The sequence below is a fragment of the Acidovorax sp. GW101-3H11 genome (genome assembly GCF_001633105.1).
In the GTDB taxonomy this organism is placed as follows: domain Bacteria; phylum Pseudomonadota; class Gammaproteobacteria; order Burkholderiales; family Burkholderiaceae_C; genus Acidovorax.
Window position 1 is genome coordinate 1 of record NZ_LUKZ01000017.1, and the last position, 55,339, is coordinate 55,339.

Annotated in this window: 53 protein-coding genes and 1 pseudogene (1 of these 54 cut by a window edge); 31 read left to right on the forward strand and 23 right to left on the reverse strand. The window is 67.3% G+C overall.

The annotated features are described in order from the left end of the window. On the forward strand, positions 1–119 hold a 119-nt coding region (locus A1D30_RS26060; RefSeq protein WP_199865999.1), incomplete at its 5' end, for a transposase. A 649-nt stretch (positions 120–768) separates the two neighbouring features. On the opposite strand, the pseudogene A1D30_RS26660 reads toward A1D30_RS26060, so the two are convergent. Further along, positions 769–1,167: pseudogene (locus tag A1D30_RS26660) on the reverse strand (ATP-binding protein); the annotation flags it as partial. Between the two features lie 184 nt (positions 1,168–1,351). On the opposite strand from A1D30_RS26660, the gene A1D30_RS15815 reads away from it, so the two are divergent. Then, positions 1,352–2,362, forward strand: coding sequence for an aldo/keto reductase (locus A1D30_RS15815; RefSeq protein WP_063461694.1), 1,011 nt, complete (start codon positions 1,352–1,354; stop codon positions 2,360–2,362). 167 nt (positions 2,363–2,529) lie between these two features. Here A1D30_RS15815 and gap read toward each other — a convergent pair whose 3' ends face one another. Both gap and tkt read right to left on the reverse strand, forming a co-directional pair. Continuing rightward, a complete protein-coding gene (gap, locus tag A1D30_RS15820) occupies positions 2,530–3,528 on the reverse strand; it encodes a type I glyceraldehyde-3-phosphate dehydrogenase (protein ID WP_063461695.1) in 999 nt (332 codons plus the stop codon). 88 nt (positions 3,529–3,616) lie between these two features. Continuing rightward, positions 3,617–5,710, reverse strand: a complete 2,094-nt coding sequence (gene tkt, locus A1D30_RS15825; protein WP_063461696.1) for a transketolase — start codon at positions 5,708–5,710, stop codon at positions 3,617–3,619. A gap of 124 nt (positions 5,711–5,834) precedes the next feature. On the opposite strand from tkt, the gene A1D30_RS15830 reads away from it, so the two are divergent. The 5 genes from A1D30_RS15830 to pyk all read left to right on the forward strand — a co-directional run bounded on the left by A1D30_RS15830 (position 5,835) and on the right by pyk (position 10,679). Further along, a complete protein-coding gene (locus A1D30_RS15830; protein ID WP_063461697.1) occupies positions 5,835–6,224 on the forward strand; it encodes an S-adenosylmethionine decarboxylase in 390 nt (129 codons plus the stop codon). After that, positions 6,221–7,000, forward strand: coding sequence for a nucleotidyltransferase family protein (locus A1D30_RS15835; protein ID WP_063461698.1), 780 nt, complete (start codon positions 6,221–6,223; stop codon positions 6,998–7,000). The genes A1D30_RS15830 and A1D30_RS15835 overlap by 4 nt, the downstream gene beginning before the upstream one ends. After that, entirely contained in the window at positions 6,997–8,391 is a 1,395-nt protein-coding gene (locus A1D30_RS15840) for an aminopeptidase P N-terminal domain-containing protein (RefSeq protein ID WP_063461699.1), read from the forward strand. The genes A1D30_RS15835 and A1D30_RS15840 overlap by 4 nt, the downstream gene beginning before the upstream one ends. Beyond that, positions 8,388–9,152 (forward strand): CPBP family intramembrane glutamic endopeptidase, encoded by a 765-nt coding sequence (locus tag A1D30_RS15845; RefSeq protein WP_063461700.1) that lies wholly within the window; start codon positions 8,388–8,390, stop codon positions 9,150–9,152. The genes A1D30_RS15840 and A1D30_RS15845 overlap by 4 nt, the downstream gene beginning before the upstream one ends. Before the next feature lie 90 nt (positions 9,153–9,242). Further along, complete coding sequence (pyk, locus tag A1D30_RS15850) at positions 9,243–10,679, forward strand: pyruvate kinase (protein ID WP_063461751.1); 1,437 nt, start codon at positions 9,243–9,245, stop codon at positions 10,677–10,679. Between the two features lie 19 nt (positions 10,680–10,698). Here pyk and A1D30_RS15855 read toward each other — a convergent pair whose 3' ends face one another. Next, positions 10,699–11,436 carry a phosphatase PAP2 family protein gene (locus tag A1D30_RS15855; RefSeq protein WP_242421919.1) on the reverse strand — a complete coding sequence of 246 codons (738 nt, stop codon included), beginning with the start codon at positions 11,434–11,436 and terminating at the stop codon, positions 10,699–10,701. A 79-nt stretch (positions 11,437–11,515) separates the two neighbouring features. Between A1D30_RS15855 and A1D30_RS15860 the strand changes: the two genes are divergently transcribed. The 9 genes from A1D30_RS15860 to A1D30_RS15900 all read left to right on the forward strand — a co-directional run bounded on the left by A1D30_RS15860 (position 11,516) and on the right by A1D30_RS15900 (position 22,134). Next, positions 11,516–12,220 (forward strand): response regulator transcription factor, encoded by a 705-nt coding sequence (locus A1D30_RS15860; RefSeq protein WP_063461702.1) that lies wholly within the window; start codon positions 11,516–11,518, stop codon positions 12,218–12,220. Continuing rightward, positions 12,217–13,605: a histidine kinase dimerization/phospho-acceptor domain-containing protein gene (locus A1D30_RS15865; protein WP_063461703.1), complete on the forward strand. Its 1,389-nt coding sequence runs from the start codon at positions 12,217–12,219 to the stop codon at positions 13,603–13,605. Before A1D30_RS15860 ends, A1D30_RS15865 begins: the two co-directional genes overlap by 4 nt. 79 nt (positions 13,606–13,684) lie before the next feature. After that, positions 13,685–14,749: a class II fructose-bisphosphate aldolase gene (fba, locus tag A1D30_RS15870; RefSeq protein ID WP_063461704.1), complete on the forward strand. Its 1,065-nt coding sequence runs from the start codon at positions 13,685–13,687 to the stop codon at positions 14,747–14,749. Between the two features lie 293 nt (positions 14,750–15,042). Next, a complete protein-coding gene (locus tag A1D30_RS15875) occupies positions 15,043–15,747 on the forward strand; it encodes a hypothetical protein (protein WP_063461705.1) in 705 nt (234 codons plus the stop codon). A gap of 62 nt (positions 15,748–15,809) precedes the next feature. Next, positions 15,810–16,349: a hypothetical protein gene (locus A1D30_RS15880; protein ID WP_063461706.1), complete on the forward strand. Its 540-nt coding sequence runs from the start codon at positions 15,810–15,812 to the stop codon at positions 16,347–16,349. A 62-nt stretch (positions 16,350–16,411) separates the two neighbouring features. Next, positions 16,412–18,019: a Re/Si-specific NAD(P)(+) transhydrogenase subunit alpha gene (locus tag A1D30_RS15885; RefSeq protein WP_063461707.1), complete on the forward strand. Its 1,608-nt coding sequence runs from the start codon at positions 16,412–16,414 to the stop codon at positions 18,017–18,019. Positions 18,020–18,053: 34 nt separating this feature from the next. Next, on the forward strand, positions 18,054–19,466 hold the full coding sequence (pntB, locus tag A1D30_RS15890; protein ID WP_063461708.1) for a Re/Si-specific NAD(P)(+) transhydrogenase subunit beta: 1,413 nt from the start codon (positions 18,054–18,056) through the stop codon (positions 19,464–19,466). A gap of 96 nt (positions 19,467–19,562) precedes the next feature. Next, positions 19,563–21,242, forward strand: a complete 1,680-nt coding sequence (locus tag A1D30_RS15895; protein WP_063461709.1) for a long-chain-fatty-acid--CoA ligase — start codon at positions 19,563–19,565, stop codon at positions 21,240–21,242. Between the two features lie 136 nt (positions 21,243–21,378). Continuing rightward, positions 21,379–22,134, forward strand: a complete 756-nt coding sequence (locus tag A1D30_RS15900) for a 5'-methylthioadenosine/adenosylhomocysteine nucleosidase (RefSeq protein ID WP_063461710.1) — start codon at positions 21,379–21,381, stop codon at positions 22,132–22,134. Positions 22,135–22,336: 202 nt separating this feature from the next. On the opposite strand, the gene corA is transcribed toward A1D30_RS15900, so the two are convergent. From corA to A1D30_RS15925, 5 genes are all read right to left on the reverse strand, one after another. Continuing rightward, positions 22,337–23,323, reverse strand: coding sequence for a magnesium/cobalt transporter CorA (corA, locus tag A1D30_RS15905; RefSeq protein ID WP_063461711.1), 987 nt, complete (start codon positions 23,321–23,323; stop codon positions 22,337–22,339). Positions 23,324–23,508: 185 nt separating this feature from the next. Then, entirely contained in the window at positions 23,509–24,279 is a 771-nt protein-coding gene (locus A1D30_RS15910) for a uracil-DNA glycosylase family protein (RefSeq protein ID WP_063461712.1), read from the reverse strand. A 59-nt stretch (positions 24,280–24,338) separates the two neighbouring features. Next, positions 24,339–24,842, reverse strand: coding sequence for a ribosomal protein S18-alanine N-acetyltransferase (gene rimI, locus A1D30_RS15915; protein WP_063461713.1), 504 nt, complete (start codon positions 24,840–24,842; stop codon positions 24,339–24,341). Beyond that, entirely contained in the window at positions 24,839–25,576 is a 738-nt protein-coding gene (gene tsaB, locus A1D30_RS15920; RefSeq protein ID WP_063461714.1) for a tRNA (adenosine(37)-N6)-threonylcarbamoyltransferase complex dimerization subunit type 1 TsaB, read from the reverse strand. Before tsaB ends, rimI begins: the two co-directional genes overlap by 4 nt. Before the next feature lie 40 nt (positions 25,577–25,616). Then, positions 25,617–26,612: a DMT family transporter gene (locus A1D30_RS15925; protein WP_063461715.1), complete on the reverse strand. Its 996-nt coding sequence runs from the start codon at positions 26,610–26,612 to the stop codon at positions 25,617–25,619. A gap of 143 nt (positions 26,613–26,755) precedes the next feature. On the opposite strand from A1D30_RS15925, the gene dacB reads away from it, so the two are divergent. From dacB to A1D30_RS15940, 3 genes are all read left to right on the forward strand, one after another. Next, a complete protein-coding gene (dacB, locus tag A1D30_RS15930; protein WP_242421921.1) occupies positions 26,756–28,162 on the forward strand; it encodes a D-alanyl-D-alanine carboxypeptidase/D-alanyl-D-alanine-endopeptidase in 1,407 nt (468 codons plus the stop codon). A gap of 46 nt (positions 28,163–28,208) precedes the next feature. Then, positions 28,209–28,478 (forward strand): SemiSWEET transporter, encoded by a 270-nt coding sequence (locus tag A1D30_RS15935; RefSeq protein WP_063461717.1) that lies wholly within the window; start codon positions 28,209–28,211, stop codon positions 28,476–28,478. Between the two features lie 132 nt (positions 28,479–28,610). Next, entirely contained in the window at positions 28,611–29,909 is a 1,299-nt protein-coding gene (locus A1D30_RS15940) for a lipase family protein (protein WP_063461718.1), read from the forward strand. A gap of 122 nt (positions 29,910–30,031) precedes the next feature. Here the strand turns inward: A1D30_RS15940 and A1D30_RS15945 are convergent, their stop codons facing one another. The 4 genes from A1D30_RS15945 to purE all read right to left on the reverse strand — a co-directional run bounded on the left by A1D30_RS15945 (position 30,032) and on the right by purE (position 33,824). Further along, positions 30,032–30,985, reverse strand: a complete 954-nt coding sequence (locus A1D30_RS15945; RefSeq protein WP_063461719.1) for an SGNH/GDSL hydrolase family protein — start codon at positions 30,983–30,985, stop codon at positions 30,032–30,034. 75 nt (positions 30,986–31,060) lie between these two features. After that, entirely contained in the window at positions 31,061–32,077 is a 1,017-nt protein-coding gene (locus A1D30_RS15950; protein ID WP_063461720.1) for an L-threonylcarbamoyladenylate synthase, read from the reverse strand. A 2-nt stretch (positions 32,078–32,079) separates the two neighbouring features. Beyond that, on the reverse strand, positions 32,080–33,333 hold the full coding sequence (locus tag A1D30_RS15955) for a 5-(carboxyamino)imidazole ribonucleotide synthase (protein ID WP_242421920.1): 1,254 nt from the start codon (positions 33,331–33,333) through the stop codon (positions 32,080–32,082). Further along, positions 33,330–33,824, reverse strand: coding sequence for a 5-(carboxyamino)imidazole ribonucleotide mutase (purE, locus tag A1D30_RS15960; RefSeq protein ID WP_063461753.1), 495 nt, complete (start codon positions 33,822–33,824; stop codon positions 33,330–33,332). Before purE ends, A1D30_RS15955 begins: the two co-directional genes overlap by 4 nt. A 163-nt stretch (positions 33,825–33,987) precedes the next feature. On the opposite strand from purE, the gene trxA reads away from it, so the two are divergent. Together trxA and A1D30_RS15970 are read left to right on the forward strand one after the other, a co-directional pair. Beyond that, positions 33,988–34,896, forward strand: a complete 909-nt coding sequence (gene trxA, locus A1D30_RS15965; protein ID WP_063461721.1) for a thioredoxin — start codon at positions 33,988–33,990, stop codon at positions 34,894–34,896. A 10-nt stretch (positions 34,897–34,906) separates the two neighbouring features. Beyond that, a complete protein-coding gene (locus A1D30_RS15970; RefSeq protein ID WP_082836484.1) occupies positions 34,907–35,782 on the forward strand; it encodes an META domain-containing protein in 876 nt (291 codons plus the stop codon). A 46-nt stretch (positions 35,783–35,828) separates the two neighbouring features. Here A1D30_RS15970 and A1D30_RS15975 read toward each other — a convergent pair whose 3' ends face one another. Then, positions 35,829–36,752, reverse strand: coding sequence for a phosphoribosylaminoimidazolesuccinocarboxamide synthase (locus A1D30_RS15975; protein ID WP_063461722.1), 924 nt, complete (start codon positions 36,750–36,752; stop codon positions 35,829–35,831). A gap of 268 nt (positions 36,753–37,020) precedes the next feature. On the opposite strand from A1D30_RS15975, the gene A1D30_RS15980 reads away from it, so the two are divergent. The 4 genes from A1D30_RS15980 to hprK all read left to right on the forward strand — a co-directional run bounded on the left by A1D30_RS15980 (position 37,021) and on the right by hprK (position 40,427). Next, entirely contained in the window at positions 37,021–38,253 is a 1,233-nt protein-coding gene (locus tag A1D30_RS15980) for an MFS transporter (protein ID WP_063461755.1), read from the forward strand. 239 nt (positions 38,254–38,492) lie between these two features. After that, positions 38,493–38,828 carry a ribosome-associated translation inhibitor RaiA gene (raiA, locus tag A1D30_RS15985; protein ID WP_063461723.1) on the forward strand — a complete coding sequence of 112 codons (336 nt, stop codon included), beginning with the start codon at positions 38,493–38,495 and terminating at the stop codon, positions 38,826–38,828. A 114-nt stretch (positions 38,829–38,942) separates the two neighbouring features. Further along, on the forward strand, positions 38,943–39,410 hold the full coding sequence (locus A1D30_RS15990; RefSeq protein ID WP_063461724.1) for a PTS sugar transporter subunit IIA: 468 nt from the start codon (positions 38,943–38,945) through the stop codon (positions 39,408–39,410). A gap of 60 nt (positions 39,411–39,470) precedes the next feature. Beyond that, positions 39,471–40,427 carry an HPr(Ser) kinase/phosphatase gene (hprK, locus tag A1D30_RS15995; RefSeq protein WP_063461725.1) on the forward strand — a complete coding sequence of 319 codons (957 nt, stop codon included), beginning with the start codon at positions 39,471–39,473 and terminating at the stop codon, positions 40,425–40,427. A gap of 179 nt (positions 40,428–40,606) precedes the next feature. Here hprK and fur read toward each other — a convergent pair whose 3' ends face one another. Then, positions 40,607–41,023 (reverse strand): ferric iron uptake transcriptional regulator, encoded by a 417-nt coding sequence (gene fur / locus A1D30_RS16000; RefSeq protein ID WP_063461726.1) that lies wholly within the window; start codon positions 41,021–41,023, stop codon positions 40,607–40,609. A gap of 88 nt (positions 41,024–41,111) precedes the next feature. Between fur and A1D30_RS16005 the strand changes: the two genes are divergently transcribed. From A1D30_RS16005 to lptE, 6 genes are all read left to right on the forward strand, one after another. Further along, positions 41,112–41,675: an outer membrane protein assembly factor BamE gene (locus A1D30_RS16005; protein WP_063461727.1), complete on the forward strand. Its 564-nt coding sequence runs from the start codon at positions 41,112–41,114 to the stop codon at positions 41,673–41,675. 64 nt (positions 41,676–41,739) lie between these two features. Next, on the forward strand, positions 41,740–42,579 hold the full coding sequence (gene dapB, locus A1D30_RS16010; protein WP_082836485.1) for a 4-hydroxy-tetrahydrodipicolinate reductase: 840 nt from the start codon (positions 41,740–41,742) through the stop codon (positions 42,577–42,579). Positions 42,580–42,592: 13 nt separating this feature from the next. Beyond that, positions 42,593–43,276 (forward strand): MotA/TolQ/ExbB proton channel family protein, encoded by a 684-nt coding sequence (locus A1D30_RS16015; RefSeq protein ID WP_063461728.1) that lies wholly within the window; start codon positions 42,593–42,595, stop codon positions 43,274–43,276. A gap of 22 nt (positions 43,277–43,298) precedes the next feature. Continuing rightward, positions 43,299–43,751, forward strand: coding sequence for a biopolymer transporter ExbD (locus A1D30_RS16020; protein ID WP_063461729.1), 453 nt, complete (start codon positions 43,299–43,301; stop codon positions 43,749–43,751). Positions 43,752–43,848: 97 nt separating this feature from the next. Then, entirely contained in the window at positions 43,849–46,572 is a 2,724-nt protein-coding gene (gene leuS, locus A1D30_RS16025; protein ID WP_063461730.1) for a leucine--tRNA ligase, read from the forward strand. A gap of 4 nt (positions 46,573–46,576) precedes the next feature. Then, entirely contained in the window at positions 46,577–47,080 is a 504-nt protein-coding gene (gene lptE, locus A1D30_RS16030; RefSeq protein WP_063461731.1) for an LPS assembly lipoprotein LptE, read from the forward strand. Positions 47,081–47,160: 80 nt separating this feature from the next. Here the strand turns inward: lptE and A1D30_RS16035 are convergent, their stop codons facing one another. The 8 genes from A1D30_RS16035 to A1D30_RS16070 all read right to left on the reverse strand — a co-directional run. Beyond that, positions 47,161–48,648, reverse strand: coding sequence for a D-aminoacylase (locus A1D30_RS16035; RefSeq protein ID WP_063461732.1), 1,488 nt, complete (start codon positions 48,646–48,648; stop codon positions 47,161–47,163). Position 48,649: 1 nt separating this feature from the next. Further along, a complete protein-coding gene (locus A1D30_RS16040; RefSeq protein ID WP_063461733.1) occupies positions 48,650–49,612 on the reverse strand; it encodes a MurR/RpiR family transcriptional regulator in 963 nt (320 codons plus the stop codon). 2 nt (positions 49,613–49,614) lie between these two features. Beyond that, entirely contained in the window at positions 49,615–50,901 is a 1,287-nt protein-coding gene (locus tag A1D30_RS16045) for an amino acid deaminase (protein WP_063461734.1), read from the reverse strand. Positions 50,902–51,074: 173 nt separating this feature from the next. Further along, on the reverse strand, positions 51,075–52,100 hold the full coding sequence (locus tag A1D30_RS16050; protein ID WP_082836487.1) for an oligopeptide/dipeptide ABC transporter ATP-binding protein: 1,026 nt from the start codon (positions 52,098–52,100) through the stop codon (positions 51,075–51,077). Beyond that, complete coding sequence (locus tag A1D30_RS16055; RefSeq protein WP_063461736.1) at positions 52,097–53,164, reverse strand: ABC transporter ATP-binding protein; 1,068 nt, start codon at positions 53,162–53,164, stop codon at positions 52,097–52,099. The genes A1D30_RS16050 and A1D30_RS16055 overlap by 4 nt, the downstream gene beginning before the upstream one ends. After that, the gene (locus A1D30_RS16060) at positions 53,161–54,024 is read right to left on the reverse strand and encodes an ABC transporter permease (RefSeq protein ID WP_063461737.1); all 864 of its coding nucleotides are present in this window, start codon (positions 54,022–54,024) and stop codon (positions 53,161–53,163) included. Before A1D30_RS16060 ends, A1D30_RS16055 begins: the two co-directional genes overlap by 4 nt. Next, on the reverse strand, positions 54,021–54,971 hold the full coding sequence (locus A1D30_RS16065; RefSeq protein ID WP_063461738.1) for an ABC transporter permease: 951 nt from the start codon (positions 54,969–54,971) through the stop codon (positions 54,021–54,023). Before A1D30_RS16065 ends, A1D30_RS16060 begins: the two co-directional genes overlap by 4 nt. An 18-nt stretch (positions 54,972–54,989) precedes the next feature. Next, a protein-coding gene (locus tag A1D30_RS16070; RefSeq protein ID WP_063461739.1) for an ABC transporter substrate-binding protein crosses the window boundary here: on the reverse strand, positions 54,990–55,339 show its final stretch. It continues 1,261 nt past the right edge of the window; 350 of the gene's 1,611 nt are visible here — the last part of the coding sequence; its start codon lies beyond the right edge, outside the window; the stop codon is at positions 54,990–54,992.

The following is a 55,339-nucleotide window of genomic DNA, read 5'->3' on the forward strand; positions in this document are numbered from 1 at the left end:
CTGAAGCAATACCGGGGCATCTGAAGCAATACCGGGGCATTGCCACGCGTTACGACAAGACCGCCTGCAACTTCCTGGGGGCGATTCACTTGGCTGCCTCCATGGTGTGGCTGGCGTGAGAGGCTGTAACCCCAGAGCTTTGTCTGGCTCCGAATGATGACACGCCCTAATTTCCAATCGATCTTCGAACAGCTCGATCTGCGGGCCAGCGCCGGTAATGGTCATGTCCTGATGGATCAGCGCGTTGGCCACCAATTCCCGTACCGCGATGCCGGGAAACAAGGGGCGGTCTTCCCGCAGGGCTGCACCAATGTGCTCGTTTTTGGGGAGCAGGTTGTTCACGTAGTCGATCAACCCCTCGAACCCCACTGCATAGCCCCGCTGCCCGTCAAGCCGGTGGGTCACGGGGCTCGCTCGATTCTTGCCGCTGTACGCCACAAAGCGCACAGCTTTGCGTGCCAAGCTGGCCTCGAAGTCGTTCAAACGCACTGCGAACAGGATGGCGCCAAGATGGGTAATGTTCCAGCGCTCGCCCACGTCGCGGACGATCAGGCGGTCTGCCTCCAACTTGTCGAAGATGCCTGCCCGGTTGTCAGGTAACGGCTGCCCCGTCAGGCGGAAATACTGGCTGTAGTCGAGCAGGCTCAGCACCTCGTCGCCGCTGGCGTACTGACGGGCAATGCCCTGCTCCCATCGATAGGGTCGCAGCCGCTCAATCAGTTGTTGGTAGCGTTCGGGGTAGTCTGTAAGCCGAGGCGTTGCACTGCTGATGCGAATGTAAGGCACGGCGTTGAATGCTACCGGTGCGCCTGTAGCTGCCGGAATTTCCAGTAGCACGACGCGGCCTTGCGGATGCGCGACAGTCCGAAAGTTGAAGGCAATGCTGGGTTGCAAACTGTTGGCTAGCCACAAAGATAGAGCTTGGTTGCCCACCTTCTTGGCGTCGGGGTTGAAGTCGGTGCCGATGATGGCGTGGCTCTCGTCATCCACACCCCACACCATGTAAGCCAAGTCTCGTCCTTCGATGCGCGCCGAATTGGCAAGGGCCGAGCAGCGTTTGCCGATCATCTCAGGGTCGGTGTTGTTGCTCTTGAACTCCAGCCATGGCGTCTCGGCCGATTCGGCACGTAATTGGTCGATGAGGGCGCTGTCGCGAGCAGAGTTCATGGTGAGGAGTCGAAGGCGGCTTCGTTGGTAAAACGACCTTCATTTTCACCGGATGCAAGCGGACGGAAATAGCTATGGTCTGCCGGGACTTTCTGCATTCCTGCCGCAGTCGTCGTCAAACCCGCCCCAAAAGCCCAAGCCCGAGCCACCCGGTGGGTTGCCGCGCTTGCCGTAAGCTCGCGGCATGCAACAAAGAACCCTTGGACCTTTCTCCGTCTCGGCCATCGGCCTGGGCTGCATGAATCTCTCGCATGCCTACGGCGCGCCGGTGTCTGCCGAGCAGGGCGAGCGTGTGCTGCTGGCCGCACTCGACGCGGGTGTGACGCTGTTCGACACCGCCACGCTGTACGGCTTTGGCGCCAACGAAACGCTGGTGGGGCGCGTGATGAAGCACCACCGCAGCCGCTTCACCCTGGCCAGCAAATGTGGCATGCAGGGGGTGGACGTGAACGGCGATGGCAAGCTGGTGCGCGTGATCGATGGCCGCCCCGCCACGCTGCGACAGACCTGCGAAGACAGCCTGCGCCGCCTGCAGACCGATGTGATCGACCTGTATTACCTGCACCGCTGGGACAAGAACGTGCCCATTGAAGACAGCGTGGGCGCGCTGGCCGACCTGGTGCGTGCGGGCAAGATCCGCAGCCTGGGCCTGTCGGAGGTGTCGGCCGCCACGCTGCGGCGCGCACACGCCGTGCACCCCATCGCGGCGGTGCAGACTGAGTATTCGCTGTGGACGCGCAACCCCGAGATTGCGGTGCTGGACGCCTGCCGCGCGCTGGGCGCGGCCTTTGTGGCCTTCAGCCCCGTGGCGCGCGGATTTTTGTGCGGGGACTTGCGCGATGTGAGCACCCTGGACGCCAAGGACATCCGCCGCGCCATGCCGCGTTTTGCACCCGAGGCCTATGCCGCCAACCTGCAGCTGCTGGACGGCTATTTGCAGGTAGCGCGCGATGTGGGCTGCACGCCTGCGCAGCTGGCGCTGGCCTGGCTGCTGCACCGGGGCGAACACATCATCCCCATCCCGGGCACGACGAGCGCGGATCACCTGCACGATGACCTGGGCGCTGTGGATGTGACGCTGGACGCCGCGACGATGCAGCGCCTGGACGGGCTCATCAACCAGCACACGGTGGTGGGCGCACGCTACAACGCACAGAGCGCGAGCGAGGTGGACACCGAGGCTTTTGCGGGCTGAGTGCCAACGTGCCCGAGGCTAGCTCAGAACGACACGCACAAAAAAAAGCCGGTGGCCTTTGCAGGCGACCGGCTTGAACAGGGTAGTTGCTTCTAGCGCTTCGTCATCATCATCTTGAGAGCTGTCCATTGCGCAGGGGCAGCCCCGCGCAGCGGTTCGTGGCGTGGTTACTTGGCAACCACGCGCACCATTTCCAGGCACTTGTTCGAGTAGCCCCATTCGTTGTCGTACCAGCTCACGATCTTGACGAAGGTGCCGTCCAGCGCGATGCCAGCGTCGGCGTCAAAGATCGAGGTGCGGGTGTCGCCACGGAAGTCGGTGGCCACCACCTTGTCCTCGGTGTAGCCCAGCACGCCCTTCAGGGCGCCTTCGGATTGGGCCTTCATTTCGGCCTTGATTTCATCGTACGTGGCGGCCTTGTCCAGCTCCACCGTCAGGTCCACCACCGACACGTCGGAGGTGGGCACGCGGAAGGACATGCCGGTCAGCTTCTTGTTCAGCGCAGGAATCACCACGCCCACGGCCTTGGCAGCGCCAGTGCTCGAAGGAATGATGTTTTCCAGAATGCCACGGCCGCCGCGCCAGTCCTTGTTGCTCGGGCCGTCCACGGTCTTCTGCGTGGCAGTCGCTGCGTGCACCGTGGTCATCAGGCCGCGCTTGATGCCCCACTTGTCGTTCAGCACCTTGGCCACGGGGGCCAGGCAGTTGGTGGTGCACGATGCGTTGGAGATGATGGCCTGGCCCGCGTAGGTGTCGTGGTTCACGCCGAACACGAACATGGGGGTGTCGTCCTTGGAGGGGGCCGACAGCACGACCTTCTTGGCGCCTGCGTCGATGTGCTTCTGTGCCGTGACCTTGTCCAGGAACAGGCCGGTGGATTCGATCACGATGTCGGCGCCGACTTCGTTCCACTTCAGGTTGGCAGGGTCGCGCTCTTGCGTCAGGCGGATCTTCTTGCCGTTGACGATCAAGGTGTTGCCTTCCACGGCCACGGTGCCGTCGAAGCGGCCATGCACCGAGTCGTACTGCAGCATGTAGGCCAGGTAGTCGGGCTCCAGCAGGTCGTTGATGCCCACGACTTCGATGTCGCTGAAGTTCTGGATGGCCGAGCGCAGCACGTTGCGGCCGATGCGGCCGAAGCCGTTGATACCAATCTTGATCGTCATAGGGAGCCTCTTCAAAGTTGCAAAGTCGAAATCGGGAATCTGCCGCTGCGCGCCCGCTGGCGGCGGGGCACAGCGGGCAGGAGAAGTTTTAGCGGGCCTTCTTGGCGGGCTTCAGGCGTGCAGCGCCGATGGTGACCAGCACTGCGTCTGCCACGTTCTCTTCGGTGAAGCCGAAGTGTTTGAACAGCACGGGCGCAGGGGCCGATTCACCGTAGGTGTCGATGCCCACCACGGCAGCGCAGCCGTACTTCCACCAGCCGTCGGTCACGCCCATTTCCACCGCCACGCGCGGCACGCCGGCGGGCAGCACGCTGCTCTTGTACTTGGCGTCTTCGCGGTCGAAGGTGGTGGTGCTGGGCATGGAAACCACACGCACGCCAATCTTCTTGTCGGCCAGCAGGCGCTGGGCCTTCAGGGCCAGCTGCACTTCAGAGCCGGTGGCGATGATCACGGCCACGGGCTTCTTCTTGATGCCCACGTCCGCAGGCTCGCTCAGCACATAGGCGCCGCGCGAGATCTCGCCCAGGTCGCGCTTGGGCGCGTAAGGGAGGTTCTGGCGCGACAGGGCCAGCACGGTGGGCTTGGTGCGGTTGCTCAGGGCCACGCTCCAGGCCACGGCGGTTTCGGCCGTGTCGGCGGGGCGCCAGACATCGAGGTTGGGGATCAGGCGCAGGCTGGCCACATGCTCGATGGACTGGTGCGTGGGGCCGTCTTCGCCCAGGCCGATGGAGTCGTGCGTGAACACGTGGATCACGCGCTGCTTCATCAGCGCGGCCATGCGGATGGCGTTGCGGCTGTAGTCGCTGAACGTGAGGAAGGTGCCGCCGTAGGGGATGAAGCCACCGTGCAACGCCACGCCGTTCATGATGGCGGCCATGCCGAATTCGCGCACACCGTAGTTGATGTGGCGGCCACCGACCTTGTCGCCATTCGCGGCTTCGGTCTTGACCACGTTGCCCTGCATGTCAAAGCGCAGGTTGGGCGTGCTCTTGGTGTTGGTGAGGTTGGAGCCGGTCAGGTCGGCGCTGCCGCCCAGCAGTTCGGGCAGCGCGGCGGTGAAGGCTTCCAGCGCCAGCTGGCTGGCCTTGCGGCTGGCCACGGTTTCGCCCTTGGTATGGGCGGCCACCACGGTGTCCACGGCCACCTGGGCAAAGTTGGCGGGCAGGTCGCCGTTCATGCGGCGGGTGAGTTCGGCGGCCAGCTCGGGGAATGCCTTGCTGTAGGCGGCAAAGCGGTCGTTCCAGGCGGCTTCGGCGCTTTGGCCGTTGGCCTTGCCGTCCCAGCTGGCGTACACGTCTTCGGGGATCACGAAGGGCTCGCTGGCCCAGCCCAGGGCTTCGCGGGTCAGCGCGATTTCTTCGGCGCCCAGGGGTTCGCCGTGGGCCTTGGCGGTGTTGGCGCGGTTGGGGCTGCCCTTGCCGATGTGCGTCTTGCACACGATGAGGGTGGGGCGCTCGGTCTGCTTCTTGGCTTCGGCGATGGCGGCGGCCACCTTGTCGGCGTCATGGCCGTCGATGGGGCCGATCACGTTCCAGCCGCTGGCGACAAAACGCAGGGGGGTGTTGTCGGCAAACCAGGGAGCGACCTGGCCGTCGATGCTGATGCCGTTGTCGTCGTACAGGGCGATCAGCTTGTTGAGCTTCCAGGCGCCGGCCAGGGACACGGCTTCGTGGCTGATGCCTTCCATCAGGCAGCCATCGCCCAGGAAGGCGTAGGTGTGGTGGTCCACCACGGCGTGGTCAACATCGCCAACCTTGCGGTTGAACTCGGCGGCCAGCAGCTTCTCGGCCAGCGCAAAGCCCACGGCGTTGGTGATGCCCTGGCCCAGCGGGCCGGTGGTCGTCTCGACGCCAGCGGTGTAGCCCACTTCGGGGTGGCCGGGCGTCTTGCTGTGCAGCTGGCGGAAGTTCTTCAGCTCGCCGATGGGCAGGTCGTAGCCCGTGAGGTGCAGCAGCGCGTACAGCAGCATGGAGCCGTGGCCGTTGGACAGCACGAAACGGTCGCGGTCAAACCACTGGGGGTTGGTGGGGTTGTGCTTGAGGTGGCGGCTCCACAGCGCCACGGCCATGTCGGCCATGCCCATGGGGGCGCCGGGGTGGCCCGAATTGGCTTGTTGAACGGCGTCCATGGCCAATGCGCGGATTGCATTTGCCATCTGTTGGGATTGCTGGGTGTTGGCCATGGGGGGGAGGGTTCAGGGTGGGTGAGTCGGGGGAAACCCGGCATTTTACCGGGGCCGCTTTCGCCCGCCTGAATTGGCATGGCAACGCCCCGGGGCACAGCGGCAATGCACTACAGTGCGGGCCATGCAAGGACTGCACCTCACCGCCGATCTCCAGGGCTGCCGCTGTGCCAGTGCCTGGCTGCTGGACGCCACCGCCCTGGGGGGCGCCTGCACAGACGCCGTGCGTGCCGCCGGGCTGCAGGCCGTGGGGCAGTTGTTTTATGAATTTCCGGCCACTGCGCGCGGCCCTGGCGGGGTGACAGCTACTGTTTTGCTAGCAGAGTCGCACCTGTGTGTGCACACCTGGCCCGAGCAGCGCGCCGTCACTCTGGATGTGTATGTGTGCAATTTTGGCGCCGACCATTCGGCCAAGGCGCATGCGCTGATGGACGCGCTGCTGGCCCTGTTCCAGCCCACCACCGCAGATCGCCACGCGCTGCAACGGGGCGTGGTGAGCGAGGTGGCCGCATGAGTGTCTCCCCCCACCAGGTTCCTGCCCTGCTGCTGGCCGCTGGCCGGGGCGAGCGCATGCGCCCCCTGACCGACACCACCCCCAAGCCCCTGCTGCAGGTGCAGGGCCAGCCGCTGCTGCAGTGGCACCTGCAGGCTTTGCTGGATGCGGGTGTCCGGCGCGCGGTGATCAACACCGCCTGGCTGGGCCACCAGATCAGCGAGTATTTTTCAGATGCTTTTGGCCGTTACCGCGCGACTGGTATGTCTGAGCAGCTATCAATTTCATACTCGCACGAAGGGGTGGACTTTGGTGGTGCGCTGGAAACCGCTGGCGGCATCGCACGTGCGCTGCCCCAACTGGGGGCCGTGTTCTGGCTGGCGGCAGGTGATGTGTTTGCCCCCGACTTCGTGTTCGACAGCGCCGCCGTGGCGGCCTTCGAGGCCAGCCCCCACCTGGCCCACCTGTGGCTGGTGCCCAATCCGGCGCACAACCCGCGTGGCGACTTTGGCTTGTCGGCAGACGGGCTGGCGCTGAACCTGCCCGTCGATGACCGCGCGCCACGCTACACCTACAGCACCATCGCCCTGTTGCGCGCCGAGCTGTTTGCGGCGCCCTGGTGCGACATTCCGCCGGGCAACCCCGGCGGCATCAAAGCCCCGCTCGCGCCGCTGCTGCGCCGTGCGATGGACAATGGCCGCGTCAGCGCGCAGCTCTACACCGGCCGCTGGACCGATGTGGGCACGCCCGAGCGGCTGGCCGAACTCAACTTCCTTGCTTGCGACCCCCTCCCATGACCACCACCGTGCCTGCTTCCGTCTACGCCCAGCGCCGCGCGCACCTGGCTGCCCAGCTGGGCCCAGGGGGCATCGCCATCATCCCCACAGCGCCCGAGCGCCCGCGCAACCGCGATACGGATTTTCTGTACCGCCACGACAGCTACTTCTATTACCTGACCGGATTCACTGAGCCCGGCGCCTGCCTGGTGCTGGCCGAAGGCGGCCGCAGCACGCTGTTCTGCCAGCCCAAGGACCTGGAACGCGAGATCTGGGATGGCTACCGCCTGGGCCCCGCCGCCGCGCCTGCCGCCCTGGGCGTGGACGCCGCACATTCGATGGCCGAGATGGACAGCAAGCTGCCGCGCCTGCTCGAAAACACGGCCTGCGTCTGGTACCCGTTTGCGACCCACAGCGGCCTGGCCGCACGCGTGGAGGGTTGGCTCAACGTGGTGCGCGGTCGTGTGCGCTACGGCGCCGTTTGCCCCGCCGAGCAGAACGACCTGTGCACGCTGCTCGACGAGATGCGCCTGTTCAAGGACGCGTACGAGCAGGACATCATGCGCCGCGCCAGCGCCATCAGCGCGCAGGCCCACATCCGCGCCATGCAGCGCGCCGCCCGCATGCTGCGCGCCGGAGAGGATGTGCGCGAGTACCACCTCGAAGCCGAACTGCTGCACGAGTTCCGCCAGCACGGATCGCAGTACCCCGCCTACAACTCCATCGTGGCCGCCGGGGCCAACGCCTGCGTGCTGCACTACCGCGCCGATGCCGCGCCGGTGCGCGACGGCGAGCTGGTGCTGATCGACGCAGGCTGCGAACTGCATGGCTACGCCAGCGACATCACGCGCACCTTCCCGGCCAATGGCAAGTTCACCGGCCCGCAGCGTGCGCTGTACGACCTGGTGCTGGCCAGCCAGGATGCGGCTGTGGCGGCCACCAAGGCCGGTGCCCGCTTCAACGACCCGCACGACGCCACCGTGGCCGTGCTGGCGCAGGGCATGCTGGACCTGGGCCTGCTCGACAAGAACAAGGTGGGCACCGCGCAGGACGTGATCGACCAGCGCGCCTACTTCCAGTTCTACATGCACCGCACCGGCCACTGGCTGGGCATGGATGTGCACGACTGCGGCAGCTACGTGGAGCCCGGCGAGGTGGGCCAGACCAGCGAACGCAAGGACCCACTTTCGGGCGAAACCATCACCAACCGGCCCAGCCGCATCCTGCGGCCCGGCATGGTGCTGACCATCGAGCCCGGCATCTACGTGCGCCCTGCCGAGGGTGTGCCCGAGCAGTTCCACCACATCGGCATCCGCATCGAGGACGATGCCATCGTGACCGACACCGGGTGCGAGCTGATCACGCGCGGCGTGCCAGTCAAGGCCGACGAGATCGAGGCCCTGATGCGATGAACGGGGCGCAAGGGGTGCTGGTCCGCTCGCCTGGGTGGCGCCTGGGCGTGCTGCTGTGGCTGCTGGGCCTGCCCGGTGTGGTGGCCGTGGTCTGGACGCTGCTGCCGCCCCTGCAGGCCAATGCGGCCCTGCTGCCCTTGCCCCTGTGGGCGGTGCTGCTGCTCAGCGGGCTGCAGACGGCCGTGCTGCTGGCGCTGGCCGTGGCCATCGGCGTGTGGCTGGCGCCCCGCGTGGGGCTGCAGGCGCCGGTGCTGTCCGCGTGGCTGGGGGGCGGGCCGGTGGGCCCTGCGCTGCGCGCGGTGGTGGCACCCGGCGTGCTCGGCGGCGTGGCAGGCGCCGCGTGGCTGTGGGCGCTGGCCCAGGTGGCGCCGCAGGCGCTGCAGCCGTCCGACCCTGCCAGCGCGGTGCCACTGGTGGTCAAGCTGCTCTATGGTGGCATCACCGAGGAACTGCTGGTGCGCTGGGGGGTGATGACCCTGCTGCTGTGGCTGGGCTGGCGCGTGGTGCAGCGTGGGCAGGGCCTGCCCGGCAAGGCCCTGGTGGCGGTGGCGGTGGTGCTCAGCGCCCTGTTGTTTGCGGTGGGGCACCTGCCAGCCGCCCAGGCCATGGCCGGGGTGCTGACGCCGCCGGTGGTTCTGTTTGTGCTGGTTGGCAACACCGCGTTTGGCCTGCTGGCCGGTGCGCTGTATGCCCGCCGTGGGCTGGAGGCGGCCATCGTCGCGCATGTGCTGGCGCACCTGTTGTCGCATCCCCTGCTGTGACGGGTGCTGCGGGTAACCCGCATGTAACCGCTTCGTGTGAGAATTGAAACTCGATTACATCCCCAACGACCGAGAGAAAGAGACATGTCCATGCCTACCCGCCGCGCCACCAAGATTGTTGCCACCCTGGGCCCCGCATCGAGCGACCCGGCGCTGCTGGAGGCCATGATCCGAGCGGGCGTGAACGTGGTGCGGCTGAACTTCAGCCACGGCAAGGCGCAGGACCACATCGACCGCGCCGCCACCGTGCGTGCCGCAGCCCAGCGCGCGGGCCGCGAGGTGGCCATCATGGCCGACTTGCAGGGCCCCAAGATTCGCGTGGGCAAGTTTGCCGAGGGCAAGGTGATGCTCGAATCCGGCGCCCAATTTGTGCTGGATGCCTCGCGCACCGAGCTGGGCGACATCGAAGGCGTGGGCCTCGATTACAAGGAGCTGCCACGCGACGTGAAGGCGGGCGATGTGCTGCTGCTCAATGATGGCCTGATCGTGCTCACGGTGGATGCCGTGCGTGGCGAGGCCGTGCACACCACCGTCAAGGTGGGTGGCGAGCTGTCCAACAACAAGGGCATCAACAAGAAGGGCGGCGGCCTCACGGCACCGGCCCTCACGGCCAAGGACATGGAAGACATCCGCACGGCCATGAGCTTCCAGGCCGACTATGTGGCGGTGAGCTTTCCCAAGAACGCGACCGACATGGAAATGGCGCGCCAGCTGTGCAATGTGGCCGCGTCGGAGTACCGCCACAAGCCCGGCCTGATCGCCAAGATCGAACGCGCCGAAGCCATCCCGCACCTCGAAGCCATCCTGCGCGTGAGCGACGGCATCATGGTGGCGCGCGGCGACCTGGCCGTGGAGGTGGGCAACGCCGCCGTGCCCGCGCTGCAAAAGAAGATGATCCGCATGGCGCGCGACATGGACAAGGTGGTCATCACCGCCACGCAGATGATGGAAAGCATGATCACCAACCCCGTGCCCACGCGTGCCGAGGTGAGTGACGTGGCCAACGCCGTGCTAGACGGCACAGACGCCGTGATGCTGAGCGCCGAGACGGCCGCCGGCCGCTACCCGCTCGAAACTGTGGAGGAAATGGCCACCATCTGCGCCGCCGCCGAGGCGGCCGAAGACCACCAGCTCGATGCCGATTTCACCGGCCAGACCTTTGGCCGCATCGACCAGTCCATCGCCATGGGCGCGCTGTTCACGGCCCACCACCTGGGCGCCAAGGCCATCGTGGCCATGACCGACAGCGGCGCCACGGCGCTGTGGATGAGCCGCCACAGCATCCGCATCCCCATCTATGCCCTCACCCCCAAGGTGGCGACGCAGCGCAAGATGGCCATGTACCGCAACGTGCGCCCCCTGCTCATGGACACCAGCGCCGACCGCGACACTGCACTGGAGCAGGCAGAGCGCCACCTCAAGAACCGCAACATCGTGCAAAAGGGCGATGTGTACGCGATCACCTGCGGCGAACCCATGGGTGCGCCGGGCGGCACCAACATGCTGAAGATCTGCGTGGCGAGCTGACTGGCCAGGTTCTGAGTCGTTAGCTGGCCGCGTGCGGCGGGTCGTTGGCAAGTGACAACGCCGCCAGGCGTGGGCGCAGGGCCGACGCGGCCAGGTCGCACAGCCAGCCCACCGTCCAGCACAGCCAGCCGGTCCACAGCGTGTGGCTCATGAAATGTGCGCCCCGCACCTGCTGGGCACCACCCAGCGCCAAGCCCGCGAGCACGGCCCCCGCCAGCCACCAGCGTGCGGCAATGGGGGCTTTGTGGCGCAGCGCGAAGTAGCCCCCGACAAAGGCAAACCCTGCCGAGGCGTGGCCCGCCGGAAAACACCGCCCGCCGCCACCGTCGATCACCCCCAGCGCCCAGTGGGATGCATAGCGCGCCACGCCGCCGAATTCCGCCAGGTCCCAGGGGCAGCTGGTGGTGCTCAGGTTCTTGCCCACGCTCACGGCCGCCAGCGCCAGCAGGGCGCTCAGGGCCATCTGCAGGCGCTCGCCTGCATCCAGCCGCCGCAGCACGCCCTGGGGCCACCACACCCCCAGCGCCAGCAGCAGCACCAGCAGCCACCCCAGGCGGCGCCCGCCTTCATGGAGCACCTGCACAAAGAACCAGTGGTCCCGCAGGGGGAAGCCAGCGCCCGAGCCAAACAGGCCGGCCAGCGGGATGTCCTGCCCGCCCAGGTCCCAGGCCACCACGGCGGCCAGGAGGCAGAGGGTCCACAGGAACAGGGTGCGGTGGCGGTGGGCAGAGCGGTGGGACGGGGGCTGCGTGGTCATCATCCCCGGGACCATAGGGCCAGCCACTTAACACCGTCTTAATGGCCCCCGGTGCGCTGCACCCGGTGACAATGGCGCCATGCGAATACTCGTTGTCGAAGACGATGCGGGCATTGCCACGGGCCTGCGCACCAACCTCCAGCAGCGTGGCTATGCGGTGGATGTGTGCGATGGCGTGGCCAGCGCCTGGGGGGCATTGCGCGCAGAGCGTTTTGATGCCGTGCTGCTGGACCTGGGGCTGCCCGATGGGGACGGAGCGGAGCTGCTGCGGCGGCTGCGCCTGAGCCCGGCTGCGGGCGCGTCGGCTGCAGCGGTCCTGCCCGATCCCTCCACCCCGGTGCTCATCGTCACGGCCCGCGACCAGGTGCACCAGCGCATTGCCGGGCTGGACGGGGGCGCCGACGATTACCTGGCCAAACCTTTTGACATGGACGAGCTGGATGCGCGCTTGCGCGCCCTGCTGCGCCGGGCTGCTGGCCGTGCGTCGCCCACCATCCGCCATGGCGACATCGAGATGGATCCTGCGGCGCGCACCGTGCACCAGGGCGGCAGGTTGGTGGAGATGTCACCCCGGGAGTTTTCGGTGCTGCTGGTACTGCTCGAGGCGCGGGGGCGGGTGCTGTCGCGCCAGCAGATCGAGGAGCGCCTGTACAGCTGGGATGCGGCCATCGAGAGCAATGCGGTGGAGGTCCATATCCACCACCTGCGGCGCAAGCTGGGCAGCGCCAGCATCCAGACCATGCGCGGCGTGGGCTATTTCATGCCCCAGGAGGCGGCCGCATGAGCGCTGCCGCACCGCCCAGCGCCGGTGTGCGCAGGCCGTCGCTGACCCGCCAGCTGCTGCTGTGGTCGCTGGGTGCACTGGTGCTGGTGTGGGGCAGCTTTGTGTTCATGGGCTACCAGACGGGCGTGCACGAGGCGGACGAGCTGACCGACGGCCACCTGGCCAGCGTGTCTGCCCTGCTGCTGAACCTGCGCGCCCACGAGGTGGGCGAGGCGCCGCAGGTCACACCGCGTGTGGCCACGCCCTGGCTCAAGTCGCACGACTACCAGCAATCGCTCAGCGTGGTGCAGTGGGATGCACAGGGGCGGCTGTTGCACCACAGCGGCTCGGCCCCCATGCCCGCCTTCAGCGCTGCCGAGGGGTTTGCCAACATGGCGCTGGGGGCGGAAGGGGTGGTGTGGCGCAGTTTTTCGCAATGGGATGCGGCGCGCGAGCGCAAGGTCATGGTGCTGCTGGAGCTGCGCGAGCGGGACGAGCTGGCCCAGGACATTGCCGAGCAGATGATCGAGCCCGGCCTGTGGCTGCTGCCCGTGGTGTCCCTGGCCCTGGGGCTGGCACTGTGGCGCGGCTTGCGGCCGCTGTATGCGCTGTCGGCCGACGTGGCGGCGCTGGACCCCGCCAGCGCCCAGCGGCTGGCCTCGCGCCATGCCTGGAGCGAGTTCGAGTCGGTGGTAGCGTCGATCAACACGTTGTTGGACCGCCAGCAAGTCGCCATGGTCCGCGAGCGCCGCCTGGCCAATGAGGTGGCCCACGAGCTGCGCACGCCGCTGTCCTCCATCGCCCTGCAGGCCTGTGCCCTGGCGGGGGAGTTGACGGAAGAAGCCAGGGCCCAGGCGTTGGCGCGCATCGGCCAGGACGCCCTGCGCGCAGGCCATGTGCTCAATCAGTTGCTGGCCCTGGCCCGTGCGAGCCGGGCGGAGCTGCATGAAGCCAAGGCGCCCGTGGATCTGAGCGCTCTGGCGCGGTCGGTGTGCGCCGACTATGCCCAGGCGGCGTGGAAGCGGGGCAACGACCTGGCCTTGTCCGCCCCGCCCGTGCTCACCGTGCCCGGCCATGCGGTGCTGCTGGACATTGCGGTGCGCAACTTGGTGGAAAACGCGCTCAAGCACACGCCCGAGGGCACGCAGATTGCGGTCCAGTTGGGCGCCCCCGATACTGGCGGCGCTTGGCTGCAGGTGTGTGACGACGGGGCACGCCAGCGAGCGGGAAGTGCGGCTGACCGCACGGCGGCGGTGCCGGTGGATAGCCTGCACCTGGGACACGAAATCCTGCGGCGGGTGGCCGACATCCACGGCGGAGCATTCGGTCCGGCATCCGCCCCTTCGCCCTTTACCACCTGTTTCCGGTTGGATTTGCCCCCTTCGGTGGTCACGCCCCCCGGTTAAAATCACGGGTTACCAAGCGGTTACCACCGCCCAGCCCGGCTCACAGCGCCTTCCCCAACCCTCAACGGACCCCACGACCATGCCTCTCGTTTCGATGCGCGAACTGCTCGACCATGCCGCAGCCAACAGCTATGGCATCCCTGCCTTCAACGTCAACAACCTGGAGCAGGTCCAGGCCGTGATGGCCGCCGCTGACGAAGTGGGTGCTCCGGTCATCCTGCAGGCCAGCGCTGGTGCCCGCAAGTACGCGGGGGAGCCCTTCATCAAGCACCTGATCCAGGCAGCGGTCGAGGCCTTCCCCCACATCCCGCTGGTCATGCACCAGGACCACGGCACCTCGCCCAAGGTGTGTGCCGGAGCCATTGACCTGGGCTTTGGCTCGGTGATGATGGACGGTTCGCTGATGGAAGACGGCAAGACGCCCTCTTCCTTCGAATACAACGTGGAAGTGACCCGCAAGGTCGTGGACATGGCCCACAAGGTGGGCGTGACGGTGGAAGGTGAACTGGGCTGCCTGGGCAACCTGGAAACCGGCGAAGCCGGCGAGGAAGACGGCATCGGCGCCGACGTAAAGCTCGACCACAGCCAGATGCTGACCGACCCCGAAGAAGCGGCCGTGTTCGTCAAGGCTACCCAGCTTGACGCGCTGGCGATCGCCATCGGCACCAGCCACGGCGCCTACAAGTTCAGCCGCAAGCCCACGGGCGACATCCTGGCCATCAGCCGCGTGAAGGAAATCCACAAGCGCATTCCCAACACCCATCTGGTGATGCACGGCTCTTCGTCGGTGCCTGCCGAGCTGCTGGCCATCATCAACCAGTACGGCGGCAAGATGAAGGAAACCTACGGCGTGCCCGTCGAAGAGATCCAGGAAGCCATCAAGCACGGCGTGCGCAAGATCAACATCGACACCGACATCCGCCTGGCCATGACCGGTGCGGTGCGCAAGTTCCTGGCCGAGAACCCCGACAAGTTCGACGCGCGCGAGTGGCTCAAGCCCGCGCGCGAAGCCGCTAAACAGGTCTGCAAGGCCCGCTACCTGGAGTTCGGCTGCGAAGGCCAGGGCGCCAAGATCAAGGGCCACAGCCTGCAGGTGGTGGCCGCCCAGTACGCCTCGGGGGCGCTGGCCCAAGTGGTGAACTGATTCCCCTGGCACAGGCCCTCGCGGGGCCCTGCACAGCCTGGCTGCGTTTTGCTGCCAGGCTTTTTTTTGCCTGAACGGGACGTGGCTGGAGAGTTCCCTCTACATCAGACAAAGGCGACAGCGATAAGAATTTCTTCATGTAAGCTCGCGGTCAGCTTTTCCGGCCGGGGCGGTGTGCGGTGTCTGATACCAAGGCGTGCACCGCAAATACCCCACCGGTCTTGCTCTACCCGAACGGAATGGGGTGGCATTGGATGGGATGATGGAAGGCGAATCCGCATGAACCTTTTTCTATGACTCTGATGATTTCGAAGTTCCGGTATCTGTTGCCCTGTGCCCTGGCTGTCCTGGTGGCTGGATGTGCGCCGTTGACTGTTCCGCCCAAGGCGGAATACCCCGTGGGCCGTGCGCGCCTTGTGCTGCCGCCGGGGGCCTGGCAAGACCTGGGCTCTACCGACGAAGCCCGTGCCACGCTGCAAACCCGGGCCGTGGGCCTGAGCGGCGCGCAGGGGGAATGGCTCGCTGTGCTGCGTGTGCAGACCAACCGCACCGGCGATCTGGCCGGGTTTCCGATCGGGCCCGGTGACTGCCCGCTCCAGCAGAATGTGACGGTGGTGGATGCTGCGGCTGGCAGCCCAGTGCGTGCAGACTGCCTGCGCCTCAAGAACTGGGGCAGCAGCGCCCAGTGGCTGGAGAAGAACCGCCCCGACCTGGCCCAATGGCTGGGCGGCCGCCAGATTGTGCTGAAGCAGCCGTATGCGTACCTGAGCTACCGCTACGCCACCCCCACCGGTGCCTGGGTGGTGGTGGATGCGCTGGTGGACCAGCGGCTGCTGAGCACCCGGCCCCGCAACAACGAAGAGTTCCTGGTGGCGGGGCGGCCCGCCCTGCAGTGGGGCCAGGACCTGGCCCAGGCCGCACGCCTGAGCGTCAGCATGATGGACGGCTACCTGGCCGTGCCGCCGTTCCCGTTTGCCGAAGCCGCATCCAAAAAATAAGCGGCGCAAACAGACAGCCGAAAAATAAGACAACAAGACAACACAAGAGAGGGAGATTCACCATGGGCGTGATCCTGCAAATCCTGGGGCTCATCATCACCTTCACGATGGCGATGGAGGCCCTGCGCCGTTTTGGCATTGATGTGGGCTGGCTGAACCCGCTGGCCTTTTTCCGCCGCCGCGCCTGGGCCAAGAAAGTTGAAACGCCGCCCTTGTACGCGCTGGAGCACCCGGTGGACGTGGTGGCGGTGATGGCGTTGGCCATGGTGCAGGCGACCGGCGCCGTGACCGTGGAACAGAAAGAAGGCGTGCTGGCCCTGCTGCGCCAGCACCTGGGCCTGGGGGACGCCGATGCGAACAACCTCTGGGTGGCCAGCTCCCACATGCTGCGCAACCGCGCGCTGGCGCCCACTGAGGTGCCTGCTGTACTGGAGCGCAGCATCGAAAAGTTCACCGATTACCACGTGCAGACCCTGCGCTCCGTGATGCAGGGTGCGGCGCAGATCGTGCCCCCGGCCAGCGCTGCGCAGCAGCAGCTCCTGGAGGCCGTGGACGCCTGCTTTGCCAAGAAGCAGGCCGCTGCGCGCCCCTGGGCGGGCTGACGCTGCGGCAGGCGCACCGGCCTCTGGCACACAACGATTTCATAACTTCGAGGAGACCTCCCATGCAGACCAGCCCCGTCCCGCAGCCGCAGCGCATAGGCATCCCCAGGGAAACCTTCCCTGGCGAAAAGCGTGTGGCCACCGTGCCCGATGTGGTCGAAAAGCTGGTCAAGCTGGGCTTCACGGTGGCCGTGGAGTCAGGGGCCGGGGAGGCCGCCAACTTCAGCGATGACGCCTACCGCGCTGCGGGAGCTGAGGTGGTGGACGGTGCTGCCGCACTGTGGGCCGGGTCGGACATCGTCTTCAAGGTGCGCCCACCCAGCAGCGACGAAGTGGCGCTGATGCGCGAGGGCTCCACCCTCATCGACTTCATCTGGCCCGCGCAGAACCCCGAACTGATGCAGCAGCTCGCGGCCCGCAAGGCCACGGTGCTGGCCATCGACTGCCTGCCGCGCACGCTCTCGCGCGCCCAGAAGATGGACGCGCTCACTTCCACCGCAGGCGTCAGCGGTTACCGCGCCGTCATCGAGGCGGCCAACGCCTTTGGCCGGTTCTTCAACGGCCAGATCACGGCCGCAGGCAAGGTGCCCCCGGCCAAGGTGTTCATCGCAGGCGCTGGCGTGGCGGGCCTGGCGGCCATCGGTACCGCAGCCAACCTGGGCGCCATCGTGCGGGCCAACGACACGCGCGCTGAGGTGGCCGACCAGGTCAAGTCGCTGGGTGGCGAGTTCGTCAAGGTGGACTACGAAGAGGAAGGCTCGGGCGGCGGCGGCTATGCCAAGGTCATGAGCGAAGGCTTCCAGGCTGCGCAGCGCAAGATGTATGCGGAGCAGGCCAAGGACGCGGACATCATCATCACCACCGCACTGATCCCCGGCAAACCCGCCCCCAAGCTCATCACCGCTGAAATGGTGCAGAGCATGAAGCCCGGCAGCGTGATCGTGGACATGGCCGCCGAGCAGGGCGGCAACTGCGAACTGACCGTGCCCGGCGAGGCCGTGGTGCGCCACGGCGTGACCATTGTGGGCTACACCGACCTGGCTTCGCGCCTGGCCAAGCAGTCGTCCACGCTGTATGCCACCAACCTGCTGCGCCTGACGGAGGAGCTGTGCAAGGCCAAGGACGGCGTGGCCGTGGTCAACATGGAGGACGATGCGATCCGTGGCCTCACCGTGGTCAAGGACGGCGCCATCACCTGGCCCGCCCCACCGCTCAAGCAGGCACCCGCCCCTGCGCCCAAGGCTGCTGCGGCGCCTGTGGAGCAGAAGAAGGGGGGGCATGGCCATGGCAGCAGCGCGCCGCTGCCCGCCAAGACATTGGCGATCCTTTTTGCCGTAGCCGCCGTGGCTTTCTGGTTCATCGGCGCTTATGCGCCTGCCGCGTTCCTCGGCCACTTCACGGTGTTCGTGCTGGCTTGCTTCATCGGCTACATGGTGGTGTGGAACGTGACGCCTGCGCTGCACACGCCGCTGATGAGTGTGACCAACGCCATCTCCAGCATCATCGCCATCGGTGCGCTGGTGCAGATCGCACCGCCCGAAGCGGGTGTGAATGGGCGGCCTGACGGGCTCATCCTCTGGCTGGCCTTTGCAGGCACCGTGCTCACGGCCATCAACATGTTCGGCGGCTTTGCGGTCACGCGCCGCATGCTGGCCATGTTCCGCAAATAACTCCACCACAACAAGAACACAAGGAGCACAGAACATGTCCCAAAGTCTCGCCACCGTTGCCTACCTGGGCGCGGCCATTTTGTTCATCCTGAGCCTGGGCGGGCTTTCCAACCCCGAAACCTCGCGCCGGGGCAACCTGTTCGGCATGGTCGGCATGGCGCTGGCCGTGCTGGCCACCGTGTTTGGCCCGCGTGTCAGCGCCTCCGGCATGGCCTGGATCGTGGGCGCGCTGGTGATTGGCGGCGGCATTGGCCTGTATGCGGCCAAGGTCGTCAAGATGACCCAGATGCCCGAGCTGGTCGCACTCATGCACAGCCTGGTGGGCCTGGCCGCCTGCCTGGTGGGGTTTGCGAGTTACGTCGATACCTCGATCCAGCTGCAAGGGGCCGAAAAGATCATCCACGAGGTGGAGATCTACGTCGGCATCCTGATCGGCGCGGTCACGTTCAGCGGCTCGCTGATCGCCTTTGGCAAGCTCAACGGCAAGATCGGCGGCAAGCCGCTGCTGCTGCCCGGCCGCCACTGGATGAATCTGGCCGCGCTGCTGATCGTGATCTGGTTCGGCCGTGAGTTTTTGCGCGCCGAAACGGTGGAGCAGGGAATGCTGCCGCTCACGGTGATGACGGTGATTGCGCTGCTGTTCGGCATCCACATGGTGATGGCCATCGGCGGCGCCGACATGCCGGTGGTGGTGTCCATGCTCAACAGCTATTCGGGCTGGGCGGCGGCGGCCACGGGCTTCATGCTCAGCAACGACCTGCTTATCGTGACCGGTGCGCTGGTGGGCTCTTCGGGCGCCATCCTGTCCTACATCATGTGCAACGCGATGAACCGCAACTTCATCAGCGTGATTGCCGGAGGGTTTGGCTCCGGCGGTGGCGCCCCCGCCAAGAAGGGCGATGCTGCCGAGCCGCAGGGCGAGGTGGTGCCGGTGGCGGCCACGGAAACGGCCGAGCTGCTGCGCGATGCCAAGAGCGTGATCATCGTCCCCGGCTACGGCATGGCCGTGGCCCAGGCGCAGCACACGGTCAACGAGATCGTGAAGACCCTGCGCGAGAAGGGCACGAACGTGCGGTTTGCGATCCACCCGGTGGCAGGTCGCATGCCCGGCCACATGAACGTGCTGCTGGCCGAGGCCAAGGTGCCCTACGACATCGTGATGGAGATGGACGAGATCAACGAAGACTTCCCCGAAGCCGACGTGGCCATGGTCATCGGCGCCAACGACATCGTGAACCCCGCCGCGCAGGACGACCCCACCAGCCCGATTGCCGGCATGCCGGTGCTCGAAGTGTGGAAGGCCAAGACCTCGATCGTGATGAAGCGCTCCATGGCCTCGGGGTATGCGGGGGTGGACAACCCTCTGTTCTACAAGGACAACAACCGCATGCTCTTCGGCGATGCCAAGAAAATGCTCGACGAAGTGCTCGCCGCGCTCAAGGGCTGACGGGCATAATTCACCAGTGGAAAAAAGCACGACCGTGCTGAAAATGGCGGCACGGTCCAATCACCGCCACTAAAAACTTACCAGGAGACAAAACACATGACCGACCGCCCATGGCTGGCCGCCTATCCGCAAGGGGTTCCCGCCGACATCGACACCTCGCAGTACACCTCCCTTGTCGCCCTCATGGACGAGGCGTTCAAGAAGTACGCCGACCGTGTGGCCTACAGCTTCATGGGCAAGGAGGTCACCTACGGCCAGACCGACTCGCTCTCCAGCGCGTTTGCGGCCTACCTGCAGAGCCTGGGCCTGGTCAAGGGCGACCGCGTGGCCATCATGATGCCCAACGTGCCGCAGTACCCCGTTGCCGTGGCCGCCGTGCTGCGCGCAGGGTTTGTGGTGGTCAACGTGAACCCGCTGTACACCCCGCGCGAGCTGGAGCACCAGCTCAAGGACTCGGGCGCCAAGGCGATCGTCATCATCGAGAACTTCGCCGCTACGCTGGAGCAGTGCATTGCGCACACGCCCGTCAAGCATGTGGTGCTGTGCGCCATGGGCGACCAGCTGGGCCTGCTCAAGGGCGCGCTGGTCAACTACGTGGTGCGCAACGTCAAGAAGATGGTGCCCGCCTACAACCTGCCGGGGGCCGTGCGCTTCAACCAGGCCGTGGCCCAGGGCACGCGCAGCACGCTCAAGAAGCCCGACATCAAGCCCGACGACATCGCGCTGCTGCAGTACACCGGCGGCACCACGGGCGTGAGCAAGGGTGCGGTGCTGCTGCACCGCAACATCCTCGCCAACGTGCTGCAGTCCGAGGCCTGGAATTCGCCCGTGATGAGCAAGGTGCCCGCAGGCGAGCAGCCCACGGCCGTGTGCGCGCTGCCGCTGTACCACATCTTCGCGTTCACCGTGAACATGATGCTGAGCATGCGCACAGGCGGCAAGACCATCCTGATCCCCAACCCGCGCGACCTGCCTGCGGTGCTCAAGGAACTGTCCAAGCACACCTTCCACAGCTTCCCGGCCGTGAACACGCTGTTCAACGGCCTGGCCAACCACCCCGACTTCAACACCGTCAACTGGAAGAACCTCAAGGTTTCGGTGGGCGGTGGCATGGCCGTGCAGGGCGCCGTGGCCAAGCTCTGGCTGGAGAAGACCGGCTGCCCCATCTGCGAAGGCTACGGCCTGTCGGAAACCAGCCCCTCGACCAGCTGCAACCCCGTGACGGCCACCGAGTACACCGGCACCATCGGTGTGCCGATCCCGGGCACCTACATGAAGCTCATCGACGATGAGGGCCGCGAGATCACCACGCTGGGCGAGCCGGGCGAGATCGCCATCAAGGGCCCGCAGGTGATGGCGGGCTACTGGCAGCGCCCCGACGAAACCGCCAAGGTCATGACCGACGACGGCTACTTCAAGTCCGGCGACATCGGCATCATGGATGCGCGCGGCTTCTTCAAGATCGTGGACCGCAAGAAGGACATGGTGCTGGTCAGCGGCTTCAACGTGTACCCGAACGAGGTCGAGGAAGTCGTCGCCAGCTGCCCCGGCGTGCTCGAATGCGCCGTGGTGGGCGTGCCCGACGAAAAGACCGGCGAGGCCGTGAAGCTCGTCATCGTGAAGAAGGACCCGGCGCTCACCGAAGCCCAGGTCAAGGAGTTCTGCCGCCGCGAACTCACGGGCTACAAGCAGCCCAAGGTGATCGAGTTCCGCACCGAGCTGCCCAAGACCCCCGTGGGCAAGATCCTGCGCCGCGAGCTGCGCGACAAGAAGTAACCCCGGGCGTGGCGGCGCGCGGGCTTTTGCGCGCCACAATCCACAGGCGGCTTCGGCCGCCTTTTTTCATGGCCGCACCGCAAGGGGCGGCGCCCGTGCGCTGCTTCCCCACCCCGTCGATCCGAAGGTTTTTTGTATGAGTACCGCCATCCTGAGTGCACTGACCGAAGAGCAAAGCTCCCTGGTCGAGCACCTTGCCCACCCGCAGCGCGTGATGCACGCAGGCCGCGCCTTTTGGCGGGGCGAGCTGCACGACCGGCCGGTGGTGCTGGCGCTGTCGGGCATTGGCAAGGTGGCGGCCGCCACCACGGCCACGGCGCTGATCGAGCATTTTGGTGTGGCCCGCATCGTGTTCACCGGGGTGGCCGGGGGCGTGGGCGACGGCGTGAACGTGGGCGACGTGGTGGTGGCGCAGGACTACATCCAGCACGACATGGACGCTTCGCCCCTGTTCCCGCGCTGGGAGCTGCCGGGCTATGCGCGCAGCCGCCTGCCCTGTGACCCGGTCTTGACTGCTCTGCTTTTGGAAGCGGCTAAGGCATGTGTAGCGGGCGGTAGCGGCCCATTTGGCTTGAAAAAATCGCCCGATCAGGCGCCCCACCGCGTGCACCACGGCCTGGTGGCCAGCGGCGACCGCTTTGTCTCCACCGCCACTGAATCCACCCAGCTGCGCGCCGCGCTGCGGGGCGCCGGGCACGATGTGCTGGCCGTGGAGATGGAAGGCGCCGCCGTGGCCCAGGTCTGCCAGGACTACGGCCTGCCCTTCGCCGCCGTGCGCACCATCTCCGACCGCGCCGACGACACCGCCCACGGCGACTTCGCCCTGTTCGTGCAGACCGTGGCCAGCCGCTATGCCGAGCACATGGTGCAGACGCTGCTTCAAAAGCTATAAATTTGATAGCTTAAAAGGCAATGTGGACGCGCGCAAAGGCCGATTTTTGCTCAAATTTTCAGCAAAAATTAGCCTGTAGTGTCTGTCGTAGCAGCACCAAGCCAAGGGCGCGCCCCATCCCAGCGCCACCGAGGAACCGGCTTTGCCGGGCCTCAGGTGGCGTCCCCCCTCGGGGGGGAAGGCGCGCAGCGCCACAGGGGGGCTACTTCAACCAGCCGCGCTTGCGGAAGTACCACATGGGCCCCAGCGCACTGGCCAGCATCAGCCCCAGCGCATACGGGTAGCCCAGCGACCAGTCCAGCTCGGGCATGAACTTGAAGTTCATGCCGTACACACTCGCAATCAGCGTGGGCGGCAGCAAGGCGACGCTGGCCACCGAGAAGATCTTGATGATCTTGTTCTGGTTGATGTTGATGAAACCAACCGTGGCGTCCATCAAGAAGTTGATCTTGTCGAACAAAAACGCCGTGTGGTTGTCCAGCGACTCGATGTCGCGCAGGATCTGGCGGGCCTCTTCGAACTGCTCAGCGTTGAGCATCTTGGAGCGCATCATGAAGCTCACCGCGCGGCGCGTGTCCATCACGTTGCGGCGGATGCGGCCGTTCAAGTCTTCCTGGCGTGCGATGGCGGCCAGCACTTCGCCCGCGCGGGCGTCGGTCACGTCGCCGGCCAGCACCTGGGTGCTGACCTTTTCCAGCTCGTCATAGATGCCTTCGAGCGTGTCGGCCGAATACTCGGCGTCGGCGTCGAACAGTTTGAGCAGCACTTCCTTGGCGTCTTCGATGAGGCCCGGCGCGCGGCGCGCGCGCATGCGCAGCAGGCGGAACACGGGCACGTCTTCATCGTGGATGGAGAACAGCACGCCCCGGCTCTTGAGGTTGGTGTTGTGCTGGTTCAGGATGAAGGCCACGCGCACCGAGCGCGGGTCTTCGTCGTCGTCGATCAGAAAGTCGCTGCGGATGTGCAGCTCGCCGTTGTCTTCTTCGTAGAAGCGGGCGGATTCCTCGATGTCCTCGTCCATCGCATCCTCGGGGATGGACAGGCCGTAGTGCTGCTTGATCCAGCGTTTTTCTTCGAGCGTGGGGGCTTCCAGGTCCACCCAGATCGGCTGGAACTTGGTCAGCTCTTCCAGGGACTCTATTTCTTCCTGGAACAGCCGGCCATTGGCGAGCGTAAAGATGTTGAGCATGGGCTCACTCCCTTGTGTGTGGCAACTGCGGTGTGGGGGTCTGGGTTGCTTTCAACCCCCACCGGCAGGCCGGGGAGCTGAAAGCTACCAACTCGGGTAGGTTTCCAAGGAGCTGTCTCCGTCAAAAATGGACAAGTCGCGGATTATGGCACCGGGAGGGTGCCGGGCGGCCGCGTTGGGCGGGATCAAGGAGAGCCAGCGCTCGCGCCACGCACCAGCGCCAGGGCATGGCACAGGTCGGCCCAGGCGGCGGCCTTGGTGTCTTGCGAGCGCAGCAAAAAGGCCGGGTCGTAGGTCACCACGGCAGGGCAGCCCGCCAGCTGGTGTGGGCCCGCCCGCAGGCGGCCCAGCGGCTCGGTGCGACCCAGGGCGGCGCGCGCGGCCACATGGCCCAGCACCAGCACCATGGCAGGCTGCAGCGTGGCCACGGCATCGGCCAGGGTGGCGGGGATGTGGGCGCTGGCTTCGGTGCCGGGCGCGGGCCGCTCCAGCGCCGCGAAGTAGACGCGCGGGTGCTTGTGCAACTGCATGGCGCGCAGCATGTTGTCGAGCAGGCGCCCGGCATCGCCGCCCAACGGGTCGGCGGGGGTGGGGCTCTCTGCCACGATCAGCCAGCCGTTGCCCAGGCCCGTGGGGGTCTGCGCCGGGTCGGCTGTGGGGTACAGCGCCCGGGGGGCATGCAGCAGCAACGCCGGGGCGCCCGGGCCTGTGGCAGGTGCAGCCTGTTGGCTGGCGGGCGGTGTGCGTGGTGCGGCGGCAGGTGGTGGCGGCGCGCTGCGGGGCGCCGCCACCACGGGGGCCGGGGCGGGCAGGGGGGCTGCCTGGGGGGCAGCCGGGAGGCGGGCCTCCACAGCGGCCGCAGCGGGGGGAGCCGGGGTGGCCGGTGGCGGGCCCCACACGGTGACCCCCATTTCTTGCAGCATGGCGCGCTGGCGCGCATCGAGGTGGAGGCTCATACAGGCAGGCAGTCGGTGGGTTCTTGGCGGGCAGGCGGGCGAGCGGGTGGCAGTGGGGGTTACAGCCCCAGGCTCATGACCACGGCGTCCTCGCGCTGGCCATGGTCCGCCGGGTAGTAGCGTTTGCGGTCGCCCACGCGGCGAAAGCCGTGGGTCTGGTAGATGGCCTGGGCGCGCAGGTTGCTGGCGCGCACTTCCAGCCACAGCCACTGCGCGCCGCGCCCGCGCGACCACAGGGCCAGCGCATCCAGCAGCACACGCGCCCAGCCCTGGCGCTGGAACTCGGGGGTGACGGTGATGTTGAGCAGGTGCACCTCATCCACCCCCATCATGGCCACGAAGTAGCCCAGCAGGTGGTCGCCCGCCATCAGCACCTGCGCCTGGTAGCCCGAGGCCAGGGCGTCGGTGAAGTTGCCACGCGTCCACGGGTGCGAGTAGGCGCGCTGCTCCACGGCGAGCACGGCATCGAGCCGGTCCAGCGTGAGCGCTTCAAAACGCGCCTCGGGGCGGGCCGAGGCCGTGTCGTCTGCGGCCGTGGAAGAAGGGGTGGGCAAGGCACTCATGCGGAGCTCGGGGGCGTGGCCACGGCCTGGGCGGCGCGCAGCGCGGCGCGTTCGGTGGTGGTTTGCGCCACTTTATCGCGGATGTAGCGCGGCAGCGCGTCGCTGGCGGGCACGGCCGCCCCGGCGGCTATCAGCGCGGGCGCCAGGCGCAGCAGTGCGGTGGCGGTAGGCAGGGCGGCGACATGGCGGGCGCCCGCCGCCAGCCGCTCGCCGTAGGGCGCTTGGGCGTTGCCCACCACCGTCCAGTCAGCGGGCACCTGCACGGATTCGGGCTTGCTCAGGCCAAAGTCGGCATCGGCCACCCATTGGCCGCTGGCGGCCTGCAATCCCGGCACATATTGGCAGCGCGTGTGGTAGACCTCGTCCATGCGAGCATCCAGCACGGCCACCACCTGGGTGCAGCCATGCTGGTGGCGGGCTTCCTCGGCCACGGCGAGCAGGGTGTCTACGGGCAGCACGGGCACGCCCTGGCCGCCGCGCGCCCCAAAGGCCAGCCCCTGGGCCACGGCGCAGGCCGTGCGCAGCCCGGTGAACGAGCCGGGGCCCCGCCCGAAGGCGATCACATCCAGCGTGTCGAACGACAGGCCCGCCTGCTCCATCAGGGCGCGCACGGCAGGAATCAGCGTGGCCGAGGCTTGCGCGCCGCCAGGCCCCTGGTGCTGCCAGACGCCGTCGCCGTGCTGTACGGCGATGGAGAGGGTGTCGGTGCTGGTGTCGAAAGCGAGCAGGTTCATGGGCCGGGGGGTGTCTGGTGCATGTGCGGGAGCGCAGGGGTCAGGGAACGGCGCGGCGCGGGGCCGTGTTGGCCGGGGCTGCCGGGGACGGGTTGGTGCGCAGCACGCCCACAAGGATACCGGCGGTCACCAGCAGCAGCCCGGCGACGAGGCTCCAGTGCATGGGCTCGCCCAGGAACAGCACCGCGCCCATGGCCGACAGCCCGGGCACCAGCGCCGTGATCATGGTGGAGCGCACCGGCCCGAAGTGCTGGATCATGCGCGTGAACGCAATGCCCGAGACCACCACCGAGCCCCCGCCCTGGAAGGCCATCTGGAAGGCGATCTCGGTCCACGGCGCCTGGGCCAGATGGCTGGTCACGGCGCCCAGCGCAATCAGCAGGGCGTAGGCGGGCACATACACCAGGCATGCCAGCGCCGTGATGGCGATGGTGGCCTGCACCGCGTCCACCGCATGGCGCCGCGCGAGCACGCTGTAGGTGGCCCAGCAGGCTGCGGCCAGCATGAACAGCAGGTCGCCCTTCCAGACATCACCGCCCGAGAAGGCCGCCAGCAGGCTGCGCCCCCCCACCAGCAGATCGCCCGCCACGATCAGCGCCAGCCCGGCCGCGCGCAGGGGCGTGATGTGGTCGCGCAGCAGCCAGGCGGCCAGCAGCGCCGTCCACAGCGGCAGGCTGCCGGGCATGAGCACCGAGGCATGGGTGGCCGGGGCATGGAAGAAGCCCGCATAGGCCAGCAGCGCGTAGAGCAGGCCGCCAAACAGTCCCAGCAGGGCCGTGGTGCGCAGCGGCAGGGGCGAGATGCCCGCCAGGCTGGAGGGCGGGGCGGATGCCCCCAGCGCCTGCACGCGCCGCCGCACCATCCACCAGCCCCAGGGCAGCAGCACCAGGCTGGCGCCGGTGATGCGCAGCAGGGCGATGTCCAACGGCGTGAGCGTGCGCTGGGCCGAGGCACGGGCGATGACGATGAAGCCCGTCCAGATGGTGACCGTCACAACGACTGCCAGCAAGCCCACGGCGCGAGGAGAAAAACGCATGGGGGGATTATCGGTGGCCGGTGCGGGCGACGCTGGCGGCGGGCGCACGCGGGTGGCCCGGTAGCGGGCGATAGACTCCCGCCATGCTGTCTGTTCCTGTTGTCTGGCGCTGTACCGCGCCGCGTGGTGTGTTGCTGGGGGCCATGTTGTGGCTGGCGTTGGCAGGGGGCGCAAGCGCCCAGGCACCGGCGCCTTCGCCCAGCCCCTTGCCCGCCGAGGTAGAGGCCGCCCTGGCCCGGGCCCGGTTGCCCCGCGAGGCGCTGGCGGTGCTGGTGGTCGATGCCCAGGGCAGCGCGCGCACGGCCCCCCGGCTTGCACACCGTGCCCAGGTGCCCGTCAACCCGGCATCGGTGATGAAGCTGGTGACCACTTACGCTGCACTGGAGCAGCTGGGCCCGGCCTATGTGTGGAACACCCCGGTCTATCTGCAGGGCGCGGTGCAGGACGGCAGCCTGCGTGGCAATGTCTACATCCAGGGCCAGGGCGATCCCAAGCTGGTCATGGAGCGCCTGTGGCTGCTGATGCGGCGCCTGCAGGGCCAGGGCATCCAGGTCATCGTGGGCGACATCGTGCTGGACCGCACGGCGTTCGACCTGCCCGAGCAGGACCCGGCGCGTTTTGACGGCGAGCCGCTGCGCCCCTACAACGCCGCGCCCGATGCCTTGCTGCTCAACTTCAAGTCGTCGGTCATGACCTTTGTGCCCGACGCCGCCGCCGGGCTGGCGCGCATCCAGTACGACCCGCCGCTGGCAGGCGTGCAGCGCCAGGCCACGGTGGCGCTGGCCGCACCGGGCACCGAATGTGGCGACTGGCGGGGCGCCCTGCGGGCCGAACTGTCCGACCCGGCCAAGGTGGGTTTCCAGGGTGTGTACCCGGCTGCGTGCGGCGAGCGCGTGTGGCCCGTGGCCGCTGCCGACCCCCGGGGCTTTGCGGCGCGGGCGGTGGAGGGCATGTGGCGCGAGCTGGGCGGCAAGCTCACGGGCACGGTGCGCGACGGCAAGGTGCCTGCGGGCCTCAAGCCCGCGTTTGTGGTCACGTCACCCGCCCTGGCCGAGGTGGTGCGCGATGTGAACAAGTACAGCAACAACGTGATGGCGCAGCAGGTGTTCCTGACCCTGGCGCTGCAGAAGAACGGCGTGGCGACCTACGACGGCGCGCGCGAGGCGCTGCGCCAGTGGTGGCAGGGCCGCCTGGGCGACGTGGAATTGCCCCAGGTGGACAACGGCGCCGGCCTGAGCCGCGATGCGCGCCTCACGGCCCAGGCGCTGGCGCGCATGCTGCAGGTGGCCTGGGCATCGCCATCCATGCCGGAATTGCTGGCCTCGCTGCCCATCTCGGGGGTGGATGGCACGCTGCGCCGCAGCCAGAGCCGCGCGGGCACCGCCCACCTCAAGACGGGCAGCCTGCGCGACGTGATGGCCATCGCAGGCTATGTCCACGCAGCGAGCGGGCGCCGCTATGTGCTGGTGGCGGTCGTCAACCATGCCAGCGCGGGCGCCGCGCGGCCCGTGCTCGACAGCCTCATCGACTGGACCGCGCGCGACCAGTGACCGGACAACCCAACCCCCCCGGTGCAGCCTGGCTGCCCCGCCCACCATGCAACTCCCTGAACTCATCGGCTATCTGGCCGCCACCCTCACCACCTGCAGTTTTGTGCCCCAGGCACTGCAGACCTTTCGCACACGAGACGTGAGCGGCATCTCCCTGGGCATGTACAGCGTGTTCACGGCCGGGGTGGCGCTGTGGCTGGTCTACGGGCTGGCCCTGGCTGCCTGGCCCATCGTGGTCGCCAACGCCATCACGCTGGCGCTGGCAGGCACCATTTTGGGTATGAAGGTCCGCTACGGCGTGCGCGGCGCGGGCTGAGCCGGGCGGCCGCCCGGCAGCGGCTGTCGCGCAGGTGTCATCGGGCCCGGTTTCACGCGTTATCCCCTATGGATGCTGCAGCGCAGGTGCGCGCACGATGCATCGTTTTTCACTGACCCGAGGGACCCATCCATGAACTACTTCCGTCTTACCTGTGTTGCCGCCGCTGCGCTTGTGCTTGTTGCCTGCGGGGGCTCCGACGACCCGGTGCGTGGCGCACTGATTGATCCGCCCGCCACGGTGACCACGCTGACCGCTGCGCAGATCGACGCCAGCACCTCCAGCGCGGGCCTGCAGGCCCTCACCGGCAAGGCCAAGTGCGATGTGAAGGTGGTGGCACTGAACTACGCCACCGTGGGCGCCAAGAGCGGCGAAAACACCAATGCATCGGGCGTGATGCTGGTGCCCGGCGGCAGCTGCACCACGGCAGCGCCGCTGCTGGCCTATGCCAAGGGCACCGATGTGCAAAAGCCCCGCACGCTGGCCAACCCGCAGGACTCCGAAACCTTCCTGCTGGCCGCGATGTACGCCGCCCAAGGCTATGCCGTGGTGGCCACGGACTACCTGGGCTTTGCCAAATCCACCTACAGCTACCACCCCTACCTCCATGCCGACTCCGAAGCCACGTCGGTGATCGACTCGGTGCGTGCCGCGCGCAACGCTGCGGGCGCCGTGGGGGCCAACCTGTCGGGCAAGGTCATGTTCACGGGGTACTCGCAAGGCGGGCATTCGTCGATGGCGGCGCACCGGGCTGCCGAGCGCGACTACGGTACGGAATTCAACGTGGTGGCAGGCGCCCACCTGGCGGGCCCCTACAACCTGTCGGGTTCGCTGCGCATCCCCGATGCGATCGCAGGCGTGCAGTTCTTCGTGCCCTACCTCGTGACCTCGTGGCAGAAGGTTTATGGCAATGTGTACACCGATGTGAAGCAGGTCTTCAAGGCACCGTACTCGGGCTACATCGAGAACCTGCTGCCCAACCCCACGATGACCTACACCACACTGCTCACCTCGGGCACCCTGCCTGCGGGCACGCCCAATCAGGCGCGTGATGCACTGTTCCAGTCCGACTTCATCACGGGCTCGCAGACCAGCACCACCCACCCGCTGTACCTGGCGGCCAAGAAGAACGACCTGCTCGGCTGGAACCCCAAGGCGCGCGTGCTGCTGTGTGGCGGTGCGGGCGACCCCACGGTGCCCCCTGCCGTGCACCAGGTTGTCATGAAGGCCGACTTCGACAGCCGGGGCCTGACCAATGTGAGTTCGGTGGACGTGGATGCCGCCATCCAGGCCACCTTCGGCCCCGGCGGCAAGGCGCCCACCGACCCCACCTCGGCGGCATTCGCCACCTACTACGGCGCCTACCACGGCACCTACGAGCCACCGTTCTGCCACGCACAGGCCCGTGCCGTGTTCGACACGGTCAAGTAAGCTGCCTGGGGCCCTTGGCTCCTGTGCCCCTGTTGGGCAAAGCAAAAAGCCGACCCTCGGGTCGGCTTTTTTGTGGCTGCAGCCCTGGCACCTCCGCGCGCGGCGGCCAGGCGCATCGTGCGTTACCAGCGTGCGCGCAGGCGGTCGTAGGCGTAGGTGCCAAACTGGCGCTGGGCCGACGGGGTCAGGTACACGGAGTCGGCAAACACGTAGGCGGCCTGGTTGGCGCCCGACAGCAGCGTGGAGCTGTTGCACAGGGCGGAGTTGACCTTGCCTGCGCCGATGCCGATGCCGTTGGTCGCGTCCACCGAGGTGCACACGGCCGTGGTGGCGTTGTTGAAGCCGTAGTTGCCGGGCACGCTGGTGTACAGGTTCACGTAGTAGGCCGAGTCCACGTACAGCACGTTGGCGCCCAGGTCCACGATGCCCACCAGCAGGCCATCGTTGAAGCGGCTGCTCGCATCGGTCAGCAGGGCTTCGCGGCCAATCGACTTGGCCCAGGGGCTCTTGCTCAGGTCGTAGGTGCCGGTCACCACCACATACTTGGCACCGGCCGCCACCAGGCGGCGCACCTGGGCGGCCAGGTCTTCACCCGCCTTGCGCGCAGCGGCCACCATGGCGGCCTCGGTCTGCGTGCCGGCGGTCACGGCAGCCATGCCGGCGATCACGTCGCTGACACCACCGCTCACGATCACCACGTCGGTGTTGGCAAAGCTGCCGCTTGCCAGAAAGGTGTCGATCTGCTCGGTGACGGTGCGGGTGCTGGCGTTGCCTGCGGCGTCGGGCTTGGCGCTGACGCGGGCGTTGCCCGTGGCGTAGCTGGTGCCGCCTGCGGATGCAGGGGTGAGGGTCTTGCCGTAGTTGGCGACCACCTGCAGGGTCCAGTTGTTGACGCTGCCGTCGTTGACGGTGTAGCGCGAGCCGTTTTGTCCCACATCGCTCATGGCATCGCCGAACGCGATGAAGCGCTGGGGCGTGATGGCCGATTCAGTGGTGCTGGAACCGCAAGCCGCGAGCAACGCGGCCGATGCACATGCGGCGACCATGACGGTGCGGCGCATCCAATTTGCTGCCATGTATTTCTCCAGAAAAGTGGGGGGTAGTTTAACGACGCAAAGTCAATGCATGTAAAGCGGCGTCTTCGCGGCCGATCAGGCCGCCGCCGCTCGCTGCAGGCGGTCGCGAACCCCCTCCCAATCCGGGCTGGCAGGGGGGGTCTCGATCCAGATCAGTTTCACGCCCTCGTCGTCAAAACCGCGCAGCACGGCAAACAGCTGCTGGGCGGTGGCGGCGGCATCGTCGGGCATGCGCCGCAGTACGAGCCGGGACGAGTGCGAGCGCAGCGCAGAGCGGGCATACACGGCGATGTGGGCTGCGTCGGCGCCCAGCAGGTCCAGGCTGGTCTGCAGGGCCTTGGCATCCATCAGCCGCACCTTGGCGGCGGGGGCGTAGTGGGCCTCCAGCGTGCCGGATGCGCGGGGGGTGAGGGCGGGCAGGTCTTCCTTTGACAGCGGCGCAATGCCGCATGCCGCAGCGATCTGCGCGCGCGTGATGGCGCCGGGGCGCAGCAGCACGGGCACGCCACGGGTGCAGTCCACGATGGTGCTTTCAATGCCCACGCCGCAGGGGCCGCCGTCCAGCACCAGCAGGTCGGTACCCAGCTCGTCCTGCACATGCTGGGCGGTGGTGGGGCTCACGCGGCCAAAGCGGTTGGCGCTGGGGGCTGCCACGCCCCACACGGGCGGGCCGCCCTGGTCGGTGCCATCGGCCGGGGCCGCGCAGGCCTCCAGCAGTGCGTGCGCCACCGGGTGCGCCGGGCAGCGCAGGCCCACGCTGTCCTGCCCGCCGGTGGCGGCAGTGGCCACACCGGGCAGTCGCGGCAGGATGAGCGTGAGCGGGCCGGGCCAGAAGGCATCGACCAGCTTCTGCGCGAAGCCGGGCACCTCGCTGGCAAAGTGCGCAATGCCCTGGGCATTGGCCACATGCACGATCAGCGGATGGTCGCTGGGGCGCCCCTTGGCCGCAAAGATCTGCGCCACGGCCGCATCGCTGCTGGCGTCGGCGGCCAGGCCGTACACGGTTTCGGTGGGCAGGCCCAGCAGCGCGCCGCTGCGCACTGCGCGCGCTGCGGCGGCGATGGCCGAAGGATCGTTGCCGTCAAGGATCATGGTCAGAACGCGTCAATGCCCAGCAGTGCGGCCGCGTTCAAGGCGGTGGCGCGCGCGGCTTCGGGTGTGGCGCCGGTCATGTTGAGGTGGCCCATCTTGCGGCCCCGCTTGGCATCGCGCTTGCCGTACAGGTGCAAATGGGTGCCGGGCAGGGCCAGCACCTGGTCCCACGGGGGCGTCTGTTCGGTGTCGCCCTGGGCGAACCACAGGTCGCCCAGCAGGTTGAGCATCACGGCGGCGCTGTGCTGGCGGGGCTGGGTCAGTGGCAGGTGGGCCATGGTGCGCACCTGCAGCTCGAACTGCGACACATCGCAGGCGTTCTGGCTGTAGTGGCCGCTGTTGTGCGGGCGCGGGGCGATCTCGTTGACCACCAGGCTGCCGTCCTGCAGCACGAAGAACTCCACGCAGAGCACGCCCACGTACTGCAGGCCTTCTGCTACAGATTTCGCAGCTGCTACCGCTTGTGCAGCCAGCGCAGAAGGCAGATTTCCTTTATACACCTCGGTCACGGCCAGGATGCCGTCGCGGTGCAGGTTGCGCTGCACGGGCAGGTGCACCATGGCGCCGTCAGCACCGCGCGCCACGATCACCGAGCATTCCAGCGCCAGCGGCAGCATCTTCTCCAGCACGCAGGGCACCTTGCCCACCGCATCCCAGGCGGCGGCCAGTTCGGCGGGCGTCTTCACGCGCACCTGGCCCTTGCCGTCGTAGCCCATGCGGGCCGTCTTCAGGATGCCGGGAAGGAGGTCGGCGGACACGGCGGCCAACTGCTGTGCCGTCTCGATCACCGCATAGGGCGCACAGGGCACGCCGCAGGCCACAAAGTGGGCCTTTTCCCGCGCGCGGTCCTGCGCGACAGAGACTGCGCTGGCGGCGGGCGACACCGGGCGCTGCGCGGCCAGGGCGGCCAGCGCGGCGGCGGGCACGTTCTCGAATTCGGTGGTCACCGCATCGGCCACGCGGGCCAGTGCGGCCAGGCCCTGCGGATCTTCGTAGTCTGTCTGAATGTGGTGGTGGCTCACCAAGCCCGCCGGGCTGGTGGGGTCGGCGTCCAGCACGGCCGTGAAGTAGCCCATGGCCTGGGCCTGGTGCACGAACATGCGGCCCAGCTGGCCGCCGCCGAGCACGCCCAGCGTGCTGCCGGGCAGCAGTGGAGCCCCCACGCTTGCCACTGCGTGTGCGGCGCTGCCCCCCAAGGGGGCCTTCGCGCCTTCGGGCGGCCGTGCGGCGCTCAATGGCTTGGCAGAATCGGTCATGCGGCGGGCGGCAGGGTCATGTTGCGGGCCACTTCCGTCTGTTCGGCGCGGAAGGCTTCCAGGCGCTGGCGCAGCTCGGGGCTCTCGTTGGCCAGCAGGGCCACGGCAAACAGGGCCGCGTTGGCAGCGCCCGCCGTGCCGATGGCGAACGTGGCCACCGGGATGCCCTTGGGCATCTGCACGATGCTGTGCAGCGAGTCCACCCCCTGCAGGTGGCGGCTGGCCACGGGCACGCCCAGCACGGGCACAGGGGTCTTGGCGGCGATCATTCCGGGCAGGTGGGCGGCACCGCCCGCGCCCGCGATGATGGCCTTCAGGCCCCGGCTGGCGGCGCTTTCGGCGTAGGCGAACATGTCGTCGGGCATGCGGTGGGCCGAGACCACGCGGGCCTCGTGGGCGATGCCGAACTGTTCAAGAATCTGCACTGCATGCTGCATGGTGTCCCAGTCGCTGCTGGAACCCATGACCACGCCGATCTGGATGGGTTTCATGGTGGTTTGGGGGCGGCGGCAGTGCGCTGGGCCTGCCGCACCGCTGTGGGTGGAACCCGCGATTTTACTTTTTGCGCTTCCTTGCGCGGCCTGGGGCTGTTTCCATGCGCCAAAATAGCGCGAACCCACCAGCTCCACCGGCCTTGGCCCGGCACCCACCACCATGATTGACGTCACCGTAGAGAACTTTGAAGCCGAGGTGGTTGCCGCCTCGATGAACGTGCCCGTGCTGGTGGACTTCTGGGCGCCCTGGTGCGGCCCCTGCAAGTCGCTGGGCCCGGTGCTGGAAAAGCTCGAAACCGAATACGCGGGCCGCTTCAAGCTCGCCAAGATCGACTCCGACCAGGAGCAGCAGTTGGCCGGGATGTTCGGCATCCGCAGCATTCCCACCTGCGTGCTGCTCATGAACGGCCAGCCCGTGGACGGCTTCATGGGCGCCTTGCCCGAAGGCCAGGTGCGCGCCTTCCTCGACAAGCATGTGCCCACCGCCGAAGAAATGGTGGCCGAAGCCGAGGAAGAAGAAGCCCAGGACGCCCTGGCCGATGGCGACACGGGCACGGCCCTCGAAAAACTGCAGCACGCGGTGGTCACCGATCCCTCCAACGACGATGCACGCTTCGACTACGTCAAGCTGCTGCTGCAGCTGCGTCGTGAGGACGATGCCAAGGTTGCGTTTGCCCCTGTGATCGCCAAAGCCGCCGTGTCGCGCAAGCTCGGCGCGCTGAAGGTCTGGATGGATGCTATTGATTTTGTAGCTATTGGAGCATATGGGGAGCGCGTAGAGGCCGATTTTGAGGCGAAAATCACCGCCAACAAACGCGATTTCGACACCCGCTACGCCCGCGCCCGCTGGCTGATGGCCCAGCAGCGCTGGACCGACGCCATGGACGAGTTGCTCGAAATCCTCATGCGCGACAAGGCCTGGAACGAGGAAGCCGCGCGCAAGACCTATGTGGCCATCCTCGAAGTCATCGAGGCCCCCAAGCCCAAGGTGGCAGAGGGCCAGATCCCGCCCGAAGACCCGGTGGTGGCCACGTACCGGCGCCGGTTGTCGAGCGTGGTGCTGAGCTGAAAGCCTGCGGATGGGGGAGCGGCTGAACGGCGTGCAGGCGTTCACCACGTGGGCGCTGCGGTCGTGTCGGCCCCTGCTGGCCCGGTGCGTTCATGGCGCGGTGATCGCCCGGCTGTCCGCTGCGGCGCTGTGCTGCAGCCTTCTGCTGGGGTGCGCTGGCCGACCGCCGGCCCCCGATGCCATCGTTTCAGGCGTGGCCCTGGCCCGGGAGCGCGTGGTGCTGCCCCCGGAGGCCGTGTTTGAGGCCACGCTGCTGGATGTCACCCACACTGACATGCCCCCGGTGGTGCTGGGCCGCCAGCGCAGCGCCCCTGCCGGGCAGGCGCCTTTTGCGCTGTGGATTCCCTATCCTTCTTCACGGTTTGTGCCCAAGGGCCGCTGCGAGGTGCGCGCCACGGTGACCTTGGAGGGGCGCCTGCTGCTGGCGACGGACAAGCGCCATCCGGTGCCGCAGGACGCTGCGTTTCGCCGCGTGGATGTTCAGTTGCAGCGGTTGCTACCTCAAGCCGCCACGGTGGAAGCCAGCGTGCCCTTGGTGCTGACCTACTGGCGGCTGGTCGAGATAGCGGGTGAGGCCGTGGGGCGCCCGCCCGAGGGGGCGGTTACCCCGCACCTGGTGTTGCAAGCGGATGAGCCACGGGTGGCGGGATCGGGCGGGTGCAACCGGTTCCTGGCGGACTACGCGTTGCAAGGCGGGCGGCTGCGTTTTGAGCGCCTGGTCTCCAACATCACGCTGTGCTTGCCCGCCAGTGGGACGGAAACGCGGTTTTTCGAGGCGCTGTTGGCGGTGCAGAGTTTCCGGCAGCAAGGATCGCAGCTGGTGCTGCGGGGCGGCGAAGGGCAGGCACTGCTGCGCTTCGAGTCCGCCGAGACATTGCTGAACTGACCGCCCTGTGACGGGGCTGGAGGCAGGCGCCGACGGCGCCCGCCGTTCAGCGGGCGGTGAGCCGCTCCAGCGCTTCGCGGTACTTGGCTGCCGTCTTCTCGATCACCTCCTGGGGCAGGCGCGGCGCGGGCGCGGTCTTGTCCCAGAGCTTGCCGCCCACCTTGGCCTGTTCCAGCCAGTCGCGCACGAACTGCTTGTCGTAGCTGGGCGGGTTGGCGCCCTGGGCCAGCGCGTCGGCGTAACCTTCCACGGGCCAGTAGCGCGAGCTATCGGGGGTGAGCACTTCGTCCATCAGCACCAGCGTGCCGTCGGGCGCCAGTCCGAACTCGAATTTTGTGTCGGCAATGATCATGCCTTTGGTCAGTGCGATCTCGGCGGCGGCCTGGTAGATGGCGATGCTCAGGTCGCGGATGCGGGTGGCCAGGTCGAGGCCGATCATCTCCACGGTGCGCTCGAAGGTGATGTTCTCGTCGTGCTCGCCCACGGCGGCCTTGGCGGCGGGCGTGTAGATGGGCTCGGGCAGCTTGGCCGCGTTGGTCAGGCCTTCGGGCAGCGGCACGCCGCAGACCGAGCGCGATTCCTGGTATTCCTTCCAGCCGCTGCCCGCCAGGTAACCACGCACCACGGCCTCCACCGGGATGGGCTTGAGGCGCTGCACCAGCATCGAGCGGCCACGCACCTGGGCCACTTCATCGGGCTTGACCACGCTCTCGGGGGCGTCGCCGGTAAGGTGGTTGGGGCAGATGTGGCCGAGCTTGTCGAACCAGAACAGCGCCATTTGTGTGAGCAACTCGCCCTTGCCGGGGATGGGCTCGCCCATGATCACGTCGAAGGCCGAGAGGCGGTCGCTGGCCACCATCAGGATGCGGTCGTCGCCCACGGCGTAGTTGTCGCGCACCTTGCCGCGCGCCAGCAGGGGCAGCGACGTGAGGGCAGAGGTGTGCAGGGCGTTGGAGCTGGGCTGGGTCATGGTGTCGGTGTGGGCGGTCGATATCCGCAGCAGGCAATCCGAAGAAGAACGGGTGGGGCGAAGCGCGTGCAGGCGGGGCCCGGCGCAACCTGCAGATTTTACGCGCCGGGCCCGGGTGCGCCTGCAAAGCCACGGGCGCGGGTCAAAACGGGGCGAGCATAGGTGGCGCGGGGCTGCGTGGTGCTGGGCTGTGTGGAGCACGGGGTGCGCGCCCTTGGGGCACACTGTGCGGCCCTGACTTTGACCGGGCCGCCTGCGGCCTTTGCCTGTGTCCACCACCACTGCCCCTGCGCTCACTCCCCGCCGCGAACTCTGGCTGCTGCTGACCTTGGCCGGCATCCAGTTCACCCACATCCTCGACTTCATGATCATGATGCCGCTCGGGCCGCAGTTCACGCGGCTGTTCGCCATCAGCGACGCGCAGTTCGGCCTGCTGGTATCGGCCTACACACTGTCGGCGGGGGCGTCGGGGCTGCTCGCGTCCACCTACATCGACCGTTTTGGCCGCAAGCGGCTGCTGCTGGTGCTGTATGTGCTGTTCGGGCTGGCAACGCTGGCCTGCGGCGTGGCACCCACCTACGGCACGCTCATGGCGGCGCGCATCCTGGCGGGAGCGTTCGGTGGCGTGCTGTCGGCCCTGTCGCAGACCATCGTGGCGGATGTGGTGCCGTTCGAGCGGCGCGGGCGGGCGATGGGGATCGTCATGACGTCGTTTGCGGTGTCCACCGTGGCGGGCGTGCCCCTGGGCCTGATCCTGGCTGAGCATGGGGGCTGGAACCTGCCGTTCATCGCCATCGCGGCCCTGGTCGGGGTGCTGGCCATCCAGGCCGCCCGCACCCTGCCGCCCCTGACGGCCCATGTGCAGGCGGCGGGTGGCCGCTCGGCGCTATCGGGCATTGCACAGGTGTTGGCCGATCCGAACCACCGCTGGGCCTTTGTGTACTCAGCGCTGCTGGTGTCCACGGGGTTCACGGTGATTCCCTACATCACCATCTACATGCAGGCCAATGCCGGGGTGCGGGCGGACCAGATTCCTCTGGCCTATCTGTGCGGCGGTATCGCCACTTTGTTCACCGCGCGCTGGTTTGGCCGCTGGACCGACCGCTGGGGCAAGGTGCCCACCTTCCGTGCGCTGGTGGCGGCCTCGGTGCCCTGCCTCCTGGGGATCACGCTGTGCCAGGGGCTGCCACTGTGGGGCGTGTTGCTGGTGTCCACCCTGATGTTCGCCTTTGTGAGCGGGCGCATGATTCCGGGGATGGCCATCGTCACCTCGGCGGCGCAGCCCGCCTTGCGGGGCACGTTCATGACCCTGAATGCATCGGTGCAGTCTGCCGCCATGGGGGTGGCGTCTTTTGTGGGCGGGGTGTTGATCAGCCGCGATGCGCAGGGGCTGGTGCAGAACTACTGGGTGGCGGCCCTGGTGGGCATTGCGGCCGGTGTGCTGTCGATGCTGGTGGTGGGGCGGCTGCATCTGCACGGGGCGACCCCTGCGGCGCGCTAGAGGGGCTTGGGCAGGGAGGCGGTGGCCTCTGCCCCCTGCGAACTCGTCCATTGTGCGCGCTTTTTGGGGGCTTGGCACCTGGGCAGGCATAACCCAGCGGGCCGGGGCGGTATGGGATTGCTTTTCGGGGAGGGCGGGGGCATAGTGAACTCACGTCAACGGATGCATCCAAGTTCGCCGAGCCGCTCCTCTGATCCAGGGCGGCGTTTTTCCCACCGAGAGCTACAGGAGACTTATTTATGAACTTGACGATCAGCGGTCACCACCTCGAAGTTACCCCCGCCTTGCGCAGCTATGTCACCACCAAGCTGGATCGGATCACCCGCCATTTTGACCAAGTTGTCGATGTCAAGGTACTGCTGACGGTAGAGAAGCAAAAGGAAAAGGAAAAGAGGCAGCGAGCGGAATGCAACATCCACGTGAAGGGCAACGACCTGTTTGCCGAAAGCTCCCACGCAGACCTCTATGCCGCCGTGGACGAGCTGGTGGACAAGATGGACCGCCAGGTGGTGCGCCACAAGGATCGTTTGCAAGACCACCACCACGAAGCCGCCAAGCGCGAATTGCACGCTTGATGCGCCAGCCCTGAGCCTGGCACAGCAGCCGCCCCCTTCCGGGCGGTTTTTTTGTTGCCCGACGCGCCGTGCTCAGGGTTTTCGCCAATATGTGCATAATTGTTACCCTTGACCATGAACCGACTCGCCTCCATCCTGCCCTCCGCTCAAGTGCTTGTGAGTGTTGACGCCACCAGCAAGAAGCGTGCTTTTGAAGAAGCGGGTCTGCTGTTCGAAAGCCAGCACGGCCTCTCGCGTGCGCTGATCACCGACAGCCTGTTTGCGCGTGAGCGGCTGGGCTCCACGGGGCTCGGCCACGGTGTGGCCATCCCGCACGGGCGCATCAAGGGGCTCAAGGCGCCGATGGCGGCCGTGTTCCAGCTGCTCAATCCGATTGGTTTTGACGCGCCTGACGAATTGCCTGTGGGGCTGCTGATTTTCCTGCTGGTGCCCGAGGCGGCCACGCAGAAGCACCTGGAAATCCTCTCCGAAATTGCCGAGTTGCTGAGCGACTCGGCCCTGCGCGAAAAGCTCAAGGCCTGCACCGATGCCGCCGAGCTGCACGGCATGATTGCAGGCTGGCAGTCCACACAGACCGCCTGAGTGCCCGCCCTGCGCGCTGTGTGTTGTCCCTCATCCGATCTGATTGAGCACTGACCCGCCGTGAAGCCCAATGTTGTCAGTGCCGATGTGCTGTTCGAGGAATTCCGTGGCCTCCTGAAATGGGAGTGGGTCGCGGGCCTGGGGGCTTCGGAGCGGCGGTTTGACGAAGTGGCCGTGCGTTCTGCGCGGTCCGGGGCCGATCTGGTCGGCTACCTCAACTACATCCATCCCTACCGCGTGCAGATTCTGGGTGAGCGCGAAATCGCTTACCTGAGCAACGCGTCACCCGACGACTGCAAGCGCCGCATCGCCCGCATCGTGACGCTAGAGCCGCCCGTGCTGGTGCTGGCCGACAACCAGACCGCGCCCGATGCGCTGGTGTCCATGTGCGAGCGCGCGCAGATCCCGATGTTCTCCACGCACGAGTCGTCGGCGTTTGTCATCGACGTGCTGCGCGCCTACCTGTCCAAACACTTTGCCGACCGCACCACGATGCACGGCGTGTTCATGGACATTCTGGGCCTGGGCGTGCTGATCACCGGCGAGTCGGGCCTGGGCAAAAGCGAGCTGGGCCTGGAGCTGATCTCGCGCGGCAACGGTCTGGTGGCCGACGATGCCGTGGATTTCTTCCGCATCAACCAGACCACCATCGAGGGCAAATGCCCCGAGCTGCTGCAGAACCTGCTGGAAGTGCGCGGTATTGGCCTCTTGGACATCCGCGCCATCTTTGGCGAGACGGCCGTGCGCCGCAAGATGCGCCTCAAGCTCATCGTGCACCTGGTGCGCAAAGAGACGCTGGAGCGCGACTACGAACGCCTGCCCTACGAGCCGCTCACGCAGGACGTGCTGGGCGTGCCTGTGCTCAAGGTCGTGATCCAGGTGGTGGCCGGCCGCAACATCGCCGTGCTGGTCGAAGCCGCCGTGCGCAACACCATCCTGCAGCTGCGCGGCATCGACACCTACCAGGAATTTGTCGAACGCCACCGCCGCGCCATGGAGCGCGACACGGGTGGTTAGCCTGCTCTGTATTTGATAGCTGCTTACGCTTGATGGGCGGGCGCAAAGACCAATTTTGAGTCCAAAGACGGGTGCGTACTGGCGCGCCCCAGGCCAGTGCTCCCGCGCAAGGGCCGCCCCGCCGCGCTGGGAGCGTCCCCCCTCTGGGGGGAAGACGCCGAAGGCGGCTCAGGGGGGAGTCACTTCTTCGCGCAGTCGGCGCATTGGCCGTACAGCGCCATCGTGTGGTCCTGCACCAGCCAGCCCTTGGCCTTGGCCACGGCGTGCTGGCGCTTTTCGATCTCGGCGTCGTAGAACTCCTCCACCTTGCCACAGGACGTGCAGATGAAGTGGTCGTGGTGCTGGCCCTCGTTGAGCTCGTACACCGCCTTGCCGCTCTCGAAATTGCTGCGGATCAGGATGCCAGCCTGCTCGAACTGCGTGAGCACGCGGTACACGGTGGCCAGGCCAATGTCCGAGCGCTCCTCCAGCAGCACGCGGAACACGTCTTCGGCCGTCATGTGGCGCTGCGTGCCTTTCTGGAAGATCTCCATGATCTTCAGGCGGGGCAGCGTGGCCTTGAGTCCCGTGCTTTTGAGTTCGTCGATATTGGTCATGGCATGCTCCTTCGGGTGCGGGCCCCCACCTCAAGGCCTGGGGGGCTGCCGCTACAATGCGGCGATCATATCCTCAGCCCTTTTACCCATGCCCGTCAAAGCCCGTTGCAGCGCCCGCCTGGGCCTGGTCCTGTTGATCGGCGCCAGCATGGCCGCCCTGGCCGGTTGTGGCAGCCTCGATGGCGCCAGCAGCCGCATCGCCGGCATCGTGAAACCCTACAAGGTCGATGTGGTGCAGGGCAACTTTGTGTCGCGTGAGCAAGTACAAGCCCTGCAGCCCGGCATGAGCCGCCAGCAGGTGCGCGAAATCCTGGGCACGCCCCTGGTCACCAGCCTGTTCCATGCCGACCGCTGGGAGTACGTTTTCACGCTCAAGCGCCCGGGGGAGGACATCCAGACCCGCAAGCTGACCGCGTTCTTCAAGGGCGATGTGCTGGAGCGCTCCGAGGGCGACGAAATGCCTTCCGAAACGGAGTTCGTCGCCACGCTGGGGGCCCGGGGTGGCGCCAAGGGCAAGGTGCCCACGCTGGAAGCCACGCCAGAGCAGCTTTCCAAATACCCGGCCGCCGCCCGCCCGGCCCCTGCGCCCGCTGCGGCATCCACGGCGCCAGCGCCCACCAGTTACCCACCGCTCGACGCGCCCGCGCGCTGACGCCAGCGGCCCCTGCAGCCCAGGGCGTGGTCCCTGTGCTGCCACCCAACCGAACAGGATTTTCATGACAGGGACACCTACACCCGCCGCCACCGTGACCACCCCTTGCCGCGTGGCCGTGGCCGGTGCGTCGGGCCGCATGGGCCGCATGCTGATCGAAGCCATCCGCGCCAGCGACGACTGCGTGCTGGCCGGTGCGCTGGACGTGGCTGCCAGTCCCGCCGTGGGCTCCGACGCCACCGCCTTTCTGGGCCATGCGAGCGGCGTGGCCATCACGGCCGACATTGCGGCAGGCCTCAAGAACGCCGACGTGCTGATCGACTTCACCCGCCCCGAAGGCACGCTGGCCCACCTGGCCGTGTGCAGCCAGCTGGGCGTGAAGGCCGTCATCGGCACCACCGGCTTTACCGATGCACAAAAGGCCGAACTTGACGCCTGCGCACAGCGCACCGCCATCATGTTCTCGCCCAACATGAGCGTGGGCGTGAACGTCACGCTCAAGCTGCTGCAGATGGCTGCCAAGGCCATGACCACGGGCTACGACATCGAGATCATCGAAGCCCACCACCGCCACAAGGTCGATGCGCCCTCGGGCACTGCGCTCAAGATGGGCGAGGTGATTGCCGAAGCGATGGGCCGCGACCTCAAGGAATGCGCCGTGTACGCCCGCGAAGGCGTGACGGGCGAGCGCGACCCCTCCAGCATCGGCTTTGCGGCCATCCGGGGTGGCGACATCGTGGGCGACCACACCGTGCTGTTTGCCGGCATTGGCGAGCGCATCGAGGTCACGCACAAGTCCTCCAGCCGGGCCACATATGCGCAGGGTGCCTTGCGCGCCGTGCGCTTCCTGGCGGCCCACAAGACCGGCATGTTCGACATGTTCGACGTGCTGGGCTTGCACTGATCCGTCGATTTCCATGGACGCCCTCCACTGGTGGCGCCAGGGCGATGCCGTAACCCAAGGCGCGGCCCTTGTGCTGCTGGCCATGTCGGTGGCGAGCTGGGTGATCATCGTCTGGAAGCTGCGGCTCATGCGCCAGGCCACGGCCGACGTAGCGCGTTGCACAGCGGCGTTCTGGCAGGCGCCCTCCATGGACGTCGCCGCACAGCGTTTGCAGTCTTTTGACCGCTCTGCGCTGGTCCTGCCTCTGGTGATTGCTGCAAATTCGATAGCAATCCATTCGGTTCCCGGTGCCCCGGCTTCGCTCGCCAGCGCGGGCAGCCTGTCCCAGCGGCTCACCCGCGTGCTGCGCGATGCCCTGCACGACGTGCTGGGGCGCCTGCAGTTTGGCCAGGTGCTGCTGGCCACGGTGGGCTCCACGGCGCCTTTTGTGGGGTTGCTGGGCACGGTGTGGGGCATCTACCACGCGCTCACCGCCATGGCAGGTGCGGGGCAGATCACCATTGACCGCGTCTCCGGCCCCGTGGGCGAGGCGCTGGTCATGACGGCGGCCGGGCTGGCCGTCGCCATCCCCGCTGTGCTGGCCTACAACGTGTTTGGCCGCCTCATTGGGCGCATCGAGGCCGACCTGGAAGGGTTTGCACGCGATCTGCGCGAACTGCTCATCGACACGGCGCAACCCGCCGATGCGAAGACCTGAATTCCAGACGCTCGCATCAGCCATGGCCTTCGGACGACTCGAACGCACCACCGGGCCACAGCCCATGAGCGACATCAACATGACGCCCCTGGTGGACGTGATGCTGGTGCTCGTGGTCATCTTCATCCTCACAGCGCCGCTGCTGGCCAGCTCCATCCGGCTGGACCTGCCGCGCACCGAAGGCGCCACGCCCGGCACGGCCCCGCAGTTCGTCACGCTGGTGGTGGATGCCTCGGGCCAGGCCTTTCTGGATGACCAGCCCCTGTCGCAGGCCGCCCTGGCCGAGCGCTTGCGCCGCATTGGCGCCGAGCGGCCCGACACCGAGGTGCAGCTGCGCGCCGACGCGGCCGTGCCCTATGGCCGCGTGGTCGAGGTCATGGGTGCGGCCCATCTGGCGGGGTTGCAGCGCATCGGTTTTGTGGCCGAACTGGCGGCCACGCCCACTCCACCTGCATCCCCGGCCCTGCCGCGCTGAGGCGCGTTGGCGGGCGGCCCGCCAGCGCCGGGCCCTGACCGCCTAAAATCCCCGCAGCGCGGCCAGCGGCTGCACTCTTCTCTCACCCCGAGCCCCCATGCAAGACAAATACTCTCCCCAAGACGTCGAGCGCGCCGCGCACGACCACTGGACCGCCACCGACGCCTACCGCGTGACGGAAGACACCAGCAAGAAGAAGTTCTACGCCTGCTCGATGCTGCCCTACCCCAGCGGCAAGCTGCACATGGGCCATGTGCGCAACTACACCATCAACGACATGCTCACGCGCTACCTGCGCATGAACGGCCACAACGTCTTGATGCCCATGGGCTGGGACGCCTTCGGCCTGCCCGCTGAAAACGCTGCGCTGAAGAACGGCGTGCCACCGGCCAAGTGGACGTACGAAAACATCGCGTACATGAAGAAGCAGATGCAGGCCATGGGCCTGGCCATCGACTGGAGCCGCGAAGTCGCCACCTGCGACCCCGAGTATTACAAGTGGAACCAGTGGCTGTTCCTGAAGATGCTGGAAAAGGGCATTGCCTACCGCAAGACCCAGGTCGTGAACTGGGACCCGGTGGATCAGACCGTGCTGGCCAACGAGCAGGTGATTGACGGCAAGGGCTGGCGCACCGGCGCCACGGTCGAAAAGCGCGAGATCCCTGGCTACTACCTCAAGATCACCGACTACGCCGAAGAGCTGCTGGGCTTTGTGACCGGCGACAAGCTGCCCGGCTGGCCCGAGCGCGTGAAGCTGATGCAGGAGAACTGGATTGGCAAGAGCGAAGGCGTGCGCTTTGCGTTCACGCACGACATTGCAGGCGACGACGGCACGCTGATTGGCGACGGCAAGATGTACGTGTTCACCACGCGCGCCGACACCATCATGGGCGTGACCTTCTGCGCCGTGGCGCCCGAGCACCCGCTGGCCGCACATGCCGCCAAAACCAACCCTGCGCTCCAAGCCTTCATCGAAGAGTGCAAGAGCGGTGGCACCACCGAGGCCGAGCTGGCCACGCAAGAGAAAAAGGGCGTGCCCACGGGCCTGTACGTCACCCACCCGCTCACCGACGAAAAGGTCGAGGTCTGGGTCGGCAACTACGTGCTCATGGGCTATGGCGACGGCGCCGTGATGGGCGTGCCCGCCCACGACGAGCGCGACTTTGCGTTTGCGCTCAAGTACGGTATCGAGATCAAGCAGGTGGTGCTGGTGGACGGCGAGACGTTCAACTACCACCAGTGGCAAGACTGGTACGGCGACAAGCAACGCGGCGTGACCATCAACTCCGACAGCTTCAGTGGCCTGTCGTACAAGGAAGCCGTGAACGCCGTGGCCCATGCGTTGGAGCAAAAGGGCCTGGGCGAGAAGAAGACCACCTGGCGCCTGCGCGACTGGGGCGTGAGCCGCCAGCGCTACTGGGGCACGCCGATCCCGATCATCCACTGCGACGAGCACGGCGCCGTGCCCGTGCCCGAAAAAGACCTGCCCGTGGTGCTGCCGCAAGACTGCATCCCCGACGGCTCGGGCAACCCGCTGCACAAGCACGAAGGCTTCCACGCGGGCGTGACCTGCCCCGTGTGTGGCAAGCCCGCCCGCCGCGAGACGGACACCATGGACACCTTCGTGGACAGCTCGTGGTACTTCATGCGGTATTGCGACCCCAAGAACGCCGACGCGATGGTGGCCGATGGCACCGCTTACTGGATGCGAGACCAGCAACATGCCACTGGCGGCAGCGGCATGGACCAGTACATCGGTGGCATCGAACACGCCATCCTGCACTTGCTGTACGCCCGCTTCTGGACCAAGGTCATGCGTGACCTGGGACTGGTCAAGGTCGATGAGCCCTTCACCAAGCTGCTCACGCAAGGCATGGTGCTCAACCACATCTACAGCCGCCGTACCGCCAAGGGTGGCAAGGACTACTTCTGGCCGCATGACGTGGAGCATGTGCTCGATGAAGGCGGCAAGATCATCGGCGCCAAGCTGAAGAACGAAGCCACCAGCGGCGACGGCATGCAGCCGGTGGGCACGCCCATCGACTACGAGGGCGTGGGCACCATGTCCAAGTCCAAGAACAACGGCGTGGACCCGCAGGACCTGATCGAGAAGTACGGCGCCGACACGGCCCGCCTGTACACCATGTTCACCGCCCCGCCCGAAGCCACGCTGGAGTGGAACGACGCGGCGGTGGAAGGCAGCTACCGCTTCCTGCGCCGCGTGTGGAACTTTGGCGTCAAGCTCTCGGCCATCGACCGCGATGCGGCCCTGGCCAGCGTGGCCGGTGCCAGCAGCCTGCAGGACGTGCAGTTTGGCAAGGAAGCCAAGGCCCTGCGCCTGGAGATCCACAACGTGCTCAAGCAGGTGGACTACGACTACCAGCGCATGCAGTACAACACCGTGGTCTCGGGCGCGATGAAGATGATCAACGCGCTGGAAGACTTCAAGGCCACCGACTCGGCCGGTGCCCAGGTGGCGCTGATCGAAGGCTTTGGCATCCTGCTGCGCAGCCTGTACCCTGCCACGCCCCACATCGCCCACAGCCTGTGGACGGGCCTGGGCTACGCGGGCGCGCTGGGCGATCTGCTCGACGCGCCCTGGCCGCAGATCGATGCCGGTGCGCTGGTGCAGGACGAGATCGAACTCATGCTGCAGGTCAACGGCAAGCTGCGCGGTTCCATCCACGTGCCCGCCCAGGCCGACAAGGCCGAGATCGAGCGCATTGCGCTAGCCAGCGAGGCCTTTGTGGCCCAGGCCGCAGGCGCTCATCCGAAGCGCGTGATCGTGGTGCCAGGTCGTCTGGTGAACGTGGTGGTCTGACCCCATGAACAAACGCACCCTGCTCAGCCTGGCCCCCGTGGCCCTGTTGTCTGCCTGCGGATTCCGGCTGCGTGGCGTGCCGGAGTTCGGCTTCAACTCGCTCTACATCGCCGCCCCCGCCAGCTCGCCGCTGGCGCGGGAGCTGCAGCGCACGCTGGAGGGCTCGGGCGGCCAGCTGCAGCTGCTGCGCGACCCGGCGGCCATGCCCACGGCCGAGGCCATTCTGGATTTGCTGCAAGAGCAGCAGGAGCGTGCGGTGGTGGGGCTCAACGCCTCGGGCCAGGTGCGCGAGCTGCAGCTGCGCCTGCGCATCAAGTTCCGCCTGCGCACCCCGGCAGGCGCGGAGCTGATCCCCGAGACCGAGCTGCTGCAGCAGCGCGACATCAGCTACAACGAAACCATCGCCCTGGCCAAAGAGGCGGAAGAGGCGCTGCTCTACCGCAACATGCGGACCGACCTGGTGCAGCAGCTCATGCGGCGCCTGTCGCTCACGCGTCCGGCCAAATAATTCGACGCAAAAATGCCATCTGCGCGCGGCGGGCATGCCTTTTGAGCTATTGTTTTGATAGCTTGCGAGGCGTGCTCTTGCTACGGCGTGTCCCCCAGAGGCGCGCTCTGGCGCCGCACAAAGCGGCCCGCCCGCGCCCCCGTGGCGCGCTGCGCAGCGGTGTAGCTCAGCACGCCGTTCACCCACACCTGCTCGATGCCCTCGCTGAACTGCTGGGGCTGCTCGAACGTGGCCAGGTCGCGCACACGCTCGGGGTCGAACACCACCACATCGGCCATGTGCCCCGCCAACAGCAGGCCACGCCCGCCCAGGCGAAACCGCTGGGCCGACAGGCCCGTCATCTTGTGCACGGCCTCTTCGAGCTGCAGCAGGCCTTTGTCGCGCCAGTAACAGGCCAGCACGCGCGGGAAGGCGCCCCACAACCGGGGATGTGGCCGTTCATCGTGTGGCAGCCCGTCCGATCCGATCATGGACAGCGGGTGCGCAATCACGCGCTCCACATCGTCCTCGCGCATCTGAAAGTAGCAGGCCCCGCCGGGCTTGAGGCGCACGGTGGCCTCCTGCTGAGGCACGCCCCACTCGCGCGCAATGTCGGCCAGGTAGCGCCCGGCCATCTCGGGGTGGGGCTGGCTGCCGGTGATGAGGATGTCGATGATGCCGTCCACCAGGTCCTCGCGCAGCACGGTAGAGCCAGCGGTGTACGGGTACACGTCCATCGCAATCTCTTGCTGCTGGGCCAGTTGATCGATCAGCGGCAGTGTCTCGCGCGTGCGGCCCCAGTTGGCGGGCCCGGCGCATTTGTGGTGCGAGATGACCAGCGGCAGGCCCGACTGGCGGGCGGTCAGCGCCGCCTCCTGCAACGCAGGCAGGATGCCCGCAAGCTCGTCACGGATGTGCGTGGCATACACGCCGCCGTGGCGCGCGGCCACCGAGGCCACGGCCACCAGTTCATCCACATCGGCCGCATAGGCCTCGCTGTAGAAGATGCCCGACGACAGGCCCAGCGCCCCGGCGGCCATGGCTTCTTCCATGTCGGCGGCCATGGCGGCGCGCTCGTCGGCGGTGGCGGTTTGCCGCAGGTCGGCCAGGTGGCGCATGCGCAGGGCTGTGTGGCCCATCAGTGCGGCCACGTTCACGGCGGGCTGGGCGGCGTCCACGGCACGGGCGTAGTCGGCCATGCTGGCGTGGCGAAACTGCAGGCGCCCCAGCAGCGAGAGCGGGGCGAGCGGGCTGTCGGTCACCACCGGCGCCAGCGAGATCCCGCAGTTGCCCACGATGACAGTGGTGATGCCCTGCGAGAGCTTGGGCAGCATGGTGGGCGCGTCCAGCACGGCGGCGTCGTCGTGCGTGTGCACGTCGATGAAGCCGGGGGCGATCACGCGGCCGGTGCAGTCCACCTCGGTGAAGTGTTCGCAGGCCCGGGCACGGGCCAGGGCGGCGGGGTCGATCTGGCCTGGCTCGGCCAGTGCGGTGATGCGCTCGCCTTCAATCAGCAGGTCGCCCACCCAGCCGGGGCGGGTGGTGCCGTCCACGATGCGGCCATTGCTCAGCAGCGTTGCGTGCGCCATGTCATTCCTCTGCGGCCAGGCCGCGCGATGCGTCTGTGGGATGGCTGGCGGCGCTGGAGTGGCCCTGGCTCGCTTGGCTGTCAAAGGCGCCGACGTACTCGGCGCTGTCAAAACCGTGTTTGTGCAGCAGCTGCTTGAACTGCTGCAGCCCGCGCGTGGCCACCGGGCCGAGCTTTTGTGCGAGCCGCACGGTCATGATTTCAATCACCACCAGATGGGCCAGATAGGCCTCGGTGCCCACGCGCATCACAGCATCCTGCGGCACCGACACGGCCAGCACCAGGTCGGCCACTTCGGCCAGTGGCGTGCCGGGCTGGGTCAGCGCCACCACGGTGGCGCCTTGCGAGCGGGCAAAGCGCGCGGCCTCCAACGCATAGGGCATGCGGCCCACGTGCGAGATGACAAAGGCCACGCCATCGGGCCCCAGCGTGCTGGCCGAGACGAGCTGCTGGTGCGCATCAAAAATCGCGTTGGCCGTGCAGCCCAGGCGGAACAGGCGGCTTTGCAGCTCGCTGGCCATGAAGGTGGAGGCGGCGCCGACCGAGTAACAGTCGATGCGCCGCGCCTGCGCCAGCCGCTCGGCCACGCGGTCGAGCACCTCGGCGTCGAGGTTGCGGCCCAGCTCGGTCAGCGACGACACGGCCGCGTGCACGATTTTGCTGGTCACGTCCTGGGCGCTGTCATCGGCCAGCACGCTGCGGTGCAGGTGCGAGCCCGACACAGCCAAATCTTGCGCCAGGGCGACCATGAATTCGCGCACCGAGTCGTGGCCAAAGCTGCGGCAGGTGCGCACGATGGTAGGCATGGACACGCCCGCCTGCTGGGCCAGTTGTTCCACGGTGGCGACCACGGCGGCGCGCGGGTCGTCCAGCACCACGCGCACCACGCTGCGCTGCGCCTCGGGCAGGTCGGGCTGGCGCTCACGCAGTTGCTGCAGCAGGCTGGTAGGGGTTGGTTTGGACATGGTCAAAAACGGGTGCTGATGGCGCGGGTGATGGTGCCTTCGTCGTCCACGACGGGCAGCCAGCGCCATTTGTCAAAAGTGGTGCAGGGGTGCGAGATGCCCAGGGCCACCAAATCGCCCACGGCAGGGGCAGGGTCTGCAGCGGGGTCGTAGCGCAGGTAGGCGTGGTGGTCGTTGAGCGCGCTCACCGTCCACCCGGTGGGAGTGCTGGCAGCGCGGCGCTCGTGGCGCGGCGCCCAGCGCACGGGCACGGGCATCTCCAGATCGTACGAGACATCGCGCCGCCCGCCGGTGAGCAGGGCCAGCCCAGGCTCGGGCACCGATTGCACCAGGGTCCAGACTTCGAGCGCGGGGCGCAGCGAGGCGTCCAGCCCCTCGCGCTGCTCCACATGCTTCAGAAAGCGCTGGTAGTTGCCATGGTCGTGCGTGATGTAGCAGCCCGAGCGCAGCACGCCCAGCACGGGCTTGGACAGCCCTTGGGTGCGCAGCAGCGGGATGACCAGGTCGAACACGGCCGAGCCGCCTGCGGTGAGCAGGATCTCCGCATCGGCAAACAGGTCCTGCGCATCGCACGCGCGGGCCACTTCGGTCACGCGGCGCACCAGGGCCGTGACTTCGCGTGCATCGTGCTCGCTGTCGCAGCGGGCCACGCCGCCTTCGTAGCATTCCACACCGCCCAGCTGCACGGCGGGCGATTGCGCCATGGCCTGGGCCAGCGCCAGGGCTTCTTCCAGCGTGCGGCAGCCGGTGCGCTGGCCTTGCACGCCCATCTCCAGCAGGCTGTCCAGGCGCCGTTCACCGCGCGCGGTGTGGCCACGTCGCTCGGCCCAGTCTTCAATGCAGCGCAGCTGCGCCAGGCTGTCGATGAGGAACCACACGCGCAGATCAGCGTGGCGCTGCAGCAGCGCGTGCAGGCCGTCCAGGTCGGCATCGCACAGCACCTGGTTGGCAATGATGGCGCGGCGCGCCCCGGCGTCCACCCCCACGCTGAGCTGGTACACCGTGGCAAAGGTCAGGCCCCAGGCGCCTGCCTGCAACTGCTGCGCAAACAGCTCGGGCGACAGGGTGGTCTTGCCGTGCGGGGCCAGGGCCACGCCCTTGCGCTCGGCATAGGCCTGCATCCAGGCCAGGTTGTGGGCCAGGGCGCTTTCGCGGATGACGGCGATGGGCAGGGGCAGATCGCCCGCCAGCACATTCCAGCCGCGCTGGCCCAGGTCGGCGGGGCGGCAGGGCGTTGCGTGCAGCGGGTAGCCTTTGCAGCGGTAGTCAAGCAGGAAGTCGTCGGTCATGGTCGGAGCAAAGGGTTCGTTGGGGCTGTGGCAGTCAGTGCAGAACAATCCGTTCGGGCTGAGCCTGTCGAAGCCTTGCGCGGCGCTTCGACAGGCTCAGCGTGAACGGCTTCGAGTGGATGGACGCAGACTCCATGGATGAATGCCCTTCGACAGGCTCAGGGTGATCGGGTTTATGGATTGGCATGGGACAGCGGGGCGGTTTTCCAGCAGGCGTGCAGATGGCCGGGGGCCACTTCGCGCAGCTGCATGTCGGCGCTGGCGCAGCGCGCCTCGGCCTGGGGGCATCGGGTGCGGAACACGCAGCCCGAGGGCGGGTTGGCCGGGCTGGGCAGGTCGCCCTGCAGCAGCGCGATGCTGCGGCGCTGGGCGGGGTCGGGGATGGGCGCTGCGGCCAGCAGGGCCTGGGTGTAGGGGTGCTGGGGCTGGGCGTACAGCGCCTCGGTGGGGGCGATCTCCATTACCCGACCCAGGTACAGCACCACCACGCGGTCGCACAGGTACTCCACCACGTCCAGGTCGTGCGAGATGAACAGCAGCGTGAGGCCCAACTGCTCCTTCAGCTCACCGAGCAGGTTCACCACCTGTGCCTGGATGGACACATCCAGCGCCGACAGCGGCTCGTCGGCCACGATGAACTGGGGCTCCACCGCCAGCGCGCGGGCAATGCCGATGCGCTGGCGCTGCCCGCCCGAAAACTCGTGCGGAAAACGCTCGGCGTGCTCGGGCCTGAGGCCCACTTGCTCCAGCAGCTGGTGGATGCGCGGCAGGCGCGCGGCGCCCTTGGCCAGGCCGTGCGTATCCAGCGCCTCGGCCAGCACATCGCGGATGCGCATGCGCGGGTTCAGGCTGGCGTAGGGGTCCTGAAAAATGATCTGGATCTGCGAGCGCAGCGGCCGGTATTGCGATTGCGAGAGTTGGGCCAGGTCTTGCGGCGCCGCGCCGCCGTGGTAGCGCATCTGCCCGCTCGTCGGGTCCACCAGGCGTGTGAGCAGGCGGCCAATGGTGCTTTTGCCCGAGCCCGATTCGCCCACCAGGCCGAGGGTCTCACCCCGATGGATGGTGAAGCTCACATCGTCCACCGCGCGCACGGGGTGTGGGCCGCTGCCAAAGTGTTTGCGCAGGTGGGCAATTTCCAAAAGCGGTGCAGCGGTGTCTGTCGGTGCCATGGGCTGTGGGGTGTTCAGGACGGCGTTCATGCGCTCACCTCGGCGGGTTCGGCGTGTTCCTCGCGGTGCAGGCAGCGCACCATGCGGCGCGGGCCGGTGGCTTCCAGCGCAGGCATGGCATGGGTGCAGTCGGCCTGCTGGCGCGTGCAGCGCGGCGCAAACGCACAGCCGGGCGGCGGCGCGAGGGGGCTCGATACCTGGCCCGGAATGGCCACCAGCTTGCGCCGCCCGGCAGCTATTGCATGGTCAGTTGCCTGCGCTTGCCGCCGCGCCACTCCGGGCAGGCAGGCCAGCAGACCGCGTGTGTAGGGGTGCTCGGGCCGCGCAAACAGGTCGTGCACGCGGGCCGATTCGACAATGCGACCGGCGTACATCACGGCCACGGCGTCGGCGTACTGCGCCACCACGCCCAGGTTGTGCGTGACGAACAGCATGCTCATGCCGGTCTCTTTCTGCAACCGCCCCATCAGCGCCAGGATCTGCGCCTGGATGGTCACGTCCAGCGCAGTGGTGGGCTCGTCGGCAATCAGCAGCGTGGGGTTGCAGGCCATGGCCAGCGCAATCATCACCCGCTGGCGCATGCCACCCGAGAGCTGGTGCGGGTACTCGTGCACGCGCTGCGCTGCGGCGGGAATCTCAACCAGCTCCAGCATGCGGCGGGCGTGGGCCAGCGCGGTGCTGCGGTCCATCTTCAGGTGCAGGCGGGCCGACTCGGCAATCTGCTCGCCCACCGTCAGCACGGGGTTCAGGCTGGTCATGGGCTCCTGGAAGATCATGGCCAGCTCGTTGCCGCGCAGCGTGCGCTTCTCGGCCTCGGGCATCGCCAGCAAATCGACCTTGCGGCCGTCGCGCTGCACAAACCAGGCCTGGCCCGTGACCTGCGCTTGCGAGGTGCGGGCGTGCAAGCCCATGAGGGTGAGGCTGGTGACGGACTTGCCCGAGCCCGATTCGCCCACCAGAGCCAGCGTTTCGCCGGGGTAGATGGCAAAGGACACATCGGCCACGCTTTGGATGCGGCCCGCATCGGTGGCGAACGAGGTGGACAGGCCGCTGACTTCGAGCCGGGGCGCGGCGCTCATCGTGGGGGAGGTCATACGGTCTTCTTCAGTTTGGGGTCGAGCAGGTCGCGCACGCCGTCGCCCAGCATCTGCAGCGACAGGGCCGTGAGCACAATGGCCACGCCGGGGGCAAAAATGGTCCAGAACGCCTTGTCGGCATAGTCCAGGCTGCCCGCAATCATGGTGCCCCAGGTGGGGATGTCGGGCGGCACGCCCACGCCCAGAAAGGACAGGCCCGCCTCGGCCAGGATGGCGTAGGCAAAGATGAACGTCACCTGCACCAGGATGGGCGACATCAGGTTGGGCAGGATGTGGCGCCACAGGATGAGGTGCGTGCGCACGCCCAGGGCGCGGGCCGCGTCCACAAACAGCAGCTCGCGCAACACCAGCGTGGTGGCGCGCACGACCCGGGCCACGCGCGGGGTGTAGACGATGACCAGCGCCAGCATCACGTTCCACAGCGACACGCCCAGGATGGACACCAGGGCAATGCCCAGCAGGATGTCGGGGAAGGACATCATCGCGTCCACCAGACGCATCAGCGGGGCATCGAGCCTGCGAAAGAACCCCGCCAGCATGCCCAGCAGCGTGCCCAGCAGCACAGCCCCTGCAGCGGTGACCAGGCCAATCAGCAACGAGTAGCGCGCGCCGTGCACGATGCGCAGCAGCACATCGCGGCCCAGTTCGTCGGTGCCTGCCCAGTGTGTGCCTGAAGGCGCGTGCAGCCGCTCGCTGATCGACAGGGCGTTGGGGTCCGCATCGGACACCCAGGGGAAGACGACAGCGATGCTGGCCACCAGTGTTATCACGATGGCTGAGGCCAGCACCACCTTGCGGGCGAACAGGCGGCGCAGCACGGCCCGCAGGCGGTGCCAGAAAGAAGGGCTCGGGTTCATGGGGCTTCCAGGCGGATACGGGGGTCCACCAGCGTGTACAGAAAGTCGATGGCCAGGTTGATGAAGACGTAAATGGCGGCAATCACCAAGAGCGTGCCCTGGATCACGGGGTAGTCGCGCCGCAGCACCGCGCGCACCACCAGGTTGCCCACGCCGGGCAGGTTGAAGACGGTCTCGGTCACCACGGTGCCACCAATCATCAGCGCCATGGTCAGCCCTAGCACGGTGACGATGGGCACCAGTGCATTGCGCAGCACATGCTTGACCATGATGGTGCCCTCGGGCAGGCCCTTGGCGCGGGCGGTGCGCACATAGTCTTCGCCCAGGATGTCGAGCATGGATGCACGCGTGAAACGGATGATGAGCGCCGAATTGAGCAGCCCCAGCACCAGCGCAGGCAGCATGAGGTGCGACAGCCGCTCGCCCAGCGTGGCCGTGGGGTCGCCATAGCCCGAGGCGGGAAACCACCCCAGCTTGACCGCAAACAGCTGGATGAGGATGAGGCCCAGCCAGAAGCTGGGCACGCTCGCGCCCAGCATGGCCACGCCACTCACGGCTTGGTCGGTGGCGCTGCCGCGCCAGACGGCGGCGGCCATGCCGCAGGGCACGCCCACCAACGCCGCAATGCCCACGGCAAACAGCGCCAGGAACAGCGTGGGCTCGGCCCGCTCCAGCAGGGCCTGGGCCACGGGGCGCTGCAGGAACAGCGACTGCCCCAGGTTGCCCTGCAGCAGCTCGCCCACCCACAGCCCAAACTGCACGGGCAAGGGTTTGTCCAGCCCGTACTGCGCACGGGCCTGGGCAATGTCGGCGGCGGTGGCCTGGTCGCCCAGCAGCAGCGCCACGGGGTCGCCCGAGGCCAGCCGCGTGAGGCAGAACACCAGCACTGCCACCAGGGCCAGCACCACCACGGCGCCGCCCAGGCGCTTCAACAGAAATCGCATCATGGTGCTGTCTGCCCCTGCTTACTTGGCCAGTCCCGTGTTCCAGAAGAACGGCCAGATGGCCGGTGTGTAGCCTTGCAGCTTGGCCGAGCGGGCCGACAAGCCGTTGAACTTGCCCACCTCGATGAACGGCACTTCGTCGTACACCACCTGCTGCACCTTGCCCCATAGCGGGCCGCGCTTGACCGGGTCGGTCTCCTGGTTGAACGCGGCCAGGGTGGATTTCTTGGCGTCAGACTCCCACCAGCCGGGCGCACCGTCACCCAGCTGCGGGGGCGAGAGCATGGGCTCGGGGAACAGGCCCGAGTGCGTGAAGTACACGTCCCACAGCTTGGGGTCGTTGCGGCGCTGCACCAGTGTGGCCCAGTCCA

Bases quoted from the DNA above. Each gene is read 5' to 3' on its own strand.
- gap (WP_063461695.1), bottom strand. From the start codon at position 3,528: ATGACGATCAAGATTGGTATCAACGGCTTCGGCCGCATCGGCCGCAAC.
- leuS (WP_063461730.1), top strand. From the start codon at position 43,849: ATGCAAGACAAATACTCTCCCCAAGACGTCGAGCGCGCCGCGCACGAC.
- A1D30_RS16045 (WP_063461734.1), bottom strand. From the start codon at position 50,901: ATGACCGACGACTTCCTGCTTGACTACCGCTGCAAAGGCTACCCGCTG.
- A1D30_RS15875 (WP_063461705.1), top strand. From the start codon at position 15,043: ATGACTCTGATGATTTCGAAGTTCCGGTATCTGTTGCCCTGTGCCCTG.
- A1D30_RS15975 (WP_063461722.1), bottom strand. From the start codon at position 36,752: ATGACCCAGCCCAGCTCCAACGCCCTGCACACCTCTGCCCTCACGTCG.
- raiA (WP_063461723.1), top strand. From the start codon at position 38,493: ATGAACTTGACGATCAGCGGTCACCACCTCGAAGTTACCCCCGCCTTG.
- tkt (WP_063461696.1), bottom strand. From the start codon at position 5,710: ATGGCCAACACCCAGCAATCCCAACAGATGGCAAATGCAATCCGCGCA.
- A1D30_RS15910 (WP_063461712.1), bottom strand. From the start codon at position 24,279: ATGAGCCTCCACCTCGATGCGCGCCAGCGCGCCATGCTGCAAGAAATG.
- A1D30_RS15865 (WP_063461703.1), top strand. From the start codon at position 12,217: ATGAGCGCTGCCGCACCGCCCAGCGCCGGTGTGCGCAGGCCGTCGCTG.
- A1D30_RS15840 (WP_063461699.1), top strand. From the start codon at position 6,997: ATGACCACCACCGTGCCTGCTTCCGTCTACGCCCAGCGCCGCGCGCAC.
- A1D30_RS16040 (WP_063461733.1), bottom strand. From the start codon at position 49,612: ATGTCCAAACCAACCCCTACCAGCCTGCTGCAGCAACTGCGTGAGCGC.
- A1D30_RS15895 (WP_063461709.1), top strand. From the start codon at position 19,563: ATGACCGACCGCCCATGGCTGGCCGCCTATCCGCAAGGGGTTCCCGCC.
- corA (WP_063461711.1), bottom strand. From the start codon at position 23,323: ATGCTCAACATCTTTACGCTCGCCAATGGCCGGCTGTTCCAGGAAGAA.
- A1D30_RS16005 (WP_063461727.1), top strand. From the start codon at position 41,112: ATGCCCGTCAAAGCCCGTTGCAGCGCCCGCCTGGGCCTGGTCCTGTTG.
- A1D30_RS15855 (WP_242421919.1), bottom strand. From the start codon at position 11,436: ATGACCACGCAGCCCCCGTCCCACCGCTCTGCCCACCGCCACCGCACC.
- A1D30_RS15955 (WP_242421920.1), bottom strand. From the start codon at position 33,333: ATGACCGATTCTGCCAAGCCATTGAGCGCCGCACGGCCGCCCGAAGGC.
- A1D30_RS16035 (WP_063461732.1), bottom strand. From the start codon at position 48,648: ATGGCGCACGCAACGCTGCTGAGCAATGGCCGCATCGTGGACGGCACC.
- dapB (WP_082836485.1), top strand. From the start codon at position 41,740: ATGACAGGGACACCTACACCCGCCGCCACCGTGACCACCCCTTGCCGC.
- A1D30_RS15815 (WP_063461694.1), top strand. From the start codon at position 1,352: ATGCAACAAAGAACCCTTGGACCTTTCTCCGTCTCGGCCATCGGCCTG.
- A1D30_RS15945 (WP_063461719.1), bottom strand. From the start codon at position 30,985: ATGGCAGCAAATTGGATGCGCCGCACCGTCATGGTCGCCGCATGTGCA.
- A1D30_RS15845 (WP_063461700.1), top strand. From the start codon at position 8,388: ATGAACGGGGCGCAAGGGGTGCTGGTCCGCTCGCCTGGGTGGCGCCTG.
- A1D30_RS16050 (WP_082836487.1), bottom strand. From the start codon at position 52,100: ATGAACGCCGTCCTGAACACCCCACAGCCCATGGCACCGACAGACACC.
- fur (WP_063461726.1), bottom strand. From the start codon at position 41,023: ATGACCAATATCGACGAACTCAAAAGCACGGGACTCAAGGCCACGCTG.
- A1D30_RS15925 (WP_063461715.1), bottom strand. From the start codon at position 26,612: ATGCGTTTTTCTCCTCGCGCCGTGGGCTTGCTGGCAGTCGTTGTGACG.
- A1D30_RS16020 (WP_063461729.1), top strand. From the start codon at position 43,299: ATGGCCTTCGGACGACTCGAACGCACCACCGGGCCACAGCCCATGAGC.
- A1D30_RS15830 (WP_063461697.1), top strand. From the start codon at position 5,835: ATGCAAGGACTGCACCTCACCGCCGATCTCCAGGGCTGCCGCTGTGCC.
- fba (WP_063461704.1), top strand. From the start codon at position 13,685: ATGCCTCTCGTTTCGATGCGCGAACTGCTCGACCATGCCGCAGCCAAC.
- A1D30_RS15940 (WP_063461718.1), top strand. From the start codon at position 28,611: ATGAACTACTTCCGTCTTACCTGTGTTGCCGCCGCTGCGCTTGTGCTT.
- rimI (WP_063461713.1), bottom strand. From the start codon at position 24,842: ATGAGTGCCTTGCCCACCCCTTCTTCCACGGCCGCAGACGACACGGCC.
- A1D30_RS15900 (WP_063461710.1), top strand. From the start codon at position 21,379: ATGAGTACCGCCATCCTGAGTGCACTGACCGAAGAGCAAAGCTCCCTG.
- A1D30_RS16065 (WP_063461738.1), bottom strand. From the start codon at position 54,971: ATGATGCGATTTCTGTTGAAGCGCCTGGGCGGCGCCGTGGTGGTGCTG.
- A1D30_RS16055 (WP_063461736.1), bottom strand. From the start codon at position 53,164: ATGACCTCCCCCACGATGAGCGCCGCGCCCCGGCTCGAAGTCAGCGGC.
- A1D30_RS15970 (WP_082836484.1), top strand. From the start codon at position 34,907: ATGGGGGAGCGGCTGAACGGCGTGCAGGCGTTCACCACGTGGGCGCTG.
- A1D30_RS15860 (WP_063461702.1), top strand. From the start codon at position 11,516: ATGCGAATACTCGTTGTCGAAGACGATGCGGGCATTGCCACGGGCCTG.
- pntB (WP_063461708.1), top strand. From the start codon at position 18,054: ATGTCCCAAAGTCTCGCCACCGTTGCCTACCTGGGCGCGGCCATTTTG.
- A1D30_RS15885 (WP_063461707.1), top strand. From the start codon at position 16,412: ATGCAGACCAGCCCCGTCCCGCAGCCGCAGCGCATAGGCATCCCCAGG.
- tsaB (WP_063461714.1), bottom strand. From the start codon at position 25,576: ATGAACCTGCTCGCTTTCGACACCAGCACCGACACCCTCTCCATCGCC.
- A1D30_RS15935 (WP_063461717.1), top strand. From the start codon at position 28,209: ATGCAACTCCCTGAACTCATCGGCTATCTGGCCGCCACCCTCACCACC.
- A1D30_RS15835 (WP_063461698.1), top strand. From the start codon at position 6,221: ATGAGTGTCTCCCCCCACCAGGTTCCTGCCCTGCTGCTGGCCGCTGGC.
- A1D30_RS16060 (WP_063461737.1), bottom strand. From the start codon at position 54,024: ATGAACCCGAGCCCTTCTTTCTGGCACCGCCTGCGGGCCGTGCTGCGC.
- lptE (WP_063461731.1), top strand. From the start codon at position 46,577: ATGAACAAACGCACCCTGCTCAGCCTGGCCCCCGTGGCCCTGTTGTCT.
- A1D30_RS15950 (WP_063461720.1), bottom strand. From the start codon at position 32,077: ATGATCCTTGACGGCAACGATCCTTCGGCCATCGCCGCCGCAGCGCGC.
- A1D30_RS15990 (WP_063461724.1), top strand. From the start codon at position 38,943: ATGAACCGACTCGCCTCCATCCTGCCCTCCGCTCAAGTGCTTGTGAGT.
- A1D30_RS16015 (WP_063461728.1), top strand. From the start codon at position 42,593: ATGGACGCCCTCCACTGGTGGCGCCAGGGCGATGCCGTAACCCAAGGC.
- purE (WP_063461753.1), bottom strand. From the start codon at position 33,824: ATGAAACCCATCCAGATCGGCGTGGTCATGGGTTCCAGCAGCGACTGG.
- trxA (WP_063461721.1), top strand. From the start codon at position 33,988: ATGATTGACGTCACCGTAGAGAACTTTGAAGCCGAGGTGGTTGCCGCC.
- dacB (WP_242421921.1), top strand. From the start codon at position 26,756: ATGTTGTGGCTGGCGTTGGCAGGGGGCGCAAGCGCCCAGGCACCGGCG.
- A1D30_RS15880 (WP_063461706.1), top strand. From the start codon at position 15,810: ATGGGCGTGATCCTGCAAATCCTGGGGCTCATCATCACCTTCACGATG.
- pyk (WP_063461751.1), top strand. From the start codon at position 9,243: ATGCCTACCCGCCGCGCCACCAAGATTGTTGCCACCCTGGGCCCCGCA.